Here is a 57,671-nt window from a genome sequence, read left to right as displayed (position 1 = left end):
GGGTCATTGTTGGGCTGGCCAAATCCCCGTGGCCCAACGGTCATTCTGGTGAAATCAACGGCCAGTTCTAACGCGTAGCCTCGTCGTACGGATTCAATTTCATACGTGCCTTCCTTAAACTTCTGGCCGGCAACTGGCCATCCATCGTTCCAAACCACCGGCAGGATGCCCAATACGCTTCGGCCACCCTGCTCTAAATCGGCTTCGTAATGGAGAGACATTTTTTCAACGCCTTTTTCCAGTATGATGTGGCCAAAATGTCCGGGACCTATTAGTCCTCCGCGGGTAGCCACCACCAGTTTTCCACCTCCTTCCAGCATACTTCTGCCTACATTGTCGAGGTAAGGACCGGTTATTTTTTTGGATCGGCCCACCACCACATTGTAGGTTGAGTTGGCCCCATCGCAACAACTGCCATGCGTGGCCAGCAGGTAGTACCAACCGTCGCGGTAGACCAACGTGCTGGCTTCACAGACGATGGCGACATCCACGGGTTTATTGCCTGCCTTGAGACCGCCGGTTTTGGGATCTAATTCGATCAGGCGAGTGAAGCCAAAATAGGTGCCGTAGGTTAACCAAAGGCGTCCGGTAGTCGGATCGAGCATAACACCGGGATCGATGGCGTCATTCTCTTCGTAGCCATCCGAGGTAGCCACGACAACCGGCTCCGAATACTTAAAATCAGGTGACTTAGGGTCCAATGTTTTGTTCCACATGGTCAGAATCGCGCCTTTGTGGTTGGGCGAACCACCGGTTGCGCCATAGATGACCAGATACCGATTGCCCAGCTTGATAACATCAGGAGCGGCTCCACCACCCGGTCTCACCCCGCCACCGTGCCAGGTCCAGCCATCGTTGGAAATCAATCCGCCACCGCCTGTACCGAACGTATAATACTTGCCGTCACATTCAGCAATGGTCGAGGGATCATGGATAAATGGCCTTCCGACCTGGGCTAGCAGAGTCTGGGTTATCAATAAAGCGAATAAGGTTGTCAGGCGGGATACGTTCATTCTTTTCACGTAAGAGCTTGTTTTAAGTAGCGTAAACAGACGACTATCTATTACTCGTAATGAATACTGAGATTTTTTACGGGCGAGCCTTTTTCATCTAGAAAACGAACACAAAAATTAGCCATACCCGGTCCGTTTATGACGGCCCCGCGGACGATGTTCTTTCCCTTTTTAAGCGTTAAACGACCCGAGGTCCCATTATCGGCAATCATATCCCGGTCGCCGGAAAGCAGCAAGGCTTCCTGACCATTCAACCACCACATGCTGCCGGAATTACACCCGGCCGCCAGCCTGACGTTCTGGATTTCTTCGGGGCAATCGATGACCGTGACCAGCCAGACAAGTATGCCGTATTTTGGCTTGTTGAGGGCGTAGGTAAAATGGTATAAATTAACGTTGAACGCCTTGCTGTCTAACGCATACCATTTCAGTTCCTGGCTGCCTACGTTTACGGTTTGGCCATGTCGGGGAATGGTGGTGTAATCGCGGGAAAAATTATCGGTCGAAAAGGTTGTTCTGAGGTAGTTGTCCGTGAAAATATTATTCCTGACAATATCTTTCTTCACCGGTTCCAGTACCAGCCAGCGTTGAATAAACCCCTTGGCATCTGGCGCTTTTTTGGCCGAAGAGGCCGTCGTGAAGTGTCTGAAAAGGGTATGTGTCGTATCGCCTTTTATGGGTATGGGCGGCAGGGGTAGTCTTTGGCCTGGGCCCTGGGCAAAAGCGGTAATGCCACTTAGTTGTAACCCTGATAAAACGATAAACGAGATAAACGGCAATACGTAATTGTATTTTCTGTTCATAGCCTATTCCCTTCGTACTAAGTACTGTTTCTCATTAAAGCAGAATGGGCTATTTTTTACTGAAACTTCACGCTTTCAAAAGCGAGTTTGCGGGCGATACGCTCCTGCTTTAATGGACGACGTTGACACGCAGCGAGTACATCCTAAAATTCGTTAATTTACCAGCGGCCTGCTTGACCAGCTGATTCGCTTCAGCCCTGATTTCTGTCTGGAGCTCGAAGCCCTATTTCCTTTCAACTACAACTTGGCGACTTTTGACTACATCCGTTTTTGGAGGACATCCGACTTTTGCATTAACAAAAAATGCAAACCATGAATTTACGACACAACACCATCTTGATCACAGGCGGAACGGGAGGTTTCGGCGTTGAATTTGCCGCCAAATTGATGGCCCTGGGCAACACCGTCATTATCACAGGACGAAACGCCCAAAAATTGGCGGAGGCAAAACGAAACCTTCCGGGGGTACATACCCTGCAAAGCGACGTGAGCAACGCCGACGACATCACCAACGTATACGAAACCGTTACGAAGGAATTCCCCGACCTCAATATCCTCATCAACAATGCCGGTGAGATGCGCAAGATCAGCCTTCATCATCAACACGAACTTACTGACATTACGCGCGAAGTGGAAATCAACCTGATGGGTCCTATTCGTATGGTGCAACAGTTCTTGCCTCACCTTAAAACGAAAACCAATGCGGCCATTCTCAACGTAACTTCGGGAATTGCGCTCATGACTTTCCCGATTTCGCCGATTTATAGCGCCAGTAAGTCAGGGCTTCGTGCGTATACCCAGGCTTTGAGAGTACAACTTAAATATACCGGCATCAACGTATTTGAGTTGGTGGCCCCAGGTTCTTCCACGCCCCTGAACGACAAATTTCAACAGGAAGATGGGTTTACTGCCAACGCCTTGATGGCTCCTGGAAAAATCGTCGATGCGGCCATTAGAGGGATGCAACATGATCAGCATGAAATATATCCAGGCCTTGCCAAATTAATGCGGATCTTGAGCCGAGTGGCCCCTGGGTTTGTTCTTTCGCAATCCGGCAAGATGGGAGCCTCCTTTATGTATGGGAAGCGAGAGCACTACGACTAGCAGCTATTTTCTGGCTGGATAAGCCAATGAAAAATCATTCACTTACGTACAGGATAAACAAAAGAAAAAATGAAAATCGTTAGTATCCTACTCGTTTTAATTTCATCCTTCCTGAGCCTCAAGCACGGTTGGGATGCCTTTCAGCCCGGTAATGCTGAACAGACAAAAATGATGGCCGACTTAGGCATCACGGAGACCGTAAAACCGTTCTTCGGGGTGTTTTCAATCATCATCGGGTTGATGATTTTGTTTCCGCAGACATTTTTTATCGGCAACTTACTCAATGCGATTACCATTGTCCTGATTATGGCTTTATCATTAAGAGCCGGCGCCATCAGTACGGCACTACTAGAAATTCCTTTTCTTGCCTTGCCGTTACTCTTAATTTGGTTAACCTATCCATTCAAGCACTAATCCCATGGATAACAAAAAACCGTTCCGAATCAAATCAATAGCGGAAATACACCGGTTGATGAATTTGCCGAAACCACACCATCCGCTCATTGGCATTATTGACCTGAAAGGCCTAAAAAATGACCCCAATATAACGGCCGTCATGTCTGATTTTTATGTGGTGTCGCTCAAACGGGGCTGCGACAAACTCGTTTACGGGCAGCAGAAATACGATTTCGACGAAGGTCTGATGGCATTTATCTCGCCAGGGCAACTCTTGCGTGGCGATCCCAACGGTGTTCCTCACCAACTGGAAGGCTGGATGCTGTTCATCCATCCCGATTTTTTATGGAATACGTCACTGGCCAGGAAAATTAAGCAGTACGATTACTTCGGGTACTCGGCAAACGAAGCCTTGTTTCTTTCCGACAAGGAAGAAACCATCATCAACGGTATTCTTGATACGATCAGGCAAGAGTATCAGGCTAACCTGGATAAATTTAGCCAGGATGTAATAATCGCCCATCTGGAGGTATTATTTACGTATGCGCAACGCTTTTATGAACGCCAGTTCATTACCCGGAAAATCACCAATAGCCAGCTACTAAACCGGTTGGACGAAGTTCTAACCCGTTACTTTACAGATGAAGATCTGTTGGCAAAAGGTCTACCCACCGTCCACTACATTGCCGATACGCTCCATATGTCCACCAAATACTTGAGCAGCTTACTGAAACAGCTCACCGGACAAACCACTCAGCAGTTTATTCACGAAAAATTGATCGACAAGGCAAAGGAAAAACTGTCTACCACCGAATTGTCCGTCAGTGAAATCGCCTATGCATTAGGCTTCGAGCATTCACAATCATTTAGTAAACTTTTCAAATCGAAGACGGACCTGTCACCTTTGGAATTCAGACGGTCATTCAACTAATCAGATCGTCAGGGAATGGTCTTTTTCGCGTATACGTTAGCCAGCCCAGGGTATCACGTACGGCAAAGTCGGGGGCACACTAGCCCGTTTGCAAAATCATAAATAAAAAATAGGAACCTAAAATTGAGCCTTCAGGCAAGGACTAATTTTAACTTAAGTTAAACTAGTCTCGTTTTTTTGTAGTGAAGTTTGCGTTGTCAGACCATTACAAACCGGCGTAAGTGTGAAGAATCAGGATTATCTTGACCGGTAAGTAGCTGATCCTGTTCAAATGCTAGGACCTAAAAAACATACCGATGAGTCAACATCACGAAACCCTTACTACGCACTTAAGAAATTTTGCGGCCTTAAATGACAGGGATATTGCGGACGCCAGTAGTCTCTGGAAACCCCGCAAGATCAACAAAGGTGATTTTTTCAACATGCAAAACGTCGTTTGTAATGATCTCGGGCTGGTTGTTAAGGGTATTTTCAGGATCTATTATGTAGACCCTCAGACCAGTGAAGAAAAAAACCTCTTCTTCTTCTCCGAAAATCAATTCCTGGTTTCTTTCCGCAGTTTTATCACCCGTAAAGCCTGTCATTATTTTATTCAGGCCCTGGAAGATTCGGAGATCGTTTATATCGCTCACCGGGATCTCAACGGTCTTTATCAAACGCATCCCAACTGGGCCATTTTCGGACGTTTGTTAGCGGAGTTGTTCTTTACCTATTCGCAAACCCGCACCGAAGAGTTATTATTTTTCAGTCATGAGCAGCGCTTCATCCACTTATTGGAGGAACACCCCAACATCATCAACCGTATCCCGGCCTATCATATTTCGTCCTTTCTGGGAATTACCAACCCCTCGCTGAGCCGTATCCGCAAACGGATAAACCGTTAAATTTTTTTCCCTACAGAATGCCACTTGCTTACTAACACAGTACATCGCAATCCATAGGGAAAGGAAATCGTTGGCCTCCTTAATTTTCCAGCTTCATGAACAAGTTATTCAGCGATTCGGAATAGGTCGGGTGCGCAAAAACGCAGTATTGAAGACGGTCATACGTTATGCCGCCCATCATCGCCATTTGAATCACGGTCATTATCTCGCCACCTTCTTCTCCTAGTATCGCTGCGCCCAGGATTTGTCGGGTATCGGCATCGACTACCGCTTTCATCACGCCCAGGGTTTGGCCGGTCTCTACCGCCCGCGCCACCTGGTTCATTGGCAGCCTGGCGACTTTAATGGTGTATCCCTGCTGCCGGGCCTGCTGTTCGGTTAAGCCAATGCGACCCAGTTGCGGATCCGTAAAAAGGCAGTACGGTACTGGCCGCCCGGTCGTCTTGTCATCAGCACCCTGAAACAGGTTGCGGTAGACGATAGTATAGTCATTATAAGCAATATGCGTAAAGGCGGGTCCACCGTTTACATCTCCCAGGGCATAAATGCCTTTAGCGGTCGTTTCCAGCTTCTCATTGACCTGAATAAAACCGTTTTCATTCAGCTTGATACCCGCAAGTTGCGGGGCCAGCGTTTCCGTTACCGGCTTCCGGCCCGTGGCCACCAGGATGTGTGAGCAACTTATTTCTTGTTGAATGCCGTTGACTACGACTGTGGCCCGAATGCCTTTGTCCTGCCGCTCCAATTGAACGACCTGGGCATTCGTGTAAATGTCCAGGCCTTCCCCTACCAAGATCTGCCGCAACTCGTCAGAAATATCCTCGTCCTCACGGGCGATGATCCTGGGTCCACGCTCTACCACCGATACCTTACTGCCGAATCGGTGGAACATCTGGGCAAACTCCAGTCCCACGTAATTGCCACCAAGTATGAGTAAATGTTCCGGTACTTCCTCCACATCCAGTAAGGTGGTCGACGTAAAGTAGCCTACCTCCCGCAATCCGTTGATAGCCGGAATGACCGGTGTCGTACCGGTATTAATGAAGATCAGATCTGCCGTTACAGCCACCTGGCCACCCTCGCTTAGGTTTACCGTCAGTGTTTTAGGTCCACTAAACGTGGCTTCACCGAAGATAAGATCAAGGTTTTCGGTATTCTCTAGGGCCGCGCGGCCTCCGTTGCGCCAGCTCAACACCAGTTCGTCTTTACGATGCTTAATCTGCTTCATATCGATACGGTAGCGGTCGATATGAATCCCCAGTTTGTCGGCATGTCGGGCCAGATAAGCCGCCTTCGCCGAGCCAATCATCGCTTTCGTGGGCGTACAGCCGTCATTGACACAGGTGCCGCCAATAAATCGTTTCTCAATGAGCAACGTTTTCTGACCGGCTTTGGCCAGCTGTTTACTTAACGGTGATCCGGCCTGTCCTGAACCGATCACGATGGCGTCATAATGCTTCATAGTAGGTAGTTGTAGGAGGTGATTTTTAAGGGTCTCTTTATGCATTAGATCGTGATCGTTCAAGCGATAACCGACGCGGCTTTGATAGTCTTGCTTAATCGGAAGGCGGTTAGCAGAAAGTAGAAAGCACCGAATGCAGCATAACCGGCCAGGGTCGTGATACCCTGATTGGGGGCGTGGGCCATGATGACAAACGATACGCCCGCCAGCATTGACTGGCCACCACTAATGATCATTGGCCATTGGGCACCCAGTTGTTTCCGGCGACGCAGGCCCAGAATGAGTTGAATCAGACCAGTCAGCAATGCCCAGCCTCCAAACACGATCAAGGCTTCTGGAATGCCTCTTTGAAGAGCGATGATAACGGCTACCGTTGTGATCATACTGATTGCAATATTGACGTACTGCGGTGTTTTATTGGCGGCTGGCGGATTGGCCCGGATGTCGAAGATTGTTGCCAAAGCGTCCCAGGCCGGGTAAATGATAAACAGGATCGTGGCAATGGTTACGCTGGTTTTGGCTAAGGTAGCGACCAGGACGACCCATACAATGGAGAATGCTGCGCGGGTAAAATAAAGCTTGCGTAGTGAACTGGCGGTTTCAACCGCTTCTGTTGAAACAGAGCCGTTGGTTTGTTTTATTGATTTCATGACCTGATGTTTTTTTGTTGCATCAAAGGTCACTGTCAGTCGTCGGCTCGTTTTTCACTTAAGGTAAAATAGAGAAAAAATCAGTGCATTTTTTCGTTTCATGCCGACCAAAAATAAGATCCTCGCCCTTCTGTTCTCCTGATACCCGACTAAAACTTACCAATAACCATGTCGGGCTTTAACCAATTAGTATCGAATCAATTGCCTGTCTACAGGGCGTTAATCAGCGTTATCTAAAACGAGGCTTATCATATATTTATCCGATTGCGGGCTTATCAGCGCCTGCTTACTTTCGTTGATCTGTCAGCACATCCGTATGGTTCTTACATGTACGGCTGCCAGTCGTTGATTTATGCTTCAGTTACGGCTATTCTTTTGACTTCATGAAGGCGCTACTGGTATGTCTGGTCCTGATTCTGAGCCCAATGGGACTTCTGGCTCAAACAAATTACATTATCAATTCGGCGAATACAGTCTCCCCCGGCCGATATAATACGGTGGTTGGCCCACTGGCAGGTAGTAACCTGACCGATGGGCAGTTTAACAGCTTTTATGGCTACAATGCGGGGGTGAGTTCAACGACCGCTAGCGGCAATAGCTTTATTGGCTATTTCGCCGGATATGCCAATACGGTCGGCAATAGTAATAGCTTTATTGGCAACAGGGCGGGCATGTATAATGTCTTCGGTAGCTTTAACTGCTTTGTTGGTACGGCGGCTGGGCAACTCAATCAACGAGGCTCCAGAAATACAGCCGTTGGGAACGAAGCTGGCAACAAAATCAGTGGTTCATCCAATACATTCGTTGGGAGTCAGTCGGGCTGGTCCACTACGGCTGGATACTCGAATGTGGCCATAGGGGCGTCTGCTTCGTTCTCGAATACAGTTGGCTCCAATACGGTCATGGTTGGTGATTCGGCTGGTTTTTCAAATACATCCTCCTATAATGTTTTTGTCGGCTCTAAAGCCGGGTTTTACAATACTGGTGGAGGCAATAATAGTTTTCTGGGAGGCTACGCGGGTTATGCGAACACGACCGGTTCAGGCAACAGCTTTCTGGGCTTCTATGCTGGCTACAATACCACAACTGGGTCGACGAATAGTTTTTTGGGCTATTCGGCCGGGTTTGGCAATACGACTGGAGCGGCTAACACGCTCGTAGGCTGGGCAGCTGGAGCGACCAATCAGCAAGGTTCCCGAAATACGCTTATTGGCTATCAGACAGGAGGTTCCCTCACCGGCAGCAGTAACACATTTTTAGGGTATCAGGCGGGTTTGAACCTAACCACTGGCAACAACAACATCATTATCGGCCCTTCTTCCGGTACTGCTATCACCAACGGCAGTGACAATGTGCTGATGGGTTACAACAGCCAAACCGAAGATGGCTTACACAATGCTACGGCCATCGGCGCTAATACGCGGGTAGCGGCTAGCAATTCGTTGATTCTGGGTAATGGTGTTAACGTTGGCATTGGTACGTCAAAGCCGACACAAAAATTAGAGATCGTTGCCGATGAGGCCGATAACAGCGGTTTGCGCCTATCCAGGCTGACTAGTCAAAGTAAGACCAGCCAGGGCACCGATCAATTTCTGACCGTCAACGAACAGGGCGATGTGGTGAAAGCCCGGTATCAGTTGCGGATCAACAGCGCATCGGAATGGAGTGATCGGGTGTTTTCGCCCACCTATCAGCTCCGGCCATTGGAATCGGTGGCCCGTTACATAAGCCAGCATGGTCATCTGCCAGGCGTTCCTTCGGCGAATGAAGTGGTCAACCAGGGAGTTGATCTGGCGAAGATGAATGCGATGCTGCTGGAAAAGGTGGAAGAGCTAACACTGTATAGTATTCAGCTGGAGCAGAAACTGCACTTAACGGAACAAAAGCAGCAAAGTGAGATTGACGCCTTAAAGAAGCAGATGCAACAACTGGTAAAAAAGCCGTAGCCTGTTCTGAAGCCTCTGCCTATCGAAGCGGCTTCGCTACGTCGAACTATCGGGCGAATAAAAAAGCGGAGTGACTACTCCGCTTTTTTATTCGCCATGCCTCAAGGGCGCTACTTGACTTCTTCGTAATCGACGTATTCGCCCCCCCTGTAGGGATAGCTACCGTCTTTTTTCTGGATATTGTCAACCCGAATTTCGCCTTCCCGACGACCTCCACGCACATCACCCTGTCTTTTTTGCTCTTTCACCAGTTGACGGCCTACCAGCAGGTAAAACACAAATCGACGTACCGGCGGTACGAAAAGAATAACCATCGTGATGATGAACAGATATTTGAACAGCATGTCAGAGTCTCGTTAATACTGAATAAACGTTGGGTTGACTTGTTTAGTTTTCCGATGTGATAATCGGCGTTTGACACGGATAAACAGCACCGGTTGCCTCATTCCAAAAGCATAACGGTCGATGAGCCTACTGTCCGTACAACGCTTTGCTAGCGGCTTCGTACTTATCTCCTGCCGACCATTGTGGGCGCGTGGCGCGATTGGCGATCAAACGGGCAGCATAGGCATAGGCCTGGCAATAGCGCAGGGTGTAACCGAAATCCAGACTTTCGGGGTTGTCGATAGCCTGGTGATAATACTTGCCAATGGCTTCGTCGAAGGCTTTGAAGCCCGCCGAAAACGTAGGAGCGGGTATTCCTTTAGCGGCAAAATGTACATTGTCTGACCGGTCGAACAAACCCTGTTCAGGAGCGGGTTCGGCGAATACGCCCAAACCGAACGCTTTGGCCGCTGTTTCGATCTCGGTTTTTGCGCCCGTCCGTTCCAGGCCGATGACGGATACGATGGTGGTGTCGTTATAGCCAGCACCGTCGGTATTAAAATCGAAGATGGTCTGCTTAAGCGGCACTAACGGGTGTTCAGCGTAAAAGCGACTTCCGAGGGTACCGGCTTCTTCACCCGTCAGGGCCAGCACCAGCACCGACCGCCTGGGGCGTTGCAGCGACAGCGTTTTGGCAGCTTCCAGAATAGCCACCGTTCCCATGGCATTATCCCTTGCCCCGTTGAAAATACTATCACCAGCCGAGTACGGTGTTCCACTCGCTTTGCCGACGCCAATATGGTCGAAGTGGGCCGATAGCACAACATACTCTTCTTTAAGTTTGGGATCCTTACCTTCAATAATACCCGCTACATTGGCCGAAAAAGCTGACATACGTTGCCGGCCCGAGGTTTGAAGCGTAATTGTTTGCCCGGCCTCCTTAAGCTGTTTGTACTTGTTGTTGGCGTTATTGACCCAAAGATGGGCGATGGGCGTGCTCGTCTCGGCGGTTACGGGGATAGACAGTTGCTCACGGTTGAAATACTGGTTGACAAACCCCCAGGGAATCGATTCGCTGTATAGCTCAATGAGGGCAGCCGCCCCTTTTTCGCCGGCCAGTTTACGTTTCGCGGCCGATGCGCTAAATATCTCACGGGGGCTTTTGGCATCGGGTGACCCGCCCTGCGCAACCAGAATTCGCCCTTTCACATCGCGCCCTTTGTAGCCATCTTCGCCATCCGTCAGGCCGTACCCTACATAGACAACCTCGCCCGAAAGATTGGTCGGACCACCAGCCATCATAACCAGCTCTTTGCCCAGGTGCAGGGTATCTTTTCCAACCAGCATCGTGGCCGAGCTGGCCGCCTTAACGCGCTCTAGATCGATGGGCTGCAGGTAATCAGGCTTACCGGCAACCGTACCGGCAGGTTTTAGACCCAGCTGCCGGAACTGTTCAGCGATGTAGCGAGCCGCAATCCAGTTGCCCGGTTCGCCCACTTTACGGCCCTGTAGCTCGTCGGACGCCAGAAACCGAATGTGGGCTTCGACCTCGGCACGCGACAGGCTAAATTCAGGTAATTGAGACGCTGGGCTGGTTAGCTTACTCTTAGGAGACGTGCTTTTCGAGGGGCGATTCTGTGCCTGTATTGAACTGGTAACGACGAACAGGCCCGCCAAAAGAGGAATGATGATCGATGAGCGCATGGTGATTGAGTTGACCGTATAAAAGTACGAAATTCCTGAACGGCTTCCTGCACTTCCGGGGATGTCAGCGAATTTCTGTATTTTCGCTGCTCTTTTTTATGACCCTATGCCAGCTCGTTTCGCGACCTCAACGACCGAAAAAACGTATCTTCTCATTGCCATTGGCTTACTGGCGCTCTACGTTTTTCCATATGTCTGGCTCGGCGAAGGTGCTCACCTGACGATCCACGATAACCTGGATAGTGACTTTCTCTACCTGTATCTGCTTAAGATCACCAATACAGCGTTCAACTTCGACCTGAATACCATCATTCCAAACATGATGAGTAGCAGCCCCGACGCAGCTACCTCGTTCAGCGGAATTCCGCGTTCGGCGTTTCGAACGGGACTCAATTTCGAAGTGCTCTCTTTTTACCTGCTCCCCCCCTACTCCGCCCAGGTCGTCAACTTCACGGTGACTCATGGCATTGGGTTTCTGGGCATGTATCTGCTGCTGAAAAAGCACGTTTTGCCCGAAACGCATTGGGCGCTCGTACGCGTAGCCATCGCCTTTTTGTTCGCGCTCGTACCTTGTTACATCGTTCACGGCGCTTCGGTTACGGGACAACCACTGCTGCTGTTTGCTTTTCTGAATCTGTTGAAAAAACAGGATCATCCGAGCGACTGGCTTATTATCGTACTCTTCCCGTTCTATTCTTTTTTCGTTTGGGCGGGCCTATTCATTTGCACAGCATTGGGCATTCTTGGGTTGGCCGCGATGATCCCGGCGCGGCAAATCAACTGGGGCTATGTTGTCGGTTTGTTTTTGCTTTCGGCACTGTACATCGGCAGCGAGTGGGAATTGATTTACGGGTTCATCAACCAGACCTATATTTCGCAACGGGTCGAGTTCGACTATAGTCAGTTGCGCTCCATGCGACTCGCCGACAGCCTCCGCCGAAGTGCCGATTTATATGTCTGGCCTATGTTTAACACGGGCGCTTTCTTTACACCAGGTATTTTGGCGGTCGCCGGACTGGGCGCGTGGCGGGCTTACCGTAAACACGATACGAAGGCCATGAACTGGCTCATCGGCTTACCACTTCTGGCGGGTGTTATTTGCCTAATTCACGGGCTCTATCACTATTGGGTCGTCTGGTTGGGTGATAGCACCTTAGGCATCAAGTTCCGCGTATTTCAATTCGACCGGTTTTACTTTCTCCTGCCGACGCTCTGGTTTTTCCTCTTCGCCCTGGCTTTGCGGCAGTTTCGGGCTAACAATCGCTGGATACCCCTCTTTCTGGCAGGGCAGTTTGTGCTCATGGTTATTGCCAACAAAGAGTGGCGTATCAATGTGGGCAAGATGACAGGCTATGTATCCGAAGCCCAGCATCCATCCTTTCGGGCATTTTTCGCCGAAAAGCAGTTTGCCCAGATTCGCAACCACATTGGTAAGCCGCAATCCGACTACCGGGTCATTTGCCTCGGCATGCACCCGTCGGTGGCGCAATTCAACGGATTCTACACGCTGGATAGCTACCAGAACAACTATCCCCTTCCTTATAAGCATGCATTCCGGAAAATTATCGCGAAAGAACTGGCCAAGGGCACTCGGCAGATGCGCGTATATTACGATGCCTATGCCTGCCGGGTCTACCTCTACACAGCCGAACTGGGCATGAATTACCTGTTTGGCAAAACGCAGCACCCGGCGCTAAATCACCTGCAATTGGACACCGACGCGTTGACCTCACTGGGTGGCCAATACATCATATCGGCGGTACCGATTGGCAACGCTGCTCAAAACCGACTCCATCTGGAAAGCATCTTTACGAATACAGAAAGCTATTGGAAAGTCTGGCTCTATAAGGTGAACGACCGGAAGATTGGGTCAACAGGGTTGTAGATGTTGTTCAAGAGTGAATTCTCCTATCCTCTACCCCCGCCGGTAATGTTGTCGGGCAAACCGCATGAAGGTATCGGCCAGCCCCTCGCTAACACCCTGCAACTGAATGGAATAAAAATCGCGCTGAATCGATAGTCCCTCTACGTCAAGAATTTTGAGGCTACCCGCCTGCAGTTCATGCTGCACGGCAAAAACGGAAACAAATGCCATACAACGCGAACTACCAAGATAGGACTTGATGCTTTCGGTGCTACCCAGGTGCATGTCGATGGTTAAATCCGTCAATTTCAGGCCCACACCACGAAGCGCGTGTTCGATGACTTCGAGTGAGCCGGACCCCCGTTCGCGGAGTACGATAGGTACCGTTCGAAGTTCCGCCAGCGTAATCTCGTCCCGGTCGGCCAGCGGATGATCGGCCCGGCAAATGAGCACGAGTTCGTCTTTTACAAAGGATGTATACCGAATATCGCTGTGGTGCGTCCGGCCTTCAACCAGGCCCAGATCAATGTCACTATTGAGTAATTGCTGCTCAACCTGCTCGGTATTACTCGACACCAGCGAGATAGCGACATCGGCCGACTGCTCACGAAAACGGGCCAGTACCGGCGGAATCACGTATTGTGCCACCGTGGTACTAGCGCCCACGCGCAGTGTTCCACCCGACTCGCCCTTAAGCGCGTTCATGTCGAACTCCAACTGGCGGTAAACCCCCATAATGGTTTCGGCATGACCGAGCAATACATTCCCGGCGGCAGTCAGACTAATCTGGTTACCCCGCCGATCGAAAAGTGCCGTACCGAACTGGTGTTCAAGTTCCTGAATGTGCTTTGTCACGGCGGGCTGCGTCACATACAGTTCAGCAGCGGCTTTGGTAAAACTGAGCCGTTTGGCAACGGTGTAAAAGACATTCAGGCGAAAGTCGAGCATAGCACTAGTGGGTATTGAATAACAGGTTAAGCCAGCCTACGAAGCGAAGGCAGAGATCGGCATCTGTCGTTAAAACGCGTTTAGAGACAGCTACACCAAAAGACATTTCGGGTTTTTCCTGCCAAGCCAGCCAGGTACGAATAAAAGCTTTGGGCCGATGAACATCTGTAAAAAGCTGCAAGCCTTTTGCATGCAATGCATCGATAGTGGCATCGACCTCGGGCTGTAGTTTATCCTCCTGGTGAATTAACTGGCGGATAAAGCTTTCAATGACACCACTCTCTTGGTTATCAGGCATTATCCAAAGACCAAAACGAGGCAATACACCATCGCTTGGAATAATCAGGCCATCAGGAAGTGACTCAGGAATATTTTCGTAGCCAGCATTTATTAAAAGCTGTTGTACACGCTGCCAACGTCCGGCTGCACTCATGTCGGCATCAATGACGAGGCCAAGCGTGCTGGTGGGTGTTGTTGCTCTGATAGTAACTGGTAAACTTCTTAATAAAGCGTATATGCCCTGCTCATCTGCTTTCAGGCTTGCTTCGTTCTTCTTTCTATATGGTTCGATAGCGACTTTGCCAACCTCATTTGGTATTTGTCTCAACAATTCGCTGATAAAATATTTATCGAAATCCCCCTCAACTAACAGTAATTTTTCAAACATAAATCAGCGTAAGTCAAGGTAATCAGTTTCGGTAGCAACCTCAACATCTTGTGTACTGAACAGAACCGCCGAAATTTCATCGTTTACATTTCTGAGTTGAATCAATTGAGCATCACTATAAGCAGGGTTACGATTAGCAACTTCGCCAAATGCCTTAATCGTATCATTACTATGCGTTGTAGCAAATACCTGAATATTGAGCCGTTCGGCCAGGTAAAAAATTATCTCCCAAAGTTTTTCCTGAACGGAATAATGGAGCCCATTTTCAAATTCATCGATAAGGAGATAAGTACCTTCACTGCTTACCATAGATAAGATTATCGTAAATACTCGGCTTACGCCATCGCCCATACTTGAAAGCTTTCTTATTTCTCCATTCTTGAGCCTAATAATAGGCTGATCGTCCCTGATAAGGCTAAAGCGTTCCGTATCAGGCTCAACTATCTTCAGTGCATTAATAATGACGTCCTCTTTATCCGACAAAGCTATCTTACTATATAAAAGTGGGATAGACTGTTGTGTTTGATTTTTTGAATCGACATACTGGAACTGAGCAGGCGCATTATTTGATCTATTACTCAAAAAAACAATTTGATTGTCTAAAGAATAGGTTGTTTGACGTAACCCTTTCGAGAACTTGATTTCATATCTAAACTCACGTTGCTCGATATCATTTTCTGTCTCCGCTACAACATATTCATTAGTTTCTCGACCAGAATCATCAGTTTTTAATGTTAGGTATGCTTTACGGAAATCTATATATAACGAACGCATATAAGCTTCCTCATCTAGTCCGCCTATATGAATGCCTGAGCCAAGGTCTGATTCAAAATATTTAGGACTGTAGTCACTATATAAAGCGCTTAATGAATTGAGATTATTCTCCAAATAAGATCTTGAATCTGTATAGAACTCACCTCTACGCTGTAGCAATAGTTTTATAGTCGATATTTCATCACGTGTAGAAGCATAAATAGCCACCGCTTCCAGCACCGAGGTCTTTCCTGTATTATTCTTACCCACCAATAGATTTACCCGGCCCAGTTTTTCGATGGTCAGGTGACGGAGATTTCGGTAATTGCGGATATCGAGCGAACGTAACATAGCTTCTTGTACAGTATCTTAGTCAAAATACGCGCTAATCGGATTAATACCCAAACGGCCCGCTATCCTATTTTGTCTAGCGGGCCGTTCAACGTAGTCAGGAAATTTAATACTTAAAGCATATCGACCTTCACGAGGTTATCGTCCGAAACCCGGTCGATCAGCTTATTATAGGGGTCGATACCCGCTTTTAAAGGCTTGCCTTTCACCGTTACCTCGATGACATGTTCGCCGGGGAGCAGGCTACGTTTCTGAATCAGGAGGGGCACTTTAGTAGTCAGACCGTCTTTGTTTTTGCCATCGTCGGTCAGCACCGCGATATCGGCAATAACGGGTCCCTTGCCCTTACTGATTTCCTTGCCCGCTTTGTCGTAGTATTCCGTCACCGTGCGAACGTGCATCGTAACCCGATACTGGCCGCTGCCTAGGGCTTTGGCTTCAGCCTTGGTGATGCGGTTATCATAGAGCGTCAGCTTCTCGAAGTTATCCGTTAGCCAGGGCTTTAATGAATCGGGGGTGGCGGATTTCAGGAAATCGTACCATTCCAGTGAGGTCGTGAAGGGTGCCTTCTGGCGGAACCGGGCTGCTTTCATGTAATCGTTCATGGCTTTGTTGACCCGGTCTTCGCCAATGTAATCCTGAAGGGCGTACATCAGCATGGACCCTTTCTGATACCAGACATAGGAACGGGTATCATTATCGAGCATATTGGCCTCGAACTTATCCTCGTTGGCCCGACCGCGCAAATATCTGTCCAGGCTGTATTTCAGGAACTTGGGCATCGCGTTGGCACCGTAGCGCTGCTTGAGCACCATCAACGCCGAGTATTCAGCCATCGTTTCCGAGATCTGGTTGGCCCCACGCGTCCGGCTGGGCATAATCTGATGGCCCCACCACTGGTGCGCCACCTCGTGGGCTGTCACGTAGTACGCATAGTCTGTTTTGTTGGGATCGTGGAAGTCACCGACCCAGCCAAACTCCTCCGAATACGGAACCGTTGTCGGAAACGACTGGGCAAAGGAGGCATAGCGCGGAAACTCCAGCACGCGCAAGACCGGGTACGGATAAGGCGCAAAATTTTTGGCGTAATACGAGAGTGACGCTTTCATACTAGCGATAAACCGGTCGATGTTTTTGTCATGGCCCGGATGGTGATATACTTCCAGCGCCACCGTTTGCCCATCGGCACCCGTCCATTTATCACGTTTAACGTCATATTTTGCGGAACACATGCTAAAAAAATAGTCGGAGAAACCAGGCAGTTTATACTGAAAGTATTTACGGGGCTTCCCATCGGCACCCACCTTCGTCCAGGTTTTCAGCAGTTCGCCGGGCATGATCGCCGTTTGGTCGGGGCTGGTCGAAATTGTTCCTTCGAACGTGACCCAATCGGCATCGTCGGTGAAGAGGAAATCCCGCAAACCGCGCGGGTCGTTCTGCGCCGGAACCGTCCACTCCTTTATCGGCAGTCCGTATTTTTTGCGGTATTTGTCGCTGGTCAGCTCATTATCCTCACTATATCCAAAACCGGGAAAGATACTAACGTTGAAAAACGTGCCGTTGGCCACCACATCCCGGCTGTCGCCACTGTTGGAGAAACCAACGTATTGCCCCATCACATCCATATCCAGCCGAGCCGAGTCGCCGGGGTTCATCCGTTTAGGCAGACGGTAAATGTAATAGCCAAGATCAGTGTCGTTCAGGACAAGATCCAGGGCTTTCCCATCGACCAGCAGCTTGTTCAGTTTACGGTGAAAGTTGTCGACGGGGATGGTCAGGTACAAGGAGTCAATGGGCTGATCGCCCTTGTTAACCATCACGAACGCCCCCGAAGCAAGAGCCTTAAACTCCTCTGGATACACATCAACGTTTACCTTCGCGCTGGTAATTTTGGGTTGTAGCACATGGACATATTTGTGGTACGTTTTTTCGAACGTAGCCTGTCGTTCACGCTGTTCGTCGATGGAATAGTACCGGTTTTTTACACTCACATTCGTATAAATCCAGGCACCCATGCTCACGAAAGCCAGCAGAAATAATGTAAACAACGCCACAGACCCCTTACCCATTCGCTGGCGGGCCAGTTGCCAGCGGGCTTTGAAACCCGTGTCGGCACCCCGATTCCAGAACCACAGGGCCAGCACCAGCAACAGACCACCGAAGGCATACCAGTAAAGCCGGAACGAAGCCAGTCCGGCCAGATAATGTCCGAAACCGTTCATATCGGAAATCTGAACGCCCCCGCCCGAAAACGGAATCGCCAGCTTGTAGTTGAAATCAGCGAATTGCGGCACCGCCCAGATAACGATGTAAACCGCCAGCGTGACGATGTGCCCCACAAACTTCTGATTGACCATCGTGTGCACAAAGAAGGCCAGCATCACCAACTGAAAATACTGCGTGAAGGCGATACCCAGCAGGTCGCGGAAGTAGAGCGGAAACTCGTAGTTGAAATAACCCTTTACCGTCTGGTTCAGCACACCCGATACCAGAATGAGGGCACAAAGCAACAAACAGATGTAAATCATCGACAGCAGTTTGGCCCCGTAGTTCATCCAGTCGGGCACGGGCAGCGCATCGGCAATCGTATCGTAATGGACAACCTTGTCGCGGTGAACGACCTCGCCCGTGTAGAAGATCAGCACGATGAGCACGAAAAAGAAAAACGTGCCGTTGCGGGCTTCGAGCATGGCATACGTAGTCGGCAATGACGGCGTGCCATAAGTCTCTACCCCGAACCAGCCATCCAGAAACAAAAACAGTACGGCTCCGAGCAGAATGGCAATGAAGTAAGGATCCCGGATGATATTTGCAAACTCAATCCGGGCCTGCCGGAACATCTGCCGAACATAGGTGCTCGTCTGAAAAACAGGCGATGGAACAGGCAAACTCGCCAGGGATGGCACTCCCTGACCCACCACATCGTCTTTCCCCCGCTTGCCCAGTTTAACCGCCAGAAAACGCGAGAAACTAAATCGAGTCAGCGTCAGCACAAATACCAGTAATGCTACCCCAAACCAGATCAGCCGGTTCGTGAGCAAATCGCCCTCCAGGGGAGCCAGTAGTGTATTTTGCTCCACCGGCGACCAGTATTTGGTAGCCGCGTCGTAAGCATAGGACCCGAAAGGGTCGAGCAAATTGACGAGCCGCTTGTTTTCCAGATCCTGCGATAGCGTAGAGCCAAGCAGGTAGGCAATGAACAGCAGAATACTACCCGCGTAAGTCGCGAAAACCTGGCGCGAGAAAGCCACCAGACTAAAGAAAATGCTGCCCACCAGAAACGTGTTTGGTACAACGAACAGCACGAACGGGTAGGCATAGTCGCGGAACCGAATGGGGCCAAAGCGCTCGGTGTTGTCGGCCAGATTGAACACAGGCCCTAACAGCGAGCCAATAGCGATACCCAGCATACCAACGGCCATAATGCCCAACAGCACGACGAACGAGCCCAGGTACCGGCCCAGAATATACCCCCGTTCGGTAATGGGGAAAGTGAAAAAGTAATTTTTAGTGTTGTGCTCTATGTCCCGATAAACAGGTACGCCCATCACAGCCGACGCGATCAGCATACCAAAAATGGTCAGCACGATCACAAATTGGCTGATGGCGAATGGGGAGTTGATATTCGTTTTTTCCGATGCGGGGCCGTTTCCGTAAATAACAAAGAGAAACGTGAAGAGAAATAGAATGAGCGCGTAAAGATACGTGGCGGGCCTTTTTAGCCGATACGCTAACTCAAATGTAAAGATTTCGAGGAACATGGCTATGTTAGTATTAGGAGTGAGGAGCGAGTAATGGGAGGTGTTATCGCTTGGCCTCTACCGCGTTATAGTAAGCTGTTAACAGGCGTGCTACCTCTTCGAGGTTAGTCTGAAGAGCTTCCGTATTGGCGTAATCAAGATCCTGTGCTAAGATGAAGTAATAGTGAGTTTCGTCTAAGGAGCCCTGTGCAATATTCAGAAATTTGGCCTTGTCAGGAATCGTTCGTTTGCGATATCCTTCTGAAATATTGGCAGGAACAGAAACGGCACTTCTACGCAGTTGGGAGGTGAGGGCAAATAACTCTTCTTTTAGGAAAACTTTAGTCAGGTTATAAATAGACAGCACAAGCTGATGCGCTTTTTGCCAGACGATTAACTCCCGAAAATGTTTAGACTTTTCCATTTGAATGCGGCTTTAAAAGATGGGTACACAATGACTGAAGAGTAACTCCTACAACTCGCTCCTCGCTCCTATTACTATTTTTCACACCGTAACGACATCCATTTTTTCCGTGATTTTGGCAAAGTACACATCCTCCAGATCGGGGGAGACGGGCTCGAAATCAGCCAAAGGCAAATCACTATAGGCGTGGAGCCGGGTTTTTCCTCCTTTGAGCTGGGTTGAAATCACACGGTGAGTTTTCCGGTAGGTATCGATCTCCGACTTCTCAACGAACGTCTGCCAGATTTTCCCGTTCAGATCGGACACCAAATCGTTTGGATTACCCGCAGCCACCACTTCGCCAAGGCAAATAATGGCCATATCGGAACACAGGTTCGTGACATCTTCGACGATGTGCGTGGACAGAATCACGATGGTATTCTCCCCAATTTCGGAAAGCAGGTTATGAAACCGGTTGCGTTCGGCAGGGTCCAGGCCAGCCGTTGGCTCGTCCACAATAATGAGTCGCGGGTTGCCGATAAGCGCCTGAGCAATCCCGAATCGCTGCTTCATACCACCTGAGTACGTACCCAGATTCTTCTTTCGGACCTGGTACAGATTGACTTTCTGCAACAGCCCCTCCACGATGTCTTTCCGCTCCCGGCCGTTGGCAATACCTTTCAGCGTGGCGATATGATCGAGCATTGTCTCAGCCGTAACGCGCGGGTAAACACCAAACTCCTGCGGCAAATAGCCCAACACCCGGCGTACAGCGTCTTTCTGGGTCAGTACATTCAGATCCGTATTGAGACCCGTTAGGCGAACACTACCGCTATCGGCTTCCTGTAGGGTAGCAATGGTCCGCATCAGGCTTGATTTCCCCGCGCCATTGGGGCCGAGCAGGCCGAACATACCCTGCGAAATGGTCAGCGTAACCCCTTTTAGTGCCCGGACGCCATTAGAATACGTTTTAGTAAGGTCTTTGATTTCGAGTTGCATACAGAAAGATGGGAAAGCATTTGGTTTATAGGGACAATGAGCAAATATGTTAAATGCTACTCAAAATCTCGCCAAACTTTCGCATACGGTCATTATTTGCGCTGAACGGCAAAGCGAACACGCAGCAAATGCGAAGAGCTGTACTCAACGTACCTAAGAAGAGCTGTACTCAACGTACCTAAGTTGATACAATTGTTCAGCCACGAAAGCTATACCGGCTGGCCTTCCTGACACAAAAAGCGAACCACCAACGCAATGAAACGCTGGTGGTTCGCTCTTCAGGTATTTATGGGTGGTTGGTTAGGGAATACTGTTTTTTCTGGAAGATCTTTTTTTACAAATGAGGTCTAGCTTATAGTGATCAGCGCGTATCAGCGGATGCGTCTGAACACCCGACAAAAGAACCGTTTTTGCCCAACAACGCCTAAATATGACCATAGACAAAGTGTGTACACCTTTGCCAAAATACTGAAAATCAACATAATAAATTTAACAAATTAAGGACTTCCAGCGACTATGTTTCACCGAGCCGGATAATACCCCAATTACTGCTCATCAGGATTTGTAAATGCTGTAGGCTCAGGAATTGCCATTTTTTTGTACAATCGCGTCTTGGCCCGGCGCACACTGGCCGGATCAATATTGAGCAGAGCGGCAATTTCCTTGGTGGACAAATTGATGTGAAAGTAGGCGTAGAGCCGTACTTCATGTTTGGTAAGATTGGGATGCTTGATCTGTAAATTCTCGAAAAAATGGGGATGCACCTGTTCAAAATGCACTTTGAATTTCCCCCAGTCGGCATCCAGATACAGGTTACTCTGCAGGATCGACTCGATTCCTTTCAATCCCTGTTGCCTCACGGTCGGATAGTATTTCGTCAACTTGGCTAGCTGCGTTTTAAGGCCGGCCAGCATTTCGTTTTTCTGAACAATGTACAAGGTCGTAGACGCCAGTTCCCGCTGGTTAACATCCAGCCTTTCCTGCAGTAATTCGTTCCGGGTTTTCTCGTGCTGGATATCGGCGCTGATTTTCTGGTTTTCCAGTTCGGTCAGCCGGTGTCTTAGTTCCATTTCCCGAATGTTGAACTCAAGCTTCTGAGCTTCTATTTTCCGGGTGGCCAGTTCTTTCTGGATGTATTTAGTACGGGCCACCAGCGCTATCGAGAACGACAGGGTTTGCGAAATAATACCTAAATCGGGCAGTATTGAACCCTGATCAAACACCATCGTATGGTTTATACTGATGACCACATGGCTCAACCCAATGGCCAGCATGAATAGTAATGGCAGCATGTTGGCCAGCAAAAAAGGAGTGGCCGCCGGTAACTTCCGTAAGTAGCCCACTAGGCAGGTCCAGGTACTAGTCCCGATCATGATCAGCGCCAGCATATTATGATAGGCCAGCGTGTATGGCTCAAGATAAAATAGCCAGCTGTTGATAGCCACCACAATAACCGTCAGTAAGGCATAGGCATACAAACTGTACTTGAGTATAAAATCCAGGCGGGGCAGCGTCGTCGCTGTATTCAGATATGTACGCGTCGATTGAACCAGCCAATACAGAACAAGAATAATGCTGAAGTGCTGTAACAAATCCGCCAAATCGAACGCGTACGTATCTCCATTAGCCCATACGTCGAACGTGAATACCGGACATGGAAGAATGGTTTCGATGAACCGTTTATAATGCGTAAGGTAAATCACGGCCCCTATTTGCCCAATCAGGTAGTACAGAACGATTTTATCCCTGAAGCTGAAATAGATAAATAGGTTATTGATAAAAAACAGGCCCAAAACAGCCAGCGTAGCCATCCAGGCAACCAAAATAAATTGCTCTTCACTATCCCTTTCCGCCTGGCTTTCAATAACAATCTGCGGTTTGATAGCTACAGCGCGGTGTAGAGCCTTCAGGTCGGCTTTTATATACAGCGTTGTTGCAGCCCGTTTCTCTGCCATAAAAGACATAGCCTGTCGGTAACTGCCCCTACGGTGCCTGTAATTGGGAACGTATATACCCGTTTGTTGCGCAATCCAACGCTGGCTATTGGCGTCGAACGAGTAAAACGTATTCGTGAGCGCAGGCTGAACATACAAGTTGTACGGCTCGTCGTAGTGGGATGGATTGGCCACCACCACCCTAATCCAGAAACAATCGGCACGGGTCATCCGGAGCGAATCACCCGGTATAAAGTGAAGAGTCGTATCTGTGCGTACTTTATCAAGCGTATACCCACGGTCGGGCAGTACTGCATACGATTTAATCTGCGCAGCCGCGTTGTCACTTGACGTCCGTATGGATTGGGCATAACTTGCTACCGTAGCCAATAAGAGGACAAAGAAGACAGTAATTTTACTCAAGAGAGATTGATCAGTTAATACCCGTTGGCTTGGTCATTTACGCTGAAATTCAGCAAAATAAACCTTGTTTAACCAACTGACTATACCGTATACAATACATTAGAGGTGCATAGTGATCTACTTTCTCTATACACTTTATCTATAATCTCTTTTGAGTATTATTTGTTATCTTTTCCAGCGGCTAATTAACCGGCTTCTAACTCCGGTAAAGTACGTTACTCGTTTCGCCTGTCTTTACCTGGAAACTTGTAAGCTGACGATCATGGCCCTTACTTACTCTTTGCCCGTTTGTAGAGTGGTACGGTGCTGCAAGGCTCCCCGAAAAGCAGGCTTTGCACCACAGGCCGTAACACGCGTGTAATCTCTACATAAGCGGCCGTTGGCACGGGTACTTTGGAACATCCTTTCACAACAACACGCGCATCCCGATAATCTTCAGGCTGGATGTTGGCAATCGCTTCGTAGTACAGCTTTTCTTCCAGATCAGCCAGCGTACCGAACACGATGGTGTGGGCAATCGGTTGCAATTGCAAGGTCAGCAGCATATACGCCCAGGTTGGAACAATGGCGTCTTCGGTGCAGGTGATTGCCACGTTTTTACCAGCGTACTGGCTCCAGTCATGTTCTTTCAGAAAAGCACGAAAGTCTTTTTCTTTGAGAATCAAGCCCATATACAGGTTATCTTTCAAGTCATAAACGACACGCTCGCCAGGGTGGTAATAATCTTCCAGATCAAGCGTAACAAGGCCACTGCCGGCCACACGATTAACGATTTCAGCTTCCATAGTATGCAAGATAATACTGTCTAAACAGCAGGTAACGGCAGCCCGTTCACTACTCGTCCAATACAATTGTCTGTCGTAAATAACCCGTCAAGAGTCCGCTTTTTTTGCTACTTTTGTTCCTATATATCCAAAACTTTTGCCGGGAGCCCCGCAGCGGTTCATCGAGTTAGCGAATAGCGGTAGCGCGACGCCCGACAAAGGTATTAGTCTCATCAAAAAACGCCTTAGACATCTCTTCCATGAAATTTATAGTTTCCTCCTCTGTACTGCTGAAAAATTTACAGCATATCAACGGCGTTGTAGCAACCAATCCGATTGTACCGATCCTCGAAAACTTTCTATTTCGTATCGACGTAGGCCCCGAAGCAGCCGGTGGAACACTTACGGTAACGGCTTCAGACCTGCAGACGACAATGACGACGCAGATTCCGGTAGAGGCCAGCGAAGGAGGTTCCATTGCTATCCCGGCGAAATTACTGCTGGATACGCTCCGCAGCCTGCCCGAGCAGCCCGTTACAGTGAATATCGACACCGATACGTTTGGCACCGAAATTCTGACGGATAACGGCCGCTACAAGCTCTCCGGCGAAAACCCGATTGACTTCCCGAAATTACCGACGGTGAATAAAAATATGTCCGTCGATATGACGTCCGACGTATTACTTGGCGCCATCAACAACACCGTTTTCGCGACCAGCACCGACGATCTGCGCCCGGCGATGACGGGGGTATTGCTGCAACTGAACGAAGACAATGCTACGTTTGTCGCGACGGACGGCCACCGGCTTATTCGGTATCGCCGAACCGACCTGAACGCGTCGGCCAGCACATCGATCATCATTCCACGGAAAGCCCTGCAATTATTGAAAGCATCGCTGCCCGAAAACGTACCCGTTACGGCAGAATTCAGCCAGGCCAATGCCTCCTTTAGCTTCGGTCCAACGCAGTTGATCTGCCGCCTGATCGATGAGCGCTTCCCGGACTACGAAAACGCGATTCCGACCAACAATCCGAACGTGATGACCATTGGCCGGACGGATCTGCTCAATTCGCTGAAACGGATCATGATTTACGCCAACCGGACGACACACCAGATTCGGTTATCGCTCAAAACAAATTCGCTGACCATTTCGGCCGAAGATCTCGATTACTCCAACGAAGCCAACGAGAAGCTCCTCTGCGATTACGATGGTGACCCGATGGAAATTGGTTTCAATGCCAAACTGATGGCTGAGGTGTTGAGCAACCTGAGTGCCAAAATGATCACCCTCGAAATGTCGGCTCCAAACCGCGCGGGTCTGCTCATTCCGGCGGATAAAGAAGAAAACGAAGATATCCTGATGCTGGTGATGCCAGTCATGCTGAATACATACGCTTAGTTTTTTAAGGAGCGAGGAGTGAGTAGTAGGAGTGAGGAGGGTTGACGCATGTATTGCTTTCGCGTCAACCCTCCTCACTCCTACTACTCACTCCTCGCTCCTAACCCTATTATGGCCTCCAAACGTACGGCTCCCGCCCTTGCTTTCATTTTCATTACACTTCTCATTGATGTAACGGGGCTTGGAATTATCATCCCGGTATTTCCGAAGTTGATCGAACAGCTTATACACGGCAACATTAGCCAGGCGGCAAGCTGGGGCGGCTGGCTGTCCTTTTCCTACGCGGCCATGCAGTTTCTTTTCTCCCCCATTCTGGGTGGCCTAAGCGATCGTTTCGGACGTCGTCCGGTACTCTTGTTCTCCCTATTTGGCTTTGGCCTCGACTACATACTTCAGGGGTTTGCCTCCACCATCGAATGGCTCTTTGTTGGCCGCTTGCTGGCGGGTATTACAGGAGCCAGTTTCACAACAGCCACGGCCTATATTGCCGACATCAGTACACCCGAAAAGCGGGCACAGAATTTTGGCCTGATTGGAGCGGCCTTTGGTGTAGGCTTTATTCTCGGGCCAGCCGCAGGTGGTTTTTTAGGGCAGTATGGCCCACGGGTGCCTTTCTTTGTGGCGGCTGGCCTGACCATGGTTAACTTCCTGTACGGTTTTTTCATCCTTCCCGAGTCACTTGCCCCCGAAAACAGACGTCCTTTCAACTGGCGACGGGCAAACCCAGTTGGTTCGTTGATGCGGCTGGGTAAATACCCGGTTATTCTGGGTCTGGTGGCGTCGCTGGTATTGGTTTACGTTGCGGGCTTTGCCGTGCAGGGCACCTGGACGTTCTATTCCATGGAAAAATTCAAATGGGACGAGAAAACCGTTGGCTTATCGCTGGCGGCCATCGGTCTCTCTTTCGCTATTGTGCAGGGCGGGTTAAGCCGGATTATCATTCCTAAACTGGGACAACAGCGGTCGGTTTACGTTGGCCTTATGTTCAGCGCGGTTGGTTTTCTGTTATTCGCCATCGCCAGTCAAAGCTGGATGATGTTTGCCTTCATGATGGTGTATGCCATGGGCGGTATCGCGGGGCCGTCCATTCAGGGAATTATATCCAATCAGGTACCGGCCAACGAGCAGGGCGAATTACAGGGTGCGTTGACCAGTCTGACCAGCACAACCTCTATTTTCGGGCCGCTCATTATGACGAATTTGTTTTCGTTCTTTACCTCCCCAGCCGCCCCCGTCTACTTACCCGGAGCGCCGTTTTATCTGGCCTCCCTGCTGGTAGTGATCAGCGCTTTTCTGTCCCGGCGCGGGCTAAACCGTAGTTTGGCCGCTAGTTGATTTTTTTAAAATCCAAGCCATCGAAAATCAGCGTATCGACGTTACCCAGCGCACTCAGGCTGAATCGGGCTATAGCCTTACCGTACCAGGCTTTTTGGTAAGGCCCATAAAAGGTATCATAATGCCAGTGTGGCAGAGTTGCCTTCAGCGAATTGTCATTGACGTTGATCACTAACTGATTGGCCTCCACACTAACTTCGGCTTTCCCATACAGCGGGCTGGTGTATGTTCCGGCGTATTGGGCAAGGGGCAATGATGGCGACGTATTGGGAACGCGCTTCGTGTCGAAACGTTTTTGCGCTTTCTTACCATCTTCTCTGAGTTTCGAATAAAGCGCTTTGAACTCCGCACTCCAGTCGCGGTTGCCACCCAGCGCAAACCAGTCAAAGGCTTTATACATCAGGGCATGGCGCACTTCGGCATGGTCGTAATTACCAAATACGTAAACGCCCAATTTCTCCTCGGGCAATTGCCCGGTTATGGCTGTCAAGCCGGATAAACTACCCGTATGAAAATTCACCTTTTTACCTTTGTAGTCGTGCTGATACCAGCCCAGGCCGTACGTACGCCAGTTGGGCTTCAGCAGTTGCATCGTTGGGTATTCGTCTTCCGGGAAAAAGGTTTGTGGGGTAAAAATTTCAGCCCAGGTTTGGGGCTTCAGCAAGCGGCCACCCTTGTATTTGCTGCTATCGAGCATGCAGATAACCCATTTGCTGATGTCGTCGGCCGATGACCAGACCGCCCCCGCCGAACCAACTTCGCTGTCAGCACCGTACTCAATTACCTTGATGGTATCGTTGATGGCATAGTGCGGCTTTGTCAGGTTGGCGTCGGTAATGTAGCCCCGCTTGGGTGCGGTACGGGTCATGCCCAGCGGTGTAAATAGGCGCTCTTTTATCGTTTCGGCCCACGTCTTGCCTACGATCCGCTCAATGATCCGGCCCGCGGCTGAATAAAACGTATTCTGATAAACGAATCCGGCCCGAAACGGGTAACTGGGCTTTACCATTTCCATGCGCCGGAACATTTCATTGGCGGGAATGGTCATGGCTCCCGTCAGGAAATCCGTACTGCCAACCCCCGTATCGTGAATGAGCAGATCACGAATTGTCAACGCACGCGTCACGTAGGGATCATACAGCTGAAGTTCGGGCAGGTATTTGGAAACCGGATCATTCCAGGCCAGTTTTCCCTCATCGACGAGCATGCCGATGAGCGCGACAGTCATTGCTTTTGTGGTCGATGCACAAGCAAATAGCGTCTGTGTATCAACACGTTCCGGCTTGCCCAGCTCGCGTACGCCATACCCTTTCTTGAAGATGACCTGATTATCCTTAACGACAGTGATCGAAAGGCCGGGCACGTCCCATTGTTTGCGGGCAGCCTCTACATAGGCATCGAATTCCTGAATCTGTTTGGGTGAGATCGGCTTTTGCGCCAAAGCAGTAAACGTAGTACTCGCAAAGAATAGTAAAAATAGGTTCCGCATGGAAGTCAGCATTATAATCAATTTAAATGCGTCCTTCTGTAGGTTCACTAAAAAGAGCGCATTTTTGTCATTCCGACGCAGGAGGAATCTTGAGGGTTGTCTTACTTTAAGATTCTTCCTGCGTCGGAATGACAAAAATGCGCTCTTTTTGGCTTAATAACGAGAGATGATAGTCTCAATCGTCAACTATGCGCCGTATTCATAAAGCAAAGACAACACTGAACCGAAGTTGCATAGCGTCCTCCGTTTTCAGGCCCATGAGTGACGGCCGCTCAATGTTATGATCACTCATGTTCACCGGAAACTCACCGGTCAATGTCATTTTCCCCGCGGCATCTTTACGTGTCGCCTGCAAGGTAGCAGGCTTCGCTACGCCATGAAACGTGAGTGTTCCCCTGGCGGTTATCAGGCCATTGTCCCCTCCCTTTATGTCTGAACTGACAAACGTCACATTGGGGTATTTTAACCCGTCGAGCACCTCGATTGCGTGTGAATCCCGGTTGTTATTGTCGCTATCGAACGACGCCACTTTGAGTGATACCGCTATCGTTTCGGGAAGTTTCGTCTCGTCATTGTAGATAAGCGCACAATTTACGTCATGGCTTACGCCATCCCACTTATGCAACGGGTGTTTGGCCGAGTACGTAACCGTCGACAGCGCTTTGTCGGCCGTCAGTTTTCGCTTGGCCATTGGGCTGACAAAAGCGCACAGAATTCCGATAGCTGCCCAGCAGCTATAGTTTAGTAACGTGTTCATTTTCTTAAAAAGTTATGGCTAGAATCGAAGCCGCATATGCTCCAAACGTTGTATACGCAGCCGCCCGGTGATAGGGTTTGAGCGATGCGTTTTCATCAATCATATGAGCCAGCACATTGGTGGCGACCATACCCGTCAGGTGAACGATGGCGAGGTACTTGTGGAGTTTGATCGTCGTAAATCCTTTCCGAGCACCCACTACCGGTGGTGGCGCGGTCAGCGACAGCAATAACGTTGTTCCATACGTAACGTTGATGAAGGTTGCCGACCGTTCATGCCATTTTTTGGTATCGACGTAATCCTGCCCTTTAGCATTGTAAAGTTTTGCCCCAATGATTCCCTGTGCGATGAACCCGGCCAGCGTAACAAAACCGCCAATCTGGTGGGCAATGAGCATCGTTCGCCGAACTTTCAGCTCATGAGCGCGCCCATCGGGCGTCAGGGGAGCAATCTTCATGGATCGCAGCAATCCCTTTGGCCCCCAGAATGCCCGCTGCGTAAAGATCATTTTATGCGGCAATAGCTCCGGCTTGGTTTCTGTCGAGTCGCTCAGCCCGGCCAGCAAGTCTGTGGCAGAGGCATCCGTTGTTGCTGGCGTAATGGTGGTGTCCCGGCGAACGGCAGTCGAATCCTGCGCCTGCAACGCCCCCGCACTCAGGTACATGAAAAAGGCAAAACAAATGTATTTCATCGGCTAAACGTAGCGGTTATGCGGTTACAGTCAATGTATTTCCGTCGGTACTGAGTGTTGTTTTATATTGCGTCAATGCTCGGGTAGCAGGCCCTACTTTTACGGCACCTGTCGTTTGGAACTCGGAGCCATGATTGCTACAATAAATGTCATCGGAGTCCGCCCGGTATTGTACCGTAGTGCCTTCGTGGGTGCAGGCTTTGGAAAGTGCGATTACGCCCCCTCCTTTCAGTTTGGCAACCAACGTACTGCCGATAATGGCATACTGTCCTGCTGTTTTCAGCTTGCTGTAGTTGGTATCGGTCAGATCGAGGGTATAGTTGATCGCGCCCTTGGCCGAATCAGCGTTGCCGGTTAAGCCTGTTCCGGGCGTTGTTCCGGGATTAACCGGTGTTGGGTCATTGTTATCGCTGCCTTTTGAGCAGGATGTAAGCGTGGTTCCCATGCAGTAGAAGGCCATTAGGGCGGCACTGCTCATACCCAGACTACGCAGAAATTCGCCACGCTTCATTTGATCGGTCGTTGGATTGCTTTTCATCGGCTGTTTATTTAGTTTATTTCGTGTAGTTACAATAGTTAACAGGCAGTTCCGGCCAATAGCAAACGGGCATGGCCCTTACAACTTATATCGGATCGAGAAAAAAGTGCCGGTACTCAGGAGATTAAGCTTAAGATAGCCAACCTGCTTCAGAGGTATTTTCATAAAAGGCTCAATCTGCCAGGACAGTCGTTTTGTTAAGGCCCGCTCGTATCCAGCAGACAAGTTTACCTGACTAAATCCGTAATTGTCACCTTTTTCACTGTAGACGGGAATAGGTTTATGGGCGTATCCAGTGTATTTATAGACATACGTCTCCTGTTCGATGAAGTAACTCGTTACTCCGCCAGTAATAAACCACCGGCTTGGTGACCGGCCATCAGCCCTGGGACTCAGCAAAAAGTCATATCGCACATTGAGCGGAATGTCCAGCATCCTGCATTGACCATCAGCGCCCTGCGGAATCGTGTACATGGCGTTTTTATAATAATTATTCAACGTATAGTCCGATGCCGTTGCCCTATAAATTTTCGTACTCTGGATAATACCCGTCTGTACACTCCAGCGCGGGGCCAGCCGGTATTCCAGCAGGACACCCACGTTGGTTCCCGGCCGGGCAAAGTTCTTCAACCCAATCGAACTCAAATCGGGGGAAATGGCCAGCCGAACACTCAACCCTCGCTCTACGGGTGGTTTTGGTACAATCGTCGCAGGTTCTTCCGGCTCTGTTGCCGTTGGCGGCACGTCGACCACACGCGTCGTCAATGCCAACGATTTCGGCCAATTGGCGGGCCGGATTGTCAATTCGCGTACGTCTGGCAATCCGGCTGGTTCCGCCTGATCAAGCATAGGTTGGATAAAGTTTTCATTGGTATTCGTTGCGGCCAGCGGCCTCTTGTTCTTATCAACATCCGTTTTCAAAGACCGCTTTCTACTCATTGGCGAGGACACTCGTACTTCGTTCGTAGCCAACTGATTTTGGCTCCTGTTCAGCCACTCGGCCTGTCTTTCCTTTCCTATTGCTGCTCGATTGGGTATTATCCTACCCGCTCGCGGCTCCTTTCTCTTTCCGTCATTCGTCCCGGCCACGGTTCGTTTTGCCAGGACGGTTGATGTAAGATCCGTTCGTTTACGTCCTGTTTTTGTGGCGTTGCTTTTTTGCCCGTACGCACGAGTAGGGGCATTCGTTTCACTCGCGGTTGCGCGTGTATTCGTTTCTTCAGACCCATTCACAAATTTATCTGGCTGCTTTTGGGCTTTAGCAGAGGCAGTCGTCGTTGCAGGTTGTTCACCTGCTGGCTTCGTCAGCTCAGTCGATTGCCTGTTCAGGTCAACGGACTGGGCTGACGATCCGGTCGATGTAGCTGGTGAGGAGCCGCTATGCGTTTGCTGAGGTTTGGCAGCATCTGGTCGTTTCGTAGCGATTCGGGCAGCTTCGGGTTGCGTACCGGTATTCACTGGCAGTCCCGAAGTGAGTTTACCCGGTGAAGCCTCCCGACTGGTCGCGTTACGACGAGACAGGTATAAGCCCACCATCGTTAGCAGAAGCAGACAAAGGGGCAACCCCCAGCGAAGCAAATTTTTCCAACGTGGCGTACCACCACCGGGTGCTGGCCCATCATGCGCATCCAGCCGGGTTTGCATGTCCTGCCAGGCCGCCGGATCGAACGGAGGATCAAACTCTTCAGCCGACTTTCTGAAGAGCCCGTCCAATTGGTCATCGGTTAGCTCTGACATACTCATCGTTGTTTAAGCGCTTGATTAACAAGCGTAGGTTCTCCCGTGCCCGGGCCAGGTTCGACTTCGACGCGCCAACTGAAATGCCGAGTTGACCGGCAATTTCCTCGTGCGTGAATCCATCCATAACATACAAATTAAATACTAGTCGATAAGCGGGCGACAGCCGCTGAACCAATCCCATTAACTCTTCGTGGGCCAACTGACTGAACGCATCGGCCGATTCTGAAGCAACGGACTGTTCAAGCGGCTCAACATCTTCGTGATGATGATGACGCACCTCCTGCCGGTAGTGATCGATGGCCGCATTGATTAAAATGCGCCGAAGCCAACCCTTAAATGGCTGCGCTGAATCGTACTGGTCCAACCGCGTGAATACCTTCAGAAAACCATCGTTCAAGACTTCAAGTGCTCCTTCACGTGTGGGGGCATAGCGCAGACAAATACTCATAGCATACCCGTAGAACTGCCGGTAAAGCAATTCCTGACTTTTCCGCTGATTGCGTAAGCAGCCAGCGAGTAGGTCGGTTAAAGCGGGTATGTTAGGCGTGTTGGACAAAGTGACCTGTTTTGTAAAGTACTATTCCCGGTTTACAGTACGTTGGTTGCTCCGTCAACGAGTCGACAAAAAGATATGCATAAACGCGTAATCGAATCCGTAAGCCAATGGCGGTTCTACTTAATTTGGCGCAATGGGCGAAGTCGTGTTCACCACCGGCCAAACACCCGGCCGCGGCACGCTAACTCCTTTGGTGTTGCCACGGGTTGCCTGATCGGGACCAAAATAATAGAGCGGCCAGCCTTTATACGTCAATTGCGTTTTCCCCACGGCCGTGATCGTTTTAAAGTCGTTCTTGTCCAATATGGACGGAATCTCACCGATTGTCGTCGACGTCACAAATATGGGCCAGGTAGCGTCATTGCTCAGGTCAGCCTTTGTGTATTTGTTCACATTGTTTTTGTCGAACGCGTAGGCATACAGCGTGCGGCCAACACTATCGACTAAAAATAAGGAGTTCCCTGTTCCTTCTTTCGTATCGAACGTATAGCTTTTCCCATCGTTACCAACGAGTTGGCGAGAGGCCAGCATAACCGTATAATTCGTTTTGGCCGCCATCCATACGTTCCCAACTTTATCGCCAAGAACATCGCCTTCTTTCGCATCATTCTTGAAGTAGTACATAGGCCAGCCCCGGAAGGTTGTCTGTTTACTACCGTCGGCCCGGGTTATGGTCCCAAAATCACTGGCCTTCAGACCAGCGCTCAATGTAGGCGTTTCTTTGTAAAAAACAGGCCAATTGTCTTCGCAGGCACCCGAACAGGTAGCGTTTCCGGCCACATCGCTGGCAAAGAAATAAAGTGTCTTTCCCCCTTCGCCAGTCATTATGTTGCCGATCGATGAGGTTTTGATAGCAACGTCTGGTGAGACGATGGCTGGATTGTCGTCCTTACAACTAAGCAGGGTCACTACTAGCATGACCGTTGCCATCAGGGAGCGATTGACGTTAACGATTCGTTTCATTTTATCAACTGTATTAAGAATTAAACAAGAACAGTTGAACCGGTTCGTTCGTCAATACGGCAGGTTTGGAAAACAGGTTGCGTGAGGGCTAAAAAAAAAGTTAACTTTCTTCATCGGCCCGTCGATCCGCGCGAATCTCGGGGATGGTATCGGGGTCGATCAGGCCAAGCGAAGCCGCATGTTCGGCAGCAGCAACGGTGTCGGACACAAGCAGCATCGGCACCTTGTGCGCTTCCGTCGTTCGGATGAGTTCGCGAACCGCTTCGTCGCGCTGGTCGGTCGATACATCGCGGATGTACACGGCCAGAATCCGGCCCGGATTGTCGCGCACAACCTGCGAATAGATTTCGGGGTCCTGCTGTCCACTGTCGCCAATCAGCACAAAGGGCAGTTTTGGGTTCACATCCAGCACTTTACGGATCATGGACAGTTTATGCGTGTGGTGCCCTCCGGACGACAGCAACTTTGCACCCAGATCGAGATTGCGGAGCAAAAGAGGTCCTTTTGGAATGCCCTGAATCCGAAAGAAATCGACCAGCAAATCGTACAGATTCCAGGGGCTGCTCGACACAAAATAAATGGGATTGAAGAGCGTCGTAAGGGGTCCGCTCTGCAACGCCCGGTAAAAGGCGGCTATCCCCGCAAAGGGCAGACGCGTATAGGCATTACCCAAAAACGTGAGTTTGGCCGTCTGGAGCAGATTCGTTGCATCGGTCACCAGAACCGTATCATCAATATCCGAGATAACCCCGAACTGACTATAGGGGGGCGAAATCATCACATACCCTTCTTTCTCAACAGATTGATTGCCTTTGCCATCGTTTAGCTCCGTAGCGGGTTGCTCAACGCCATCCAGCGAATAACGCACCGGAAACCACGCCCGGCCCGGCGGCAAATCGTTGGGGGGATTGATGGTTGCTTCAAAATACCCGTCTTCATCCGTAATGGCCGTATGTATTTGCCCAAAAGCCTCAATACGCACCGTTACGCCGGGCACTTCGCGACTGCCAAACCGCTGATACGTTGCCAGCAGATTTTGCCAGAAAGTGTCCCGGTCGCTGGGCGTACTCAAATCCCGCTGCCGCAGTACCCGACCCGACAGCCAAACCGCCGTTGGGCTGCCAAAGCCCCGGTAATAAATGATCCGATAGGGTTTGCTGGCATCGAGTCGTCCGAAAAGACGGCTTTTGAGCCGATCAAACTGGTTTTCGGCATCGGCTGATGCATTCGTCAAAAATTCGTTCAGAAAAGACATATCGTACTAAAATCAATGGGGATGAAGGCGACTGAAAAGCGTTTTTCGTGAAGATGATTAACTGACTTTCGGCCATCCGGGGGTTTAGTGATAACTTGCGCACAAATTACTTGTCGGCAGTTGGTTGATCGTGGATTGTCAGCGACTGACTTCTCCATATTACCGTTACCAACAACTATCATTAAAAACCATGAGCAAACAAATTGTTTATACCGACCAGGCGCCGGCTCCGATTGGGCCATATAGTCAGGCAGTTAAAATAAATGGCACACTCTTCGTGTCGGGTCAGGTTGCCATTGAGTTAGCACCCAACGGTGACATTCAGGCCGAGACGCAGAAGGTAATGGAAAATATTGGGGCCATTCTGAAAGCCGCCGATATGGATTACACCAACGTGGTGAAGAGCAGTATTTTCGTAAAAGACATGAACAACTTTGCCGCCATCAACGAAGTATACGGCCGGTTCTTCACCGTCGATCCGCCCGCTCGTGAAACCGTGGAAGTAGCTCGTCTGCCTAAAGATGTTAATGTCGAAATTTCAGTAATAGCTGTTCAATAGTGAAAGAATGAAAGAGCGAAAGAGCGGTGCTAAGCCAATCGCCTTCTCACTCTTTCGCTCTTTCGCTCTTTATATTTTCCCATGTCAAGACCCGTTCGCGTTCGTTTCGCACCCAGTCCAACCGGCCCGCTACACATTGGCGGAGTGCGTACTGCGCTTTACAATTACCTGTTCGCCCGGAAAATGGGTGGTAAAATGCTCCTGCGCATCGAAGATACCGACCAGAACCGCTTTGTGCCGGGTGCCGAAGACTATATTCTGGAAGCCCTACGCTGGGTCGGTATCGAGATCGATGAAGGGCAGGGTGCCGCATCGGGCCCACACGCGCCCTACCGCCAGTCGGAGCGCCGGGAAATTTACCAGAAAGAAGCCCAGCGCTTGATCGATGAGGGCAAAGCCTATTATGCCTTCGATACGGCCGAGGAGTTGGACGCCATGCGCAAACGGCTCGAAGAAGCCAATGCACCGGCGGCTCAGTATAACGCCATCACCCGGATGCAAATGCGCAACTCTCTGACCATGAAGCCAGAGGACGTTAAAGCACGTATGGACGCCGGGGAACCCTATGTTATTCGCCTGAAAACACCTCGCAAAGAAGAAGTCCGGCTAAATGACCTGATTCGGGGTTGGGTAAACGTCCATTCGTCGTCTATTGACGATAAGGTTCTCCTCAAATCCGACGGCTTACCGACTTATCACCTGGCCAACATTGTGGATGACCACCTGATGGAAATCACGCACGTTATCCGGGGAGAAGAGTGGCTTCCTTCGGCACCGTTGCACGTGCTGCTGTATCGGTATCTGGGCTGGGAAGACACCATGCCGCAATTTGCTCACCTGCCGCTGCTGCTCAAACCCGAAGGCAACGGCAAACTCAGCAAACGCGATGCCGACCTGGGTGGTTTTCCGGTGTTCCCTTTGCAGTGGACCGACCCCTTTACGGGTGTCGTGGCGCGGGGCTTCCGCGAAGACGGTTACCTGCCCGAAGCGACCATCAACTTTCTGGCGTTGCTGGGCTGGAATCCCGGAACGGAACAGGAATTGTTCACGATGGACGAGCTGATTGCGAGCTTCGATATTTCGCAGGTGCACAAAGCCGGAGCCCGATTCGATATTCAGAAAGCTCAGTGGTTCAACCACCAGTATATTCGCCTGCAACCCGATGCCGCGCTGGCCCCCGCCGTTCAGCAACAGGCCGAAGCCGCCGGACTGACCTGTTCGCTGGAAAAAGCGGAGAAAATTGCGGCTTTGCTCAAAGGGCGCGTCAATTTTGCTCACGAACTGTTCACCGAAGCGGGCACTATTTTCAACGCCCCAACGACCTACGACGAAACCGTTGTAGCCGCCAAGTGGAATGAGGATGCGAAACGTGCCGTAACGGTTTTCCGCGATGCCTTACACACCTTCGATGGTGTGTTTGTGGCCGAGGAAATTAAACATACCCTTGGCGATGCGATGCAGCAGGCAGGTATCAAGCAGGGTAAAATCATGCAGGCCATGCGGGTAGCCCTAACGGGTTCCGGTGCGGGCCCTGACCTCATGCTGACGATGGAAATCATTGGCAAAACCGAAACAATTGACCGGTTGGAAAAAGCGTTGGACACCTTGAAAACGCCTGTCAGCTAATTTTTTAAACCTATAAGCCGGGGCAGCGTTTCGGTCTTATAGGTTTACAGTAAACGACAATTCGCATGGCAAAGAAAAAGACAAATCCCGATGAAAACGACAAACCCCGCGTTCATAAAGAACTCGAAGGTTTCGATATTCAGATAAACTCGTTCGGTGAAATAACGACGAGTTTCGATATTGATAAAATCAATCAATTCCTGAATAAAACTGTCGATGATAAAAAACTTCGTCACCGTACCGATCTGAATTTGAAAGGGGAACCCGAAGCAGACGACAATGACGATAAATCTGACGACGATCACTTGTTTGACGAGACAGACAACGATTTGCCCGACGATATAAATCAACGGTAAAAGCCCGACCCGCTAAAACGCCCGGTCGGGCTTTTTTTGTGCCGTTTGTCAGATAACTTACGAGTAAACTGCCTTTCATTTACTAGTTTTCGTCCATAATCAATCAGATAGACTAATCAAACCCGACTATGTACGCTCACGAAATCGATTACAAGATTATTGGTGAAGATATTCAGATCGTTGAAATAGAGCTGGACCCCAACGAGACCGTTATTGCCGAAGCAGGCTCGATGCTGTTTATGGAAGATGGCATCTCATTTGAAACAAAAATGGGCGACGGCTCTCAACCCGATCAGGGGTTTCTGGGAAAGCTGTTGCAGGCGGGTTCGCGGATGGTGATGGGTGAGTCGCTTTTCATGACCCACTTCACGAACCGGGGAGTCGGTAAAAAGAAGGTAGCGTTTTCGGCTCCTTATCCGGGCACCATTATGCCCGTAAACATGGCGAATGTGTATGGCAACACACTCATCGTTCAGAAAGATGCCTTTTTGTGTGCGGCTTTGGGCACTAAGCTGAGCATCCAGTTTAACCAGAAACTAGGCGCCGGTTTCTTCGGTGGCGAAGGCTTTATTCTTGAAAAAGTACAGGGCGACGGCATGGTATTTATTCATGCCGGTGGTGTCGTTGTCGAACGTACATTAAACAACGAAACGCTACGTGTCGATACCGGTTGCGTAGTAGGTTTTGAGCCGAGTATCAACTTCGACATTCAGCGGGCGGGTGGTCTGCGGAGCATGGTGTTTGGCGGTGAAGGGCTTTTTCTGGCCACGCTACGGGGTTCGGGCAAAGTCTGGATTCAGTCGATGCCAATTTCTAAATTAGTGCAACGGCTGTCGCCGGGCGGTGGACAAGCCAATAAAGAAGGGGGCTCCGTACTTGGGCAGTTGGGCAATTTGTTTGAAGGGTAAGCGCCTGATGATTCTGCCGATACAACTGGGCATTCAGTCAGAAAGATTATTTTTTAGCTGGTTTTGAGGACATTTTTTGTTCAATTCACGTTAACCAGGAAAATCAAATAAATCCGGACCGCGTCGGCGCTCCGATCAGACAGTTTCGACCAATGGAAGTTATTTGCACAAACGACAATTTTCCCGCGCCCGTATTGGCCTTCTATGCTGAGTTTGGTATACAAACGCCCAAACGTGACCAGATGTATACAATCCGGCAGGTAAAACGCCATACAACCGGCGATACGGGCGTGCTGCTCAATGAGATCAAAAACCCCGACGTACCCGTAAAGCACCCGGTAATGGGCGAAGTCTGGTTTGAGCCGACCTTCAACGTCAACCGCTTTGCAACCTTGCTGGGGCAACCCGTTCTGAAAGAAGAACTGGAGGATGTAAATGCCTAAATGACACCCTGATAGACTTTATGCGTAGCCCGGCACGAAATCGCCGGGCTTCTGCGTTTTGATGTAACCCGGACGAAGCCGTCCGATTGCATGACCCGTAGTCTAGTTAGATACCAAGATTCAGCCGTTCAGGCTCCACAACACTTGTGATAAAGCACGCGCTCATTCTTTTGACAGGACTTTTGTTAGCCGCCTGCGGTAGCGACTCGTCCGATAATTACGTACCGAAGCCCAAGGGGTTTCCTCGGTTCGATTTACCGACACCAACGTACAAGCTACTCGATCCAACACATCCGTACCAGTTCGAATATAACTCCATTGCCCGTATTCTTCCTGACACCTTCGCCCGCTCGGAACCGGACTGGATTTTTGTCAATTACCCGATGTTCAAGGCGAGTGTTCAATTAACCTATAAGCCCGTCCTGAACGACGTGAACCGGCTGCGGGCCATGCTCGACGATTCATACAAATTAGCGGCCCGGCACAAGATCAAGGCCGCAGTATTTGAGGAGCGACGAGTCAAGTTAAAATCGGGATTGGAAGCCAGTGTGATTGACCTGGGTGGCGAAGTACCCAGCCAGGTCCAGTTTATAACGACGGATTCGACAACCCATTTTCTGCGGGGAGCCTTATACTTCAACACCGCTACGGAAAATGATTCGCTGCAACCCGCCATTCAGTATATTCGCAATGATATCATGCATATGCTGAATACGTTGAAGTGGCGTAAATAAGTCCGGCTTCCCCATTAAAACGATACACTCAAGTCTATGAAACTACTTATTGCCTTGGTTCTCTGTCTATCCTTTTCGGTTTCCATTGCCCAAACCAGAAAGCCAGCCGCCAAACCGACCGTTAAGCCAGCCGCAGCGACCAAATCACCCGGACAGCTTATTTACGAACAGAACTGTCTCACCTGTCATCAGGCCAATGGTTCCGGCGTTCCGAATCTAAACCCGCCCCTGCGCGGAACAGACTGGGTATTGGGCGATAAAACCCGTCTGATCAATGTATTGCTGAAAGGGTTACAAGGTCAGGAAATTGAAGGCGATATGTACGATAATGCCATGCCTGCCCATGACTTCCTGAACGACACGCAAATTGCTGATGTACTTACTTATATCCGAAGCAACTTTGGCAATAAAGCGGAAGCCATTACGGCCGACGAAGTGAAAACTGTACGCGGAAAGTGATTTATTGACACTACGTTTGAATCACGCCTACCGAGAACGGCTTTGTGATGGGTGCGTGATTGGCAGCCGCGATACCTTCGGACAGAATTTTCCGCGTATCGAGTGGGTCAATGACGGCATCGACCCAGAGCCGGGCCGCTGCGTAATACGGAGAAAGTTGCGCGTTGTACTGATCCATGATTTTTTTCAATTGAGCCTGCTCTTCTTCGGGCGTCATCGGACTACCCTTCGCTTTTTGAGCCGCCACCTGAATCTGGAGTAGCGTTTTAGCGGCCGATACGCCACTCATTACGGCCATTTGCGCCGTTGGCCAGGACAGCATTAAACGAGGGTCGTAGGCTTTGCCGCACATGGCGTAGTTGCCCGCTCCGTAGCTATTACCGATGACGACCGTAAACTTGGGCACCACGGAGTTGGCCATCGCGCTGACCATTTTGGCCCCATCTTTAATGATGCCGCCCTGCTCGGCCCGACTTCCAACCATAAAGCCCGATACATCCTGCAAAAAAACCAGGGGAATCCGTTTCTGATTGCAGTTCATAATGAACCGAGCGGCTTTATCGGCGGCATCGCCATAAATAACCCCACCCATCTGCATTTCCGTAGGTTGCCCAGCCCGGCCTTTGGCTTTGACCACCTTCCGTTGGTTGGCTACGATACCAACTGCCCAGCCATCAATTCGTGCATATCCACATAGCAGCGACTGTCCGTAACCGGGTTTATACACATCGAAATCAGAGTTATCCACAAGTCTATCCACAATTTCCTGCATATCGTATGGTTTTACGCGGTCGGCAGGCAGGATTTCATAGATTTCGTTGGGTTGTTTGGCGGGTACGGTCGGTTCAATACGGTCGAAGCCGGCCGTTTCCTGATGGCCGATTTTATCGAAAATTCGCTTGATGGCATCCAGACAACTCTTATCGTCAGGATACTTATTATCGACTACCCCCGATATATCGGTGTGCGTAGTGGCTCCGCCAAGCGTTTCGGCGTCGACATCCTCACCAATGGACGCTTTGACCAGGTAAGGACCGGCCAGAAATATGGAGCCGGTACCTTCCACAATCAGTGCTTCGTCGGACATAATAGGCAAATAGGCACCACCCGCTACGCAGCTTCCCATAATGGCCGCCACCTGCAAGATACCCATCGCCGACAGTTGTGCGTTATTTCGGAACGTACGGCCAAAGTGTTCCTTATCGGCAAACACCTCATCCTGCAAGGGCAGATAAACTCCCGCACTGTCGACCAGGTAAATGATGGGCAAGCGATTTTCCATGGCAATTTCCTGGGCACGGAGGTTCTTTTTGGCCGTAATGGGAAACCAAGCTCCAGCTTTCACGGTAGCATCGTTGGCCACGACCACGCACTGCCTCCCCGACACATACCCAATGCCCACAACCACGCCCCCCGACGGGCACCCGCCCTGTTCGGCATACATACCCTCACCCGCGAATAACCCTATTTCAACAAATGGCTTTTCCGGATCCGTTAGGTAATCGATGCGTTCACGAGCCGTCAGTTTGCCTTTTCGGTGTTGATCATCAATCTTTTTCTGGCCACCGCCGAGTTGAGTTTGTCGAGTACGCGTTATGAGTTCGTCGAGAAGGGCTTGCATGAATAAATAGGATTTGTGCCGTTAATAGTAGATAAACGACCCATGTTAATGAGTTGTTGGCATCAGAGAAAGAGTATTCCCTTACGAGGAATACAGGTCAGCTTTATTTTCTCCAACGTATGGTTTCTTACAGCGTTTTTGGGTAATGGCTTTTAATCTCTTGATGCACAAAGTAAAACACTTATTTTTACTCAACACAAGTACAATAAACGCTTATACGCACATAAAAGAGGATAACCTTGTGCATACGCTTGGCAAAATAGTTTATGAATGTAATATTTATACTTTTCTCAAAACCTACTTACCTCATTTCGTTTTTCTTTATATCATTAGCATTATTAATTACTTTTTTCCACCGGGCTGAATATTTTGATGAGGCCTGGTTTGCTGAACAATCTTTCTGGTTGCTACGAGATGGACAAGTGCGATCTGAGCTGTTTCGTGGCTATAATGGTTGGGAAAATGGACTATATGTGTTTCATAAGCTATTTATTTACGCTGGTGCACTGGTGATGTCTATTACCGGTGTTACAGTAGCATCCAGCAAAGTAGTAAGTATATTCTTTGGCATTTTGGGAGGCTATTTAGTCTGGTTATACCAAAAAAATGGCTCCCAGGAACAGCGATGGCTATCGGTACTCCTGTATTTTAGCTGCGGAACGTTGATCCGTTTTATATCCGTGAACCGTCCAGAAACGATGTGCATGGCGTTGGGATTTGCCTCTTACCTCGTCCTGGATCCACCAGGAAATACACGGCCAAAACCTGTTGTGGCCGGTATACTAGCTGGTTTAGCCGCATTAACTCATTTAAATGGACTGATTTATCTGATAGCTGGCGCCATGTGGCTTGTTATTAATGTTAGCTGGCGCTCAACTTTATTTTTCATTGTGGCTGGCGCCTTAACGCTCAGCCTTTATGGCATAGACGCTATACTAGATGGAAATATGCCGGTATTGATGAACCAGTTTTTTAATGATCCAGCGACTCAGGAAAACTTTAATTTATCTGACAAATTAGCGGTCCTAGCCGACTACCATCACCTATTTTTTCATAGCCAAAATGAAGGGGCATTGACGGCATTAGTATTGCTATGTGCTATTGCTTTTCGAAAAAAAATTCGCTTATCACAACCCATTTTACTTTATACAATTCTGCTGATCGTCTCATTCTGGTTCTTGACGAAGAGCGATACAGATATATACTTTTTATTGTTCGTTCCATGGTTGGCAGTATTAGCAGCTAGTTGGCTAATAGTATACCTTCCTGAACAACCTGTCTGGCAAAAGAAAGTCTCAAAGATTTTACTTTTCTTTTACGCATTGATAGCGCTGATACAAGTGCGTGAAGTTATATTGGAGAATCAAACATCACCTAACACAGAAGCGTATAACGCATTACTGGCCAGCAATATGCCCCATCATAAGACCAAAGTTATTGCGCCGATAAAATTTTTCTTTGGTCAAATGGATAACTATAAAATAAAGGGGCTAACCTATTATCTTTTATATGAACAAAGAAACAAAAAGATACCTTTATTAACGTTTTTCCAAGATGCGGATCGGGAGGGCGTAGAATATATTATTAGCGATTACGGGAAAGATTCCAGTTACGATATACCTCCCAATACACCCAACAAGATAGGCGTCTATAAACGAGTCTTTCAAGATGATTTACATACTATCTATGCACGTCAGTCTGAAGACAATTAGTTGGTAGACGAACAAAATTAATTCGTAGAATCGGCCTGGCTTGTTAAGCTGGTTGCATTGGCAGGCTGCGTCGCAGCAGGCTTCTCTTTACGACCAAAGAGCGAGAAATGTACGTACCGCTTGGGGTTTTCGCGCAGATCGGTCAGGAGTTTTTCGAGGCTGGCCGTCGTCTTGTTAACGTTCGTATAGAGCGCTTCGTCGGAAGTCAGTTTACCCAGCGAACCCCGGCCATTATTAACGTCGGCCAGAATATGCTGCAGGTTGTCGACCGTTTTATTCACACTGGCCAGCGTCTGCTTCAACTGAAGCCCCTGGAGCGAGTCGGCAAACGTATCGGCTTTAGCCAGTATCGGCTTCAATTGTTTTTCGGTTTCGATGAGCGATGCCGACAGCTTGTTGACATTAGCCAGGGTTGCCTGCAAACCCGCCCGGTTCTCGGCAACGGTTAATCCCAATGTTCCAACAGCCGCATTGGCACTGCGCAATGTCTGATTCAGGACAATGCCCGTCTGGTCAAACTGCGCGACAACGCGGTTCAACTGGTACGTCAGGGAGTCGACATTGTTAAGCACGGGCAGGGTTTTTTCCCGAATCAATGCCGATAAACCTGACTCCTTGGCCGCTACGAGCATACCGTCATCTTCAAGTTCGGGCTTACCGTAGTTAATACCCAGGCGTATGAGTTTGCCACCTAACAGACCATCGTCGGCCAGTACTGCCCGCGAACCCTGTGTAACGACAATATCCTTCTTGAGTTCCACGGTAACCAGTAGCTTGTTCTGCTGATTCTGCAGGATCTCGATACTTTTCACCTGACCGACAGTCAAACCATTGATTCTAACGGGGTTAGAGGCCACCAACCCATCAATATTATCGTAAATGACTTTGTATTTATGTGTGGAGGAGAAGAAATCTGAACCCTTCAAAAATCTAAATCCAAAATAGAGCATCATCAGCGAGACGATAGCCAATAACCCTACTTTTACTTCCTGAGAAACTTTCATGCGTTTGTGAAGGTGAATGACCTGGGCGGACAGATCAATTCGTTTGATTGATCGTATAACCAACTTTGCCGTTGGTTTGTCCCGCAAATGTTGGGAAATTGGATGAAAGGCAAAAAACCTGCCAACAAGCAGCACAGCCTGTTCGGCTATACTCTGCTGGCTTTCATCCCCCGATTTGCCTATCCGCCCGTTTCAACTTCCTGTTTATAGAGCGCAAACGCTTTATAAATGGCGGTCGAAATTTCGTCCTGTCCCTCAGCCGAGATCAGGTAGTCTTCCTCTTCAGGATTGGTTAAAAAGCCGGTTTCTATCAGCACGCTCGGCATCGTTGTTCGCCAAAGCACCAGAAAACCGGCCTGTTTGACGCCGTTACTTTTCCGTTCGGCGTTCCGCTTGAAGCTCCGTTCAACTTTTTCGGCAAAGTTGATGCTGCTTCCCATAAACGCATGCTGATAGTTGGCCAGCATGATATGGGCCAGGGGTGAATTTGGATTAAAGCCCTTATAGGTTTGCTGGTAGTTTTCTTCTTTCAGAATAACCGCGTTTTCCCGTTTGGCTACGTCCAAATTGCCGTTTGTTTTATGCAGACCCATCGTATACGTCTCCGTACCATAGACTCGGCTCGATGATGGACTGGCGTTGCAATGCAGCGAGATAAACAAATCTGCTCGGTTTCGATTCGCAATGGCTGAGCGTTCGGCTAATTCGACGAAATGATCCGATGAGCGCGTATAAATAACCCGCACATTTGGCATCTCTTCCTTAATTTTACGGCCTAATTGCAAAACCAACTTAAGCACGATTCGGGATTCACGTGTTTTTCGGCCTAGGCAACCTGGATCTTTGCCACCATGGCCAGCATCGAGCACAACGGTCCGTAGCTGATTTGGCGCGTCGTTAACCCCTGATTCTGCCTCCTGCGACCCGGCCCTTCGAACCGTGTCCTGTGTTAATTCGGGCGATAAAGCATCTGGACTGGTCAGTGCCAGTAATGGAAAAACCAACAGCGTTACTGTTGTCATTATTCCGGGAGAAAAGGCCGAAATGGAGCTGCCAGTTGATTTAATAATTTTTAACGACCAAAAACGTTTCAAAGCGGTAGCGGGATGACTGTTCGTGAATACCTTTGTAAGCCATAGACTTAACGGTCTTGAGGCAAATATAATTTTTTTAATAAACCTGAAAAAAGTATACTTTATTTTGCGGCCCTCGCGGATACGACCAACATGGATAAAGGCTTCGAGCCTTCTTATCTGGCTGATCTGGACGTTCAACGCGTTAGGACAGAGCGGAACAACACCCTTACAGCCTGCCAAAGGTGGTTTACCACCGGCTACAGTGCCAGCGCAACGGGTGCCCGACTCAAAATCCGGGCTAGCCAATGACAGCATTCCACCCAAACCAGCACAAAAAAAATCGGCTGGTCGTGTCGTTGTTGGTCCTTCATCCGGTTCAGTCACGCTCCCCGATTCGCAAACTGGCACCAGTCAGGAAAGTGATCTGGAACGCGAACTTAACCAAAGACAGGCAGTACCTAACCGACTTGGTACGGGTACCAAACGACAAATCACCCCGGTTCCTTCGCCTGTAAGCCGCCCGACAAGGTCCGATTCGACGCGGTCATTGCCAGCCGAACGGGTCGTTATTGCGCCCGATGCTACCAGCACTGGTCGTGTCCAGATCACCCCGTTAGTTAGGCTGAAGCCCAAACCCGTTCAGTTAACGCAACGCTTATCGGCCAACCTGCTAGCGGACTTATCGTTGGCGCAACAGCGGTTGCTGGCCATTACCAGTACTGCAGCCCGAAAGAGAACGGCAACGCTGGACTCGGTTTCTCAACCCGCCCGTACGCAACCCAAACCCGCAGCTAACGCTGATTCGCTTAAACTCGCAACAAGGAATGTTGTTCGAAAAGACTCCATTCCAACGAAAGCGAAGTCAACCGATGTAAAGTCAACAACGACGACTGCTCCTGGTTCACAAACCAGCCTGGCCCAACAAACAAACCGAGCTAAACTCGCACCCGTCAAACCTATCCAAACCAGACCGGGTCTGGTTACGCCCAATATTGTCCGACCGGAGAGCCGGATTAAACCTGGTCAGTCAACACTGGATCAACCACTCAGCAAAGCGGACTCAGCGCAGGTTGCGAGTCGAGACTCCTTACAGAAAGATTCCCTTCAAACAGCCGACTCGTTTAAGACAACGGTTAAATACCAGGCTAAAGACTCTACCTTTTATTCGGCAGATGGACGAACTGTCGAGCTGTTCGGCGAGGCTAGCGTTATCTATGGCGACATTTCTCTTAAGGCCGATTATATTAGATTGAACTACCTCACAAACGAGGTTTATGCCAAAGGCCGGTACGACTCAACGGCTAAAAAGCTGATTGGCCGACCCATCTTTCAGGATGGCGAAGGTAAATACGACGCGAAAGAGATTCGCTATAATTTCAAATCGCGCAAGGGCCGGATTCAGGGCGTTATTACCCAGCAGGGCGAGGGCAACATTAGGGGGCAAACGGTCAAGAAAGACGATGAGGATAACCTTTACATTGGCCGGGCCATTTACACAACCTGTAATCTGGCGACCCCTCACTTTCACATCAATGCCAGCAAACTGAAAGTCATTCATAATAAGCAGGTAGTGGCTGGTCCATTTAATCTGGTTATTAATCAGATTCCGTTGCCCATTGGCTTGCCGTTCGGATTCTTCCCTTTCCCAAAAAGAAAAGAGATTGGCGTGTCGGGCATCATTGTGCCCCAGTATGGGGAGGAACCCAACGGGCGTGGATTTTACCTGCGTGATGGTGGCTACTACTGGGCCGTAAACGAGAATCTGGGCTTACAATTTAAAGGGCAGATTTATTCGCGGGGTAGCTGGGGGCTGGGCGTTTCGTCGGCTTACAACAAACGGTATACCTACAGCGGCAGCGTGAACCTGCAATTCAACCGAAATCGCTCCGGCGACCGGGTCGACCGGACGCAAACCCCACGCAACGACTTTTCCGTCAACTGGTCCCACTCGCCGGTGCCACGGGGCCGGGGTAGTTTCTCGGCCAACGTGAACGTCAGCAGCAACAGCTATAACCAGTTTAATTCCTACAGTACGCAGTCCTACATTTCGAACGTAGCGGGTTCGTCTGTGCAATACAGCCGTACGTTTGGACAATATGTACGGGCGGGGGCCAACGTGCGGGTCAACCAGCAGTTTGGTCAGGTAAACCAGCAGACAGGCGTCCGTGAAAATGGTAAAACCGATGTGTCGTCAGATTTTAACTTTGGCGTCAACCAGATTGCTCCCTTTGCTCTCAAAGGAGGAACAGGCCGTTGGTACGAGAGTTTCCGGGTAGGTTTGGACGTCAGCGGCTCCATTGGCGTGAGCAACACCATTCGGCGTCAGGTGGATACAACAGGGCTAGGCTTTCCTATTATTACCAATATAACGCCGATTAACACCCTTCAACGCATTGCTGACAGCACCCGACGGGCAAATAATCTGCGCTTCGGTATTGTTGAAGCAGACCCCAATTTGATTCCGTTCAGCGTAGCCAATGCCAATCGAATCTGGGAGAACCGGGTGGTGCAGGCTCGGTACAGCATTCCCATTTCGCTGCCTAACATTAAGTTATTACGGTACATCAACGTTACCCCAGGCTTCTCGTTACAAGGCGATATCTACAGCAAAAAGCTTAGTTACACTTACCTGAGCGACCGAAATGCGGTACGGATCGACACGGCGCGTGGCTTTTTCCCGTCCTATAACTTTTCGGTCAATGCCAGCATGAACACCCGTTTCTACGGTACGTACTTTATTCGGGGGAAACGCATTGAAGCGATCCGGCACACAGTAGCACCCTCTATTTCCTTTAGTTACGTACCCGACTTTACGAACCCCTCTTTTGGGCAATTCCAGATACTACCAGCCGAAGGGGCCCTGGCCAACCTGCCGCTTTACCGCCGAACGCTGTCCGTATTCCGGGGTCTGGGCGGTAGTGCAGGAAGTGCGTCGAGCACACAATCGGCCTTCATCTCATTTGGTATTGTAAACCAGTTGGAAATGAAAGTGCGCACCCGTAGTGATTCGTCAGGGCAGGATTTCAAGAAGATTCCTATTTTCGATAACCTGAGCATCAACGGCAGTTACAACCTGCTGGCTCCGGATTATAAGCTATCGCCCATTGCCGTAAGCGCCAATACGCAGATATTCAAAAATATCAGCTTCAATTTCTCGTCTACTTTCGATCCGTATGCTTACCGGCCCTATGGTGGCACGGCGCAATACATGTTCCCAACGTCGACCACACCCACCCCACTGGCGTTCTCTCCGTCTATTCTGGCTCTGAACGCTGATGAACCCTACATCAATCAGGAATACATCCGGGTGCCGAATCTGTATGCTTTTCAGGCGGGCCAGGGATTGCTGCGTATGACAAACTTACAGGCTTATGTTAGCGCCCGGTTTGCGCCCAAGCAAGCCGACAAGAAGAAAACGAGCCCTAATGCATCCGATGCAACCCTGAATTCGATTAACAACAATCCGGAGTTGTACGTCGATTTTAATGTGCCCTGGTCCATGAACGTGAGCTACACCTTTGGCTTGACTAAACTGACGCCTAAACAGTCGCAGGTGATTCAGGCACTGACGCTGACGGGCGACCTGAGTCTGACGCCCAAGTGGAAGGTTACCGTTAATACGGGCTACGACTTTGTTTTCAAAAGCCCAACACTGACGACGATCGGTATCAACCGCGACCTGCACTGTTGGGAAATGGCCTTCAACTGGACGCCTTACTCGGGGAATAACTTCCGATCAGGCAACTACTCCTTCGATTTGCGGGCACGGTCGTCCATTCTTCAGGAACTTAAGCTGAGCCGTCGCCGGAGTTTCTACGATCGGGGCGGGTTCTAGCCTGCTGAAAGCCAGTCAAAAACGCTAACTTGCTTCGTCTAACCTCACCGGCAACAACCATGACTGACCGCGATAAACAACGCCTTGATGAGTTGGAGGCAAAAACGGCTTACCTGCGCCAGCGCCAGGATGAACAGGAGTACCGAATGAATCAGATCATGGCGCGGCTGGTTTATATTGAAGCCCGGCAACATCGACTCATGAAAGAATTGGGTATTGTACCCGAAAATCTGGATAACCTGCAGGCGGCTCAGGACGATGCGAAGGCGATCAGCCTAACGGTTCTTTCCGAACTGAGATTGAATTAAGCGCCCTAAGCCGGACTGTTCACTAGTCTATAAATCATTTCGGCGAAGTTGTTCGTTAACCTCCTATATGAAATCCGCTTCCCTGCGCACCCTTCTTGTTATTGCCGCGTTAATTGTCATCAATGTATTGTCGGCCTTCGTGTTTTTTCGGCTCGATCTGACCCAGGAAAAACGATATACCCTCTCCGAAGCAACTAAGACTCTGCTGGTTAATTTACCGGATGATATTCATGTCGACGTGTATCTGACCGGTGATCTCCCGCCGGGATTTAAGCGGCTCGAAAGCGCCGTTCGGGAAACACTGGATGAGTTTCAGGCAGAAGCCGGGAAGACCATTACCTATCGGTTTATTGACCCGGCGCTGATAACGAATCCTGACGAGAAAAATAAGCTCATCGACAAACTACAGCAGCGCGGTTTACTACCAACCAATTTATTTGCCAGTGAAGGCGGAAAACGGACGGAGAAACTGGTCTTTCCCGGCGCTATTGTTTCGTACAAAGGGCAGGAAACGGCCGTTCAACTGCTGAAAGGTAATAAAGCGGCCTCACCCGAAGAACAGTTAAATCAATCCTACGAAGGTGTCGAATTTCAACTGGCATCGGCGATTCGTAAACTGACTCAAACGGAGGGCAACCGTCGACGCGTCGGGTTGCTCTATGGCCATACGCAAGTACCTCCCTCCCGTTTCGCCGATTTACTGGCTTCCGTACAGCAGACCTACGACCTGTATTTCATCGATCTGACCAAGCCGGGGCCCATCGCCGGTCTGGATGCGATTCTGGTTCCCAAACCCGATAAACCGTTTTCAGAAGAGGATATTTTCAAACTCGATCAGTTTGTCGTAAATGGCGGTCGGGCTTTGTTCTTTGTGGATGGCCAGCGGGTAGATAGCGTCAATAATGAAGGCACGTATGCGCAACCCGTTAGCCTAAACCTCGACGATTTGTTTTTTCGGTGGGGCGTCCGGCTCAACCGCGATGTGGTGAAAGATTTGCGCTGTGCCCCCATCCCACTCAACGTAGGCAATATTAGCGACAAGCCGAATATCCAGTTATTGCCCTGGCGGTTCTATCCGCTGCTCAATGATTTTGGCACATCAGGAAACCCGATTGTGCGCAATCTTGATGCCATTCTGGGACGCTTCATCAGCACCCTCGATACGGTACAGGCAGTTGGTATCCGAAAAACGCCACTGCTGCTAACCTCGCCTTATACGAAAATATTGAAAGCACCAGCGCTGATTTCATACAACGAAGCCCGTCAGCAACCCGACCCGCAAACCTATAACGAAGGTCCTAAACTCATTGCCTGTCTGCTCGAAGGCCGCTTTAAATCACTGTTTGCCAACCGAATTTTACCGGGCGATCCCCGGTCGGCTGGTTTCCGGCCTGAGGGTGTGGCCTCCCGCGTGCTTGTCTGCTCCGACGGCGACCTGATTGTGAACGACGTGGATTACAAGCGTAATGCCCCTTATCCACTAGGCTTCGACCGGTTCACCCGTACGACATTCGCTAACAAAGATTTTGCGCTGAATGCACTCGACTATCTGGTCGACCCGGATGGCGTTATTGCGGCCCGTACCCGAACGATAACCCTTCGTCCTCTAGACAAGATCAAAGTAGATGCGAGCCGCACGCGCTGGCAACTACTGAACCTGTTAGGCCCCTTGGTTCTGGTAGGACTTGTGGGGTTGGTTTGGCAGGTGGCCCGGCGCAGGAGGTACGGGCAGTAGTGTTTTTATTCTACGGAAAACTTCACTAACCACTGCGCTATCGTTGCATTGGTAAGATCGAAGATAAGATTAGGAAATAATCCCAGCACCAGCGCCATACCCCCCAACGGAATCAGCATGAGCTTTTCGCGGGCGGTCAGATCGGCGAGCGTATGGTTTGAGCCCGTTTTTGACTCGAAAGGCCGCACCCATAGCGGCCCGAAAAACATCCGTTGAAGGGTCCACAAGAAATAGGCAGCTGCGAGCAAAATACCCGTCGTCGCAATAGCCGTGAGCCAGCCGGGTATCCACCCAGACTGAAAGCTACCCATCAGCGTAAACAACTCACCAACGAATCCGGAGAAACCCGGTAAACCCAGCGAGCCAAAGAACGCGATGGCCGTTAGGGTTGTGTAATTGGGCATGGACTGCATCAAACCGCGATACGAGTCAATTCGGCGGTCGTGGGTACGGTCGTATACGACACCTACAATCAGGAATAGCATGGCCGACAGAACACCGTGGCTCACCATCTGATACACGGCCCCATTGATCCCCTCGGCGGACAGAGAAGCTACACCCAGCAAGACAAACCCCATGTGCGACACCGATGAGTAGGCAATCATTTTTTTGAGATCGGCTTGCGCAAGGGCATTCAAACCGCCGTACACAATGGATAATACACCCAGTACGGCCAGAGCGAACGCATATTCTGCGGCCCCATCGGGAAAGAAATTCCAGGCAATCCGCAAGAAACCGTAGCCGCCAATTTTGAGCAGGACACCCGCCAGCACAACCGATACAGGCGTAGGCGCTTCAACGTGGGCATCGGGGAGCCAGGTATGCAGCGGCACGATCGGGAGCTTTATGGCAAAGCCAATAAAAACAGCCCAGAACGCCAGCATGCGCGCCGGAAGCCCCGCTATAATAGGTTCGGTAGCCGGATTCAGAAACGTATTCGGCAAATAATTACCGCCGTCGGCTAGATAGCGCATATCGAACGTATGAACAACCTGCGCCGGGTTTAACTGACCGTTCTGTAGGTACACCTGAATAGCGCGAATGACTTCAGCCGTTACGTCCGACGGATTGGTTACCAGGCCAGCCGCAACCGCTGTGCTTACGGGATCCATAACGGACAGGTACAAACCAATCATCACCAGCAAAATCAGCAGCGACCCCAGCAACGTGTACAGAAAGAACTTGATGGATGCATACTCCCGACGCGGGCCGCCCCACAAACCGATCAGAAAATACATCGGCAGGAGCATGAATTCAAAAAACAGGAAAAACAGAAAGAAATCAAGGGCCAAAAAGCACCCCATAATGGTCCCCGTCAGCAGCAGATAGAGCGAATAATAGGCCTTCTGCCGGTGATTCATCGGCCAGGACGATACCACACCGATGAGCATCACAACGGCCGATAAAATAACCAGTGGAAGGCTGATACCATCGACGCCAAGCAGATAATCGATGGAAACCACGCCCAGATTACCTAACGGCAGCGTAATCCAATTGGCCTGTTCGAGCAGTTGGTAGCCACCGATAGTTTTATCAAATCCGGCATAGGCCATACCAGCCAACGCCACTTCAGCCAGCGTTACGGCCAATGCAACGCGCTGGTATTGACTAGCCTGGCTATCGGGCAAAAGAGCCACGATCAAGGCGCCAACCAAAGGAATAAAAATGAGTAACGAAAGAATCATATATATGTCCTGAATCAGGCTTCTGCCTGACCCTATTTACCAAAGACCAGGCTTCTGCCCAGTCCAGACCTCAAAGCAACCACCACAGTACCACTAGCAAACCAACCACAGCCGCCGTTATGTACGACTGAACCCGCCCATTTTGAATAGAGCGCGTCAATTGACCTAACCAACCAGCCAGCCAGGCAACTCCATTCACCAGCCCATCAACGCCCAAGCGATCGAAACCCGTTGTTATATGCGCTATTACCACCGTAACAACCCCAGCGCCATTAACGGCCCCATCGACCACCCGATGATCCGTTTTAGTAAGCAGAGCCGCCAGCCGCAAGGAAGGTCTGATCACGACTCTATTAATAAAGGAATCCAGAAAACCGTACTCTACCGAAAGACGAACATAGCCTGTATTGACTCCCGGCTCCCGCATCCGGAAACCCAGCCACCCACCCAGCAGCACCAGGCTGATCGATAAGGGGGCAAGCCACCAGAAATGCGCTTCTTCCTGATGAGGGAATAAGCCGAGAAACCAACTTCCATGTCCAGAAAAAGGATTGATTGAAAACCAGCCCCAGACGGATAAGACAGCCAGTAATAAAACAGGAGCCCGCATGAGCCAATCGGGTTCGTGCGCCTGGCTTAGCGGTACGGCTTGGTTGCGGTAATCACCGAAGAAAACAAGCCGCCACTGCCGAGCCATATAAAGCGCCGTTAGACCAGATGAAAGCAACAATAAGATCGGCACAACTAAACCAAAGCTATTTTCCTTGTTGGCAGCCCAGGTAAAAGCCCCGCCTAAAATGGCCTCTTTCGACAAAAAGCCGGAAAAAAAAGGTAAACCCGATAAGGCAGCCGCGCAAACCGTATACGCGACGAACGTAAGGGGCAGTGCCTTACGTAGACCACCCATCTGCCGCATATCTTGGGTATGGACCGCGTGAATGATGGCGCCAGCGCTCAAAAACAAACCGGCTTTAAAGAAGGCATGGGTCAGCAAATGGAACATGGCCCCACTCACATTGTCCGTTCCCATACCCGCCACCATTAACCCTAACTGCGAAACGGTTGAAAAAGCCAGTACCTTCTTGATATCGGTTTGAAAAAGCGCCGAATAGCCGCCCCAAAGGGTTGTTATGGTGCCAATGATGGCCACAACAACCAGCGCATCAGCCGACAGGAGTGGGTGAATGCGCGCCAGTAGAAAAATGCCTGCCGCAACCATGGTGGCAGCATGAAGCAGTGCTGACACTGGTGTGGGACCTTCCATAGCATCGGGCAGCCAGCTCAGTAATGGAAATTGCGCCGACTTACCAACGCAGCCCATAAACAGACACAAACCAAGCGCCGTAGGTAACACTGCCTGTCCACCGAGGGTTGCCAGCGTGGCAAAGTCCAGCGTATCGAATTGATAATACGTCCAGAAAATACCAATGAGGAAGCCTATATCACCAACCCGGTTCATCAGGAACGCTTTTTGAGCTGCTTTCGATGCGGCAGGACGGTCAGCGTAGAAACCAATCAGCAGGTACGAGGCCAAACCAACCAGTTCCCAAAAGGCATACATGACCAGCAAGTTGCCAGCCAGGACGATCCCCAGCATGGCCCCTACGAATAATTGCAAATAGGAAAAGTAACGACGCAGTTTGGGCTCATCATGCAGATAAGAAAGGGAATAGAGCTGTACCAGTAAAGCAACAAAATGCACCAGCACCAGCATGAGCGCAGCAAGGGCATCGAGCCGTAAACTAAAGCTAAAGGATATACCCGAGAATGTCGCCCAGTCAGCTTGCACCAGTAGGGGTTGTTCGGGCAATTGGCTAGCCAATACTACAGATAAAGCCAGCCCCCCACTGGTTAATAGTACCGCCACAAAACCGGATGTTCGGCGAGTAGCAGCCGTCAGTACCAGAAAGCCCGCAAAGGGAAGCCCCAGTAAAACGGCCATCAGCGCAGGAAGCAGGTAGGGAGTATCGGCGGGCATTCGGGATCAGTCAGAATTGGGCGCAAATATCCCGAATATCCCGTGGGGATGCAAATAGCGGGTTAGTCCTTCTTCCGACCACGTCATTGGGTGTTATAAAATTACCGGCGAGGCCATAGCTATCAGTCAACATACCATTGATGATAGTCTCGAAAGATAGCATCAAGAATTGAGTTCGTTTAACTCATCCACTTGAGCCGTGTGGAAATGACGGTAAACCTGCAAGACGATGGCCAGCGCAACCGCCGATTCGGCAGCAGCGACAACCATCACAAATAGCGTCAACATCTGGCCCTGCAACCGGTCAGGGTCGTACTGGCTGAAGGCAACGAGGTTGATGTTGACCGCATTGAGCATCAATTCAATACCCATCAGAACCACAATGGCATGGCGCTTGAGGATTACGACTGCCAGACCAATACTAAACAGTGCCGCGCCAACCAGCAAGAACAAATGACTATCAACGGGTTGCATGTCGTGAGGATTTTGTTTGTGGAGCGGCAAGATAGGTAGCGCCAACGAGGGCTGCCAATAACAGAATCGCAGCAATTTCGAACGGCACGACATACTCTGTCATAAGTTGTCTGCCAATCGTGTGAATGGTGCTTTGCCAGCCAACAGGCCGACTAAGCAGGGTGAAATCAGCGCGTGCCAGCAGCGTGTACAAAGCGACGAACAAAGTGCCTGACACCAACAGCGCAATCAGCCAGCCCGACACGAGACCGGAACGGTTTTGCGAAGCAATCTGGTTTGGTTGCTGGCTGTTGGTATCCGTCGGAAGTTCAGGTTTGTGCGTGAGCATAATACCAAAAATCACCAGGACCAACACCCCACCAACGTAAATCATAATCTGGGCAATGGCCAGAAAATCAGCACTTGCCAATACGAACAAGCCAGCTACACCGAACAGGGTCAGGAGGAGAAAAAAAGCCGCATACAGTACGTTGCGGGTCAGCAGAACGGCCAGTGCGCTACCGAGCGTCAATGCTGAAAAGGCGTAAAAGGCAAATTGAACCACTGCTTTTCTGAGTAGGATTAATTAAGCTGATGTTTCGTCATCGGGCTTCGGTCTGGGCTTCATTGTCGGCCGGAAAGCGGGTTTAGGCTTAGTTGGCTCAGGCGCTGACTCCGATGTTGTGTCAATTCCTGAATCCTGAACCGGAGAGTTCGGTTCAGACATTGGGCCTTCTTCTGCGGGCTTCGGTGGTGCCGCCGTTGGTTTCATTGTTGGTCGAAAAGCGGCAGGCTTCGATTTCGGAGTTTCCACCGGTCCATCCGACGCGGGTTCTGATTCCACCGGTTTTGCGGGTTTCACCGTGGGCCGGAAAGCGGCTGGTTTCGGCTTGGGAGCCTCCTCCGGCCTTCCACTGGAATCTTGCGTTGGTTCCGGCTTTATTTCTGCGGCTTTGGGTGGCTTCATCGTCGGTCGAAAAGCGGGCCTGGGTTTCGCTGGCTCGGCCGGTACTGACGTTTCTGCTACGGGCTCACCGGTTTTAGCAACGGTCGGTTTCATGGTTGGTCGGAAACCAGTCGGTTTGGCAACGGGAGCAGGCGCGTCCAATTTTTCTACAGATTCAGGCGCTATTGGCGTTGCGTCCGCAGAAAGATCGACTACAGGGGCTGGTACTACGGGCTTTTTCGTGGGTCTAAACACCGGGTGCTTCGCTGCTTCAAGACCACCTTGCGCAATCTGCTGCATTTCATCCGGCGTTGCGTCTGTCAACGGATGTTCGATGGAAGAGCCTTCCGAATTAGCCGGTTCGGCGGGAGGTGCTGGTGCGCTCGGTTTGGCCGTGGGCCGGAACACAGGCCGTTTGGGCGCAACGGCAGCAGCTTCCTCAACCGGAGCTTTGGCGGCTAGCTGAGCAGCTTTTGCTGCGTCTTTCTCACGAATGTACTGTTCATACAGCGCCCGCTTTTCGTCGGCTTGCTCGGCGGTCAATTCGGCAAAGCTGTATGTCAGCTTACCTAATTCGAATTCACTATAATCAAATTTTTTATCCATGGTCAGGCACTCGGTGGGGCAAACCACCGTGCACAGGCCGCAATAGCAGCACTTGGCCATATCGATGTCAAACTTGGCTGCGTACAGCCGAATAGGTGATCCGTCGGAGGCCTTTCCTACTTCTTCCGTGGCTTTAATGGCGTCGATGGTGATACAGTCGACCGGACACACTTTGGCACATTTATCACATACGATGCAATCTTCGATCTCATTGCGAAGCTTGTAACGGCCATTATCGGGTATAGGAAGCTGTTCGTGTGGATACTGGAGAGTGACTAGGCCATTCTGTAAATCGAAATAATTATCGCTGGCAATTCCTTCGGGCGTACGGCGCTTTGTAGCCTGCCGAAGATGCCTCAGCGTAAGGCCCAGCCCTTTTATGGTTGTTTGGATGCCCGATTGTATGTCTTTAAAGTATGACATTTTTAAATGAGCGAATGATTGACTGCCTGCCGGAATGACCGAGTAAGTACCCTTTGGCTATTCTATCATTCAGGCATTCAATCACTCAAAATTAAAGTTTTGGGAACCGCTCCGGGTCGGCCTCACTCATAATAGAATAGACGATTTCAATGACATCGTCGGCATTTGGCTTCGAGAAATAATCGCCGTCTGAACCATAGGGAGGCCTGTGTGCCTTCGCCGATAGTGTAGCCGGAGCCGAATCCAGATAACGATAGGCGTTCTGTCCTTCGACCACTTGCTGCATCATGTAAGCCGATGCACCACCTGGCACATCTTCGTCTGCGAATAGCACTCGATTTGTCTTCTTGACCGACTCAACAATAACCTGGTGTACGTCGAACGGCAGCAACGTTTGTACATCGATTACCTCAATAT

At 50.0% G+C, this 57,671-nt stretch carries 50 protein-coding genes (2 of these 50 only partly in view); 19 read left to right on the top strand and 31 right to left on the bottom strand.

Annotated elements, in window-relative coordinates:
- Window positions 1-1,013, bottom strand: the 5' portion of a protein-coding gene (locus tag ACYU8Y_RS03015) for a family 43 glycosylhydrolase (protein WP_460934063.1). The gene continues 421 nt to the left of window position 1, outside the view; 1,013 of the gene's 1,434 nt are visible here — the first part of the coding sequence; its start codon is at window positions 1,011-1,013; its stop codon lies off the left edge, out of view.
- A gap of 50 nt (window positions 1,014-1,063) precedes the next feature.
- Window positions 1,064-1,816 carry an acetylxylan esterase gene (locus ACYU8Y_RS03010; protein WP_460934061.1) on the bottom strand — a complete coding sequence of 251 codons (753 nt, stop codon included), beginning with the start codon at window positions 1,814-1,816 and terminating at the stop codon, window positions 1,064-1,066.
- A gap of 312 nt (window positions 1,817-2,128) precedes the next feature.
- Here ACYU8Y_RS03010 and ACYU8Y_RS03005 point away from each other — a divergent pair, with 312 nt between their 5' ends.
- The 4 genes from ACYU8Y_RS03005 (at window position 2,129) to ACYU8Y_RS02990 (ending at window position 5,131) form a co-directional block, all read left to right on the top strand.
- On the top strand, window positions 2,129-2,920 hold the full coding sequence (locus ACYU8Y_RS03005; RefSeq protein ID WP_460934059.1) for an SDR family oxidoreductase: 792 nt from the start codon (window positions 2,129-2,131) through the stop codon (window positions 2,918-2,920).
- Window positions 2,921-2,989: 69 nt separating this feature from the next.
- Entirely contained in the window at window positions 2,990-3,334 is a 345-nt protein-coding gene (locus ACYU8Y_RS03000; protein WP_460934057.1) for a hypothetical protein, read from the top strand.
- 4 nt (window positions 3,335-3,338) lie between these two features.
- Window positions 3,339-4,247 carry a helix-turn-helix domain-containing protein gene (locus ACYU8Y_RS02995; protein WP_460934055.1) on the top strand — a complete coding sequence of 303 codons (909 nt, stop codon included), beginning with the start codon at window positions 3,339-3,341 and terminating at the stop codon, window positions 4,245-4,247.
- Window positions 4,248-4,543: 296 nt separating this feature from the next.
- On the top strand, window positions 4,544-5,131 hold the full coding sequence (locus ACYU8Y_RS02990) for a Crp/Fnr family transcriptional regulator (RefSeq protein WP_460934053.1): 588 nt from the start codon (window positions 4,544-4,546) through the stop codon (window positions 5,129-5,131).
- 79 nt (window positions 5,132-5,210) lie between these two features.
- On the opposite strand, the gene ACYU8Y_RS02985 is transcribed toward ACYU8Y_RS02990, so the two are convergent.
- Together ACYU8Y_RS02985 and ACYU8Y_RS02980 are read right to left on the bottom strand one after the other, a co-directional pair.
- Window positions 5,211-6,593 (bottom strand): mercuric reductase, encoded by a 1,383-nt coding sequence (locus ACYU8Y_RS02985; protein ID WP_460934051.1) that lies wholly within the window; start codon window positions 6,591-6,593, stop codon window positions 5,211-5,213.
- A gap of 59 nt (window positions 6,594-6,652) precedes the next feature.
- Window positions 6,653-7,243, bottom strand: coding sequence for a hypothetical protein (locus ACYU8Y_RS02980; RefSeq protein ID WP_460934049.1), 591 nt, complete (start codon window positions 7,241-7,243; stop codon window positions 6,653-6,655).
- A 383-nt stretch (window positions 7,244-7,626) separates the two neighbouring features.
- Here ACYU8Y_RS02980 and ACYU8Y_RS02975 point away from each other — a divergent pair, with 383 nt between their 5' ends.
- Window positions 7,627-9,189, top strand: a complete 1,563-nt coding sequence (locus ACYU8Y_RS02975) for an autotransporter outer membrane beta-barrel domain-containing protein (protein WP_460934047.1) — start codon at window positions 7,627-7,629, stop codon at window positions 9,187-9,189.
- 110 nt (window positions 9,190-9,299) lie between these two features.
- Here the strand turns inward: ACYU8Y_RS02975 and ACYU8Y_RS02970 are convergent, their stop codons facing one another.
- Together ACYU8Y_RS02970 and ACYU8Y_RS02965 are read right to left on the bottom strand one after the other, a co-directional pair.
- On the bottom strand, window positions 9,300-9,533 hold the full coding sequence (locus ACYU8Y_RS02970) for a DUF4834 domain-containing protein (protein WP_460934045.1): 234 nt from the start codon (window positions 9,531-9,533) through the stop codon (window positions 9,300-9,302).
- Between the two features lie 127 nt (window positions 9,534-9,660).
- Window positions 9,661-11,217: a M28 family peptidase gene (locus ACYU8Y_RS02965; RefSeq protein ID WP_460934043.1), complete on the bottom strand. Its 1,557-nt coding sequence runs from the start codon at window positions 11,215-11,217 to the stop codon at window positions 9,661-9,663.
- A gap of 106 nt (window positions 11,218-11,323) precedes the next feature.
- Between ACYU8Y_RS02965 and ACYU8Y_RS02960 the strand changes: the two genes are divergently transcribed.
- Complete coding sequence (locus ACYU8Y_RS02960) at window positions 11,324-13,102, top strand: DUF6044 family protein (protein ID WP_460934041.1); 1,779 nt, start codon at window positions 11,324-11,326, stop codon at window positions 13,100-13,102.
- Window positions 13,103-13,132: 30 nt separating this feature from the next.
- Here the strand turns inward: ACYU8Y_RS02960 and ACYU8Y_RS02955 are convergent, their stop codons facing one another.
- The 8 genes from ACYU8Y_RS02955 to ACYU8Y_RS02920 form a co-directional block, all read right to left on the bottom strand.
- Window positions 13,133-14,029 (bottom strand): LysR family transcriptional regulator, encoded by an 897-nt coding sequence (locus ACYU8Y_RS02955; RefSeq protein WP_460934039.1) that lies wholly within the window; start codon window positions 14,027-14,029, stop codon window positions 13,133-13,135.
- 4 nt (window positions 14,030-14,033) lie between these two features.
- Window positions 14,034-14,696, bottom strand: a complete 663-nt coding sequence (locus tag ACYU8Y_RS02950) for a DUF3226 domain-containing protein (RefSeq protein WP_460934037.1) — start codon at window positions 14,694-14,696, stop codon at window positions 14,034-14,036.
- 3 nt (window positions 14,697-14,699) lie between these two features.
- Complete coding sequence (locus ACYU8Y_RS02945; RefSeq protein WP_460934035.1) at window positions 14,700-15,800, bottom strand: AAA family ATPase; 1,101 nt, start codon at window positions 15,798-15,800, stop codon at window positions 14,700-14,702.
- A 113-nt stretch (window positions 15,801-15,913) separates the two neighbouring features.
- Window positions 15,914-19,561 (bottom strand): ABC transporter permease/M1 family aminopeptidase, encoded by a 3,648-nt coding sequence (locus ACYU8Y_RS02940; protein ID WP_460934033.1) that lies wholly within the window; start codon window positions 19,559-19,561, stop codon window positions 15,914-15,916.
- A 43-nt stretch (window positions 19,562-19,604) separates the two neighbouring features.
- A complete protein-coding gene (locus ACYU8Y_RS02935) occupies window positions 19,605-19,964 on the bottom strand; it encodes a four helix bundle protein (RefSeq protein WP_460934031.1) in 360 nt (119 codons plus the stop codon).
- A gap of 81 nt (window positions 19,965-20,045) precedes the next feature.
- On the bottom strand, window positions 20,046-20,942 hold the full coding sequence (locus ACYU8Y_RS02930; RefSeq protein WP_460934029.1) for an ABC transporter ATP-binding protein: 897 nt from the start codon (window positions 20,940-20,942) through the stop codon (window positions 20,046-20,048).
- A gap of 545 nt (window positions 20,943-21,487) precedes the next feature.
- On the bottom strand, window positions 21,488-23,299 hold the full coding sequence (locus ACYU8Y_RS02925) for a 7TM diverse intracellular signaling domain-containing protein (RefSeq protein ID WP_460934027.1): 1,812 nt from the start codon (window positions 23,297-23,299) through the stop codon (window positions 21,488-21,490).
- Between the two features lie 269 nt (window positions 23,300-23,568).
- Complete coding sequence (locus tag ACYU8Y_RS02920; protein ID WP_460934025.1) at window positions 23,569-24,084, bottom strand: DUF2480 family protein; 516 nt, start codon at window positions 24,082-24,084, stop codon at window positions 23,569-23,571.
- Window positions 24,085-24,323: 239 nt separating this feature from the next.
- Here ACYU8Y_RS02920 and dnaN point away from each other — a divergent pair, with 239 nt between their 5' ends.
- On the top strand, window positions 24,324-25,463 hold the full coding sequence (gene dnaN, locus ACYU8Y_RS02915) for a DNA polymerase III subunit beta (protein WP_460934023.1): 1,140 nt from the start codon (window positions 24,324-24,326) through the stop codon (window positions 25,461-25,463).
- Window positions 25,464-25,574: 111 nt separating this feature from the next.
- Window positions 25,575-26,798: a TCR/Tet family MFS transporter gene (locus ACYU8Y_RS02910; RefSeq protein WP_460934021.1), complete on the top strand. Its 1,224-nt coding sequence runs from the start codon at window positions 25,575-25,577 to the stop codon at window positions 26,796-26,798.
- Here the strand turns inward: ACYU8Y_RS02910 and ACYU8Y_RS02905 are convergent.
- The 8 genes from ACYU8Y_RS02905 to ACYU8Y_RS02870 all read right to left on the bottom strand — a co-directional run bounded on the left by ACYU8Y_RS02905 (window position 26,791) and on the right by ACYU8Y_RS02870 (window position 34,787).
- Entirely contained in the window at window positions 26,791-28,287 is a 1,497-nt protein-coding gene (locus tag ACYU8Y_RS02905; RefSeq protein ID WP_460934019.1) for a serine hydrolase, read from the bottom strand. The two genes, ACYU8Y_RS02910 and ACYU8Y_RS02905, sit on opposite strands and share 8 nt — an antisense overlap.
- A 199-nt stretch (window positions 28,288-28,486) precedes the next feature.
- Window positions 28,487-29,044, bottom strand: a complete 558-nt coding sequence (locus tag ACYU8Y_RS02900; protein WP_460934017.1) for a YceI family protein — start codon at window positions 29,042-29,044, stop codon at window positions 28,487-28,489.
- 4 nt (window positions 29,045-29,048) lie between these two features.
- Window positions 29,049-29,735 (bottom strand): hypothetical protein, encoded by a 687-nt coding sequence (locus ACYU8Y_RS02895; RefSeq protein WP_460934015.1) that lies wholly within the window; start codon window positions 29,733-29,735, stop codon window positions 29,049-29,051.
- A gap of 16 nt (window positions 29,736-29,751) precedes the next feature.
- Complete coding sequence (locus ACYU8Y_RS02890; RefSeq protein WP_460934013.1) at window positions 29,752-30,273, bottom strand: QcrA and Rieske domain-containing protein; 522 nt, start codon at window positions 30,271-30,273, stop codon at window positions 29,752-29,754.
- A 78-nt stretch (window positions 30,274-30,351) separates the two neighbouring features.
- Window positions 30,352-32,010, bottom strand: coding sequence for a hypothetical protein (locus ACYU8Y_RS02885; RefSeq protein ID WP_460934011.1), 1,659 nt, complete (start codon window positions 32,008-32,010; stop codon window positions 30,352-30,354).
- Window positions 31,991-32,569, bottom strand: coding sequence for an RNA polymerase sigma factor (locus ACYU8Y_RS02880; protein ID WP_460934009.1), 579 nt, complete (start codon window positions 32,567-32,569; stop codon window positions 31,991-31,993). The genes ACYU8Y_RS02885 and ACYU8Y_RS02880 overlap by 20 nt, the downstream gene beginning before the upstream one ends.
- Window positions 32,570-32,689: 120 nt before the next feature.
- A complete protein-coding gene (locus tag ACYU8Y_RS02875) occupies window positions 32,690-33,532 on the bottom strand; it encodes a hypothetical protein (RefSeq protein ID WP_460934007.1) in 843 nt (280 codons plus the stop codon).
- A gap of 100 nt (window positions 33,533-33,632) precedes the next feature.
- Window positions 33,633-34,787, bottom strand: a complete 1,155-nt coding sequence (locus ACYU8Y_RS02870) for an App1 family protein (protein ID WP_460934005.1) — start codon at window positions 34,785-34,787, stop codon at window positions 33,633-33,635.
- A 190-nt stretch (window positions 34,788-34,977) separates the two neighbouring features.
- Here ACYU8Y_RS02870 and ACYU8Y_RS02865 point away from each other — a divergent pair, with 190 nt between their 5' ends.
- From ACYU8Y_RS02865 to ACYU8Y_RS02835, 7 genes are all read left to right on the top strand, one after another.
- Window positions 34,978-35,346, top strand: coding sequence for a Rid family detoxifying hydrolase (locus ACYU8Y_RS02865; RefSeq protein ID WP_460934003.1), 369 nt, complete (start codon window positions 34,978-34,980; stop codon window positions 35,344-35,346).
- 81 nt (window positions 35,347-35,427) lie between these two features.
- Window positions 35,428-36,972 (top strand): glutamate--tRNA ligase, encoded by a 1,545-nt coding sequence (gene gltX / locus ACYU8Y_RS02860; RefSeq protein ID WP_460934001.1) that lies wholly within the window; start codon window positions 35,428-35,430, stop codon window positions 36,970-36,972.
- A 65-nt stretch (window positions 36,973-37,037) separates the two neighbouring features.
- Entirely contained in the window at window positions 37,038-37,328 is a 291-nt protein-coding gene (locus ACYU8Y_RS02855) for a hypothetical protein (RefSeq protein WP_460933999.1), read from the top strand.
- A 128-nt stretch (window positions 37,329-37,456) separates the two neighbouring features.
- On the top strand, window positions 37,457-38,236 hold the full coding sequence (locus tag ACYU8Y_RS02850) for a TIGR00266 family protein (RefSeq protein ID WP_460933997.1): 780 nt from the start codon (window positions 37,457-37,459) through the stop codon (window positions 38,234-38,236).
- A 152-nt stretch (window positions 38,237-38,388) separates the two neighbouring features.
- Window positions 38,389-38,679: a hypothetical protein gene (locus ACYU8Y_RS02845; protein WP_460933995.1), complete on the top strand. Its 291-nt coding sequence runs from the start codon at window positions 38,389-38,391 to the stop codon at window positions 38,677-38,679.
- A gap of 146 nt (window positions 38,680-38,825) precedes the next feature.
- Window positions 38,826-39,413, top strand: a complete 588-nt coding sequence (gene gldD, locus ACYU8Y_RS02840) for a gliding motility lipoprotein GldD (RefSeq protein ID WP_460933993.1) — start codon at window positions 38,826-38,828, stop codon at window positions 39,411-39,413.
- 36 nt (window positions 39,414-39,449) lie between these two features.
- Window positions 39,450-39,872, top strand: coding sequence for a c-type cytochrome (locus ACYU8Y_RS02835; protein ID WP_460933991.1), 423 nt, complete (start codon window positions 39,450-39,452; stop codon window positions 39,870-39,872).
- A 10-nt stretch (window positions 39,873-39,882) separates the two neighbouring features.
- On the opposite strand, the gene ACYU8Y_RS02830 is transcribed toward ACYU8Y_RS02835, so the two are convergent.
- A complete protein-coding gene (locus ACYU8Y_RS02830) occupies window positions 39,883-41,493 on the bottom strand; it encodes an acyl-CoA carboxylase subunit beta (RefSeq protein WP_460933989.1) in 1,611 nt (536 codons plus the stop codon).
- 266 nt (window positions 41,494-41,759) lie between these two features.
- Between ACYU8Y_RS02830 and ACYU8Y_RS02825 the strand changes: the two genes are divergently transcribed.
- Complete coding sequence (locus ACYU8Y_RS02825) at window positions 41,760-43,205, top strand: ArnT family glycosyltransferase (protein WP_460933987.1); 1,446 nt, start codon at window positions 41,760-41,762, stop codon at window positions 43,203-43,205.
- Window positions 43,206-43,222: 17 nt separating this feature from the next.
- Here ACYU8Y_RS02825 and ACYU8Y_RS02820 read toward each other — a convergent pair whose 3' ends face one another.
- Entirely contained in the window at window positions 43,223-44,209 is a 987-nt protein-coding gene (locus ACYU8Y_RS02820; protein ID WP_460933985.1) for an MlaD family protein, read from the bottom strand.
- Window positions 44,210-44,388: 179 nt separating this feature from the next.
- Window positions 44,389-45,231, bottom strand: coding sequence for an N-acetylmuramoyl-L-alanine amidase family protein (locus ACYU8Y_RS02815; RefSeq protein ID WP_460933983.1), 843 nt, complete (start codon window positions 45,229-45,231; stop codon window positions 44,389-44,391).
- A 178-nt stretch (window positions 45,232-45,409) separates the two neighbouring features.
- Here ACYU8Y_RS02815 and ACYU8Y_RS02810 point away from each other — a divergent pair, with 178 nt between their 5' ends.
- The 3 genes from ACYU8Y_RS02810 to gldG all read left to right on the top strand — a co-directional run bounded on the left by ACYU8Y_RS02810 (window position 45,410) and on the right by gldG (window position 51,163).
- On the top strand, window positions 45,410-49,120 hold the full coding sequence (locus ACYU8Y_RS02810) for a putative LPS assembly protein LptD (protein WP_460933981.1): 3,711 nt from the start codon (window positions 45,410-45,412) through the stop codon (window positions 49,118-49,120).
- 59 nt (window positions 49,121-49,179) lie between these two features.
- Window positions 49,180-49,428, top strand: a complete 249-nt coding sequence (locus ACYU8Y_RS02805; protein ID WP_460933979.1) for a hypothetical protein — start codon at window positions 49,180-49,182, stop codon at window positions 49,426-49,428.
- Between the two features lie 67 nt (window positions 49,429-49,495).
- Entirely contained in the window at window positions 49,496-51,163 is a 1,668-nt protein-coding gene (gldG, locus tag ACYU8Y_RS02800) for a gliding motility-associated ABC transporter substrate-binding protein GldG (protein ID WP_460933977.1), read from the top strand.
- 5 nt (window positions 51,164-51,168) lie between these two features.
- On the opposite strand, the gene ACYU8Y_RS02795 is transcribed toward gldG, so the two are convergent.
- From ACYU8Y_RS02795 to ACYU8Y_RS02770, 6 genes are all read right to left on the bottom strand, one after another.
- On the bottom strand, window positions 51,169-52,848 hold the full coding sequence (locus ACYU8Y_RS02795) for a complex I subunit 4 family protein (RefSeq protein WP_460933975.1): 1,680 nt from the start codon (window positions 52,846-52,848) through the stop codon (window positions 51,169-51,171).
- Window positions 52,849-52,918: 70 nt separating this feature from the next.
- On the bottom strand, window positions 52,919-54,826 hold the full coding sequence (locus ACYU8Y_RS02790; protein WP_460933973.1) for an NADH-quinone oxidoreductase subunit 5 family protein: 1,908 nt from the start codon (window positions 54,824-54,826) through the stop codon (window positions 52,919-52,921).
- A 162-nt stretch (window positions 54,827-54,988) separates the two neighbouring features.
- A complete protein-coding gene (gene nuoK, locus ACYU8Y_RS02785; protein WP_046375215.1) occupies window positions 54,989-55,300 on the bottom strand; it encodes an NADH-quinone oxidoreductase subunit NuoK in 312 nt (103 codons plus the stop codon).
- On the bottom strand, window positions 55,287-55,844 hold the full coding sequence (locus ACYU8Y_RS02780) for an NADH-quinone oxidoreductase subunit J family protein (protein ID WP_460933971.1): 558 nt from the start codon (window positions 55,842-55,844) through the stop codon (window positions 55,287-55,289). The genes nuoK and ACYU8Y_RS02780 overlap by 14 nt, the downstream gene beginning before the upstream one ends.
- A 21-nt stretch (window positions 55,845-55,865) precedes the next feature.
- A complete protein-coding gene (locus tag ACYU8Y_RS02775; RefSeq protein WP_460933969.1) occupies window positions 55,866-57,254 on the bottom strand; it encodes a 4Fe-4S dicluster domain-containing protein in 1,389 nt (462 codons plus the stop codon).
- A 91-nt stretch (window positions 57,255-57,345) separates the two neighbouring features.
- A protein-coding gene (locus tag ACYU8Y_RS02770; protein ID WP_460933967.1) for an alpha-ketoacid dehydrogenase subunit alpha/beta crosses the window boundary here: on the bottom strand, window positions 57,346-57,671 show its 3' end. The gene runs 2,080 nt beyond the window's last position; 326 of the gene's 2,406 nt are visible here — the last part of the coding sequence; its start codon lies beyond the right edge, outside the window — the gene reads right to left on this strand; the stop codon is at window positions 57,346-57,348.

Source organism: Spirosoma humi (assembly GCF_054776575.1).
Note: the sequence above shows the minus strand (reverse complement) of the source record. Positions and strands in the feature narration are given on the sequence as shown.

Excerpts from the sequence above, each read along its gene's own strand:
- gldG (WP_460933977.1), top strand. The coding sequence starts at position 49,496 with ATGAAATCCGCTTCCCTGCGCACCCTTCTTGTTATTGCCGCGTTAATT.
- ACYU8Y_RS02975 (WP_460934047.1), top strand. The coding sequence starts at position 7,627 with ATGAAGGCGCTACTGGTATGTCTGGTCCTGATTCTGAGCCCAATGGGA.
- ACYU8Y_RS02910 (WP_460934021.1), top strand. The coding sequence starts at position 25,575 with ATGGCCTCCAAACGTACGGCTCCCGCCCTTGCTTTCATTTTCATTACA.
- ACYU8Y_RS02955 (WP_460934039.1), bottom strand. The coding sequence starts at position 14,029 with ATGCTCGACTTTCGCCTGAATGTCTTTTACACCGTTGCCAAACGGCTC.
- ACYU8Y_RS02990 (WP_460934053.1), top strand. The coding sequence starts at position 4,544 with ATGAGTCAACATCACGAAACCCTTACTACGCACTTAAGAAATTTTGCG.
- ACYU8Y_RS02900 (WP_460934017.1), bottom strand. The coding sequence starts at position 29,044 with ATGAACACGTTACTAAACTATAGCTGCTGGGCAGCTATCGGAATTCTG.
- ACYU8Y_RS02980 (WP_460934049.1), bottom strand. The coding sequence starts at position 7,243 with ATGAAATCAATAAAACAAACCAACGGCTCTGTTTCAACAGAAGCGGTT.
- ACYU8Y_RS02940 (WP_460934033.1), bottom strand. The coding sequence starts at position 19,561 with ATGTTCCTCGAAATCTTTACATTTGAGTTAGCGTATCGGCTAAAAAGG.
- ACYU8Y_RS02855 (WP_460933999.1), top strand. The coding sequence starts at position 37,038 with ATGGCAAAGAAAAAGACAAATCCCGATGAAAACGACAAACCCCGCGTT.
- ACYU8Y_RS02935 (WP_460934031.1), bottom strand. The coding sequence starts at position 19,964 with ATGGAAAAGTCTAAACATTTTCGGGAGTTAATCGTCTGGCAAAAAGCG.
- ACYU8Y_RS02865 (WP_460934003.1), top strand. The coding sequence starts at position 34,978 with ATGAGCAAACAAATTGTTTATACCGACCAGGCGCCGGCTCCGATTGGG.
- ACYU8Y_RS02945 (WP_460934035.1), bottom strand. The coding sequence starts at position 15,800 with ATGTTACGTTCGCTCGATATCCGCAATTACCGAAATCTCCGTCACCTG.
- ACYU8Y_RS02875 (WP_460934007.1), bottom strand. The coding sequence starts at position 33,532 with ATGAAACGAATCGTTAACGTCAATCGCTCCCTGATGGCAACGGTCATG.
- ACYU8Y_RS02815 (WP_460933983.1), bottom strand. The coding sequence starts at position 45,231 with ATGACAACAGTAACGCTGTTGGTTTTTCCATTACTGGCACTGACCAGT.
- ACYU8Y_RS02850 (WP_460933997.1), top strand. The coding sequence starts at position 37,457 with ATGTACGCTCACGAAATCGATTACAAGATTATTGGTGAAGATATTCAG.
- ACYU8Y_RS02995 (WP_460934055.1), top strand. The coding sequence starts at position 3,339 with ATGGATAACAAAAAACCGTTCCGAATCAAATCAATAGCGGAAATACAC.
- ACYU8Y_RS02775 (WP_460933969.1), bottom strand. The coding sequence starts at position 57,254 with ATGTCATACTTTAAAGACATACAATCGGGCATCCAAACAACCATAAAA.
- ACYU8Y_RS02930 (WP_460934029.1), bottom strand. The coding sequence starts at position 20,942 with ATGCAACTCGAAATCAAAGACCTTACTAAAACGTATTCTAATGGCGTC.
- ACYU8Y_RS02920 (WP_460934025.1), bottom strand. The coding sequence starts at position 24,084 with ATGGAAGCTGAAATCGTTAATCGTGTGGCCGGCAGTGGCCTTGTTACG.
- ACYU8Y_RS02905 (WP_460934019.1), bottom strand. The coding sequence starts at position 28,287 with ATGCGGAACCTATTTTTACTATTCTTTGCGAGTACTACGTTTACTGCT.
- ACYU8Y_RS03010 (WP_460934061.1), bottom strand. The coding sequence starts at position 1,816 with ATGAACAGAAAATACAATTACGTATTGCCGTTTATCTCGTTTATCGTT.
- dnaN (WP_460934023.1), top strand. The coding sequence starts at position 24,324 with ATGAAATTTATAGTTTCCTCCTCTGTACTGCTGAAAAATTTACAGCAT.
- ACYU8Y_RS02805 (WP_460933979.1), top strand. The coding sequence starts at position 49,180 with ATGACTGACCGCGATAAACAACGCCTTGATGAGTTGGAGGCAAAAACG.
- ACYU8Y_RS02825 (WP_460933987.1), top strand. The coding sequence starts at position 41,760 with ATGAATGTAATATTTATACTTTTCTCAAAACCTACTTACCTCATTTCG.
- ACYU8Y_RS02965 (WP_460934043.1), bottom strand. The coding sequence starts at position 11,217 with ATGCGCTCATCGATCATCATTCCTCTTTTGGCGGGCCTGTTCGTCGTT.
- ACYU8Y_RS02830 (WP_460933989.1), bottom strand. The coding sequence starts at position 41,493 with ATGCAAGCCCTTCTCGACGAACTCATAACGCGTACTCGACAAACTCAA.
- ACYU8Y_RS02885 (WP_460934011.1), bottom strand. The coding sequence starts at position 32,010 with ATGTCAGAGCTAACCGATGACCAATTGGACGGGCTCTTCAGAAAGTCG.
- ACYU8Y_RS02870 (WP_460934005.1), bottom strand. The coding sequence starts at position 34,787 with ATGTCTTTTCTGAACGAATTTTTGACGAATGCATCAGCCGATGCCGAA.
- ACYU8Y_RS02835 (WP_460933991.1), top strand. The coding sequence starts at position 39,450 with ATGAAACTACTTATTGCCTTGGTTCTCTGTCTATCCTTTTCGGTTTCC.
- nuoK (WP_046375215.1), bottom strand. The coding sequence starts at position 55,300 with ATGCAACCCGTTGATAGTCATTTGTTCTTGCTGGTTGGCGCGGCACTG.
- gltX (WP_460934001.1), top strand. The coding sequence starts at position 35,428 with ATGTCAAGACCCGTTCGCGTTCGTTTCGCACCCAGTCCAACCGGCCCG.
- ACYU8Y_RS02985 (WP_460934051.1), bottom strand. The coding sequence starts at position 6,593 with ATGAAGCATTATGACGCCATCGTGATCGGTTCAGGACAGGCCGGATCA.
- ACYU8Y_RS02960 (WP_460934041.1), top strand. The coding sequence starts at position 11,324 with ATGCCAGCTCGTTTCGCGACCTCAACGACCGAAAAAACGTATCTTCTC.
- ACYU8Y_RS02950 (WP_460934037.1), bottom strand. The coding sequence starts at position 14,696 with ATGTTTGAAAAATTACTGTTAGTTGAGGGGGATTTCGATAAATATTTT.
- ACYU8Y_RS03000 (WP_460934057.1), top strand. The coding sequence starts at position 2,990 with ATGAAAATCGTTAGTATCCTACTCGTTTTAATTTCATCCTTCCTGAGC.
- ACYU8Y_RS02820 (WP_460933985.1), bottom strand. The coding sequence starts at position 44,209 with ATGAAAGTTTCTCAGGAAGTAAAAGTAGGGTTATTGGCTATCGTCTCG.
- ACYU8Y_RS02895 (WP_460934015.1), bottom strand. The coding sequence starts at position 29,735 with ATGAAATACATTTGTTTTGCCTTTTTCATGTACCTGAGTGCGGGGGCG.
- ACYU8Y_RS02970 (WP_460934045.1), bottom strand. The coding sequence starts at position 9,533 with ATGCTGTTCAAATATCTGTTCATCATCACGATGGTTATTCTTTTCGTA.
- ACYU8Y_RS03005 (WP_460934059.1), top strand. The coding sequence starts at position 2,129 with ATGAATTTACGACACAACACCATCTTGATCACAGGCGGAACGGGAGGT.
- ACYU8Y_RS02795 (WP_460933975.1), bottom strand. The coding sequence starts at position 52,848 with ATGATTCTTTCGTTACTCATTTTTATTCCTTTGGTTGGCGCCTTGATC.
- ACYU8Y_RS02845 (WP_460933995.1), top strand. The coding sequence starts at position 38,389 with ATGGAAGTTATTTGCACAAACGACAATTTTCCCGCGCCCGTATTGGCC.
- ACYU8Y_RS02890 (WP_460934013.1), bottom strand. The coding sequence starts at position 30,273 with ATGAAAAGCAATCCAACGACCGATCAAATGAAGCGTGGCGAATTTCTG.
- ACYU8Y_RS02790 (WP_460933973.1), bottom strand. The coding sequence starts at position 54,826 with ATGCCCGCCGATACTCCCTACCTGCTTCCTGCGCTGATGGCCGTTTTA.